The 56,338-nt window shown below is 65.9% G+C and carries 47 protein-coding genes (1 of these 47 only partly in view); 13 read left to right on the forward strand and 34 right to left on the reverse strand.

What is annotated here, in order from left to right; genetic code table 11:
- On the forward strand, nucleotides 1-1,011 hold the 3' portion of the coding sequence (locus GU927_RS12770) for a phospholipase D family protein (protein WP_161762833.1). The gene continues 537 nt to the left of window position 1, outside the view; the window shows 1,011 of its 1,548 coding nt (coding positions 538-1,548); its start codon lies beyond the left edge, outside the window; its stop codon occupies nucleotides 1,009-1,011.
- 151 nt (nucleotides 1,012-1,162) lie between these two features.
- Here GU927_RS12770 and GU927_RS12775 read toward each other — a convergent pair whose 3' ends face one another.
- The 4 genes from GU927_RS12775 to GU927_RS12790 form a co-directional block, all read right to left on the reverse strand.
- Nucleotides 1,163-2,089, reverse strand: coding sequence for a 5-oxoprolinase subunit C family protein (locus tag GU927_RS12775; RefSeq protein ID WP_161762834.1), 927 nt, complete (start codon nucleotides 2,087-2,089; stop codon nucleotides 1,163-1,165).
- Nucleotides 2,089-2,769 (reverse strand): 5-oxoprolinase subunit B family protein, encoded by a 681-nt coding sequence (locus GU927_RS12780; RefSeq protein ID WP_161762835.1) that lies wholly within the window; start codon nucleotides 2,767-2,769, stop codon nucleotides 2,089-2,091. Before GU927_RS12780 ends, GU927_RS12775 begins: the two co-directional genes overlap by 1 nt.
- Nucleotides 2,769-3,536 carry a LamB/YcsF family protein gene (locus GU927_RS12785; RefSeq protein WP_161762836.1) on the reverse strand — a complete coding sequence of 256 codons (768 nt, stop codon included), beginning with the start codon at nucleotides 3,534-3,536 and terminating at the stop codon, nucleotides 2,769-2,771. The genes GU927_RS12780 and GU927_RS12785 overlap by 1 nt, the downstream gene beginning before the upstream one ends.
- Before the next feature lie 100 nt (nucleotides 3,537-3,636).
- Nucleotides 3,637-4,347, reverse strand: a complete 711-nt coding sequence (locus GU927_RS12790) for a GntR family transcriptional regulator (RefSeq protein ID WP_161762837.1) — start codon at nucleotides 4,345-4,347, stop codon at nucleotides 3,637-3,639.
- 173 nt (nucleotides 4,348-4,520) lie between these two features.
- Here GU927_RS12790 and GU927_RS12795 point away from each other — a divergent pair, with 173 nt between their 5' ends.
- The 6 genes from GU927_RS12795 (at nucleotide 4,521) to GU927_RS12820 (ending at nucleotide 9,917) form a co-directional block, all read left to right on the forward strand.
- A complete protein-coding gene (locus GU927_RS12795; protein ID WP_161762838.1) occupies nucleotides 4,521-5,708 on the forward strand; it encodes an ABC transporter substrate-binding protein in 1,188 nt (395 codons plus the stop codon).
- Between the two features lie 77 nt (nucleotides 5,709-5,785).
- Complete coding sequence (locus tag GU927_RS12800; RefSeq protein WP_161762839.1) at nucleotides 5,786-6,655, forward strand: branched-chain amino acid ABC transporter permease; 870 nt, start codon at nucleotides 5,786-5,788, stop codon at nucleotides 6,653-6,655.
- A 4-nt stretch (nucleotides 6,656-6,659) separates the two neighbouring features.
- Nucleotides 6,660-7,703, forward strand: a complete 1,044-nt coding sequence (locus GU927_RS12805; protein WP_161762840.1) for a branched-chain amino acid ABC transporter permease — start codon at nucleotides 6,660-6,662, stop codon at nucleotides 7,701-7,703.
- Entirely contained in the window at nucleotides 7,700-8,482 is a 783-nt protein-coding gene (locus tag GU927_RS12810) for an ABC transporter ATP-binding protein (RefSeq protein WP_161762841.1), read from the forward strand. The genes GU927_RS12805 and GU927_RS12810 overlap by 4 nt, the downstream gene beginning before the upstream one ends.
- A gap of 3 nt (nucleotides 8,483-8,485) precedes the next feature.
- Nucleotides 8,486-9,208, forward strand: coding sequence for an ABC transporter ATP-binding protein (locus tag GU927_RS12815; protein WP_161762842.1), 723 nt, complete (start codon nucleotides 8,486-8,488; stop codon nucleotides 9,206-9,208).
- 1 nt (nucleotide 9,209) lies between these two features.
- On the forward strand, nucleotides 9,210-9,917 hold the full coding sequence (locus GU927_RS12820) for an aspartate/glutamate racemase family protein (protein ID WP_161762843.1): 708 nt from the start codon (nucleotides 9,210-9,212) through the stop codon (nucleotides 9,915-9,917).
- 80 nt (nucleotides 9,918-9,997) lie between these two features.
- On the opposite strand, the gene arsA is transcribed toward GU927_RS12820, so the two are convergent.
- The 10 genes from arsA to GU927_RS12870 all read right to left on the reverse strand — a co-directional run bounded on the left by arsA (nucleotide 9,998) and on the right by GU927_RS12870 (nucleotide 22,125).
- Entirely contained in the window at nucleotides 9,998-11,737 is a 1,740-nt protein-coding gene (arsA, locus tag GU927_RS12825; RefSeq protein ID WP_161762844.1) for an arsenical pump-driving ATPase, read from the reverse strand.
- Nucleotides 11,738-11,832: 95 nt separating this feature from the next.
- Nucleotides 11,833-12,471 carry a nucleoside/nucleotide kinase family protein gene (locus GU927_RS12830; protein ID WP_161762845.1) on the reverse strand — a complete coding sequence of 213 codons (639 nt, stop codon included), beginning with the start codon at nucleotides 12,469-12,471 and terminating at the stop codon, nucleotides 11,833-11,835.
- The gene (locus GU927_RS12835) at nucleotides 12,468-13,328 is read right to left on the reverse strand and encodes a sugar phosphate isomerase/epimerase family protein (protein WP_161762846.1); all 861 of its coding nucleotides are present in this window, start codon (nucleotides 13,326-13,328) and stop codon (nucleotides 12,468-12,470) included. The genes GU927_RS12830 and GU927_RS12835 overlap by 4 nt, the downstream gene beginning before the upstream one ends.
- A 116-nt stretch (nucleotides 13,329-13,444) precedes the next feature.
- Nucleotides 13,445-14,155 (reverse strand): phosphoglycolate phosphatase, encoded by a 711-nt coding sequence (gene gph, locus GU927_RS12840; protein ID WP_161762847.1) that lies wholly within the window; start codon nucleotides 14,153-14,155, stop codon nucleotides 13,445-13,447.
- Nucleotides 14,148-15,542 carry a dihydrolipoyl dehydrogenase gene (gene lpdA / locus GU927_RS12845; RefSeq protein ID WP_161762848.1) on the reverse strand — a complete coding sequence of 465 codons (1,395 nt, stop codon included), beginning with the start codon at nucleotides 15,540-15,542 and terminating at the stop codon, nucleotides 14,148-14,150. Before lpdA ends, gph begins: the two co-directional genes overlap by 8 nt.
- Nucleotides 15,532-17,526, reverse strand: coding sequence for a transketolase (gene tkt / locus GU927_RS12850; RefSeq protein ID WP_161762849.1), 1,995 nt, complete (start codon nucleotides 17,524-17,526; stop codon nucleotides 15,532-15,534). The genes lpdA and tkt overlap by 11 nt, the downstream gene beginning before the upstream one ends.
- 76 nt (nucleotides 17,527-17,602) lie before the next feature.
- Entirely contained in the window at nucleotides 17,603-18,901 is a 1,299-nt protein-coding gene (locus tag GU927_RS12855; RefSeq protein ID WP_161762850.1) for an alpha/beta fold hydrolase, read from the reverse strand.
- An 18-nt stretch (nucleotides 18,902-18,919) separates the two neighbouring features.
- Nucleotides 18,920-20,140 carry a transaldolase family protein gene (locus tag GU927_RS12860; protein WP_161762851.1) on the reverse strand — a complete coding sequence of 407 codons (1,221 nt, stop codon included), beginning with the start codon at nucleotides 20,138-20,140 and terminating at the stop codon, nucleotides 18,920-18,922.
- Nucleotides 20,141-20,149: 9 nt separating this feature from the next.
- Nucleotides 20,150-21,157: an alpha-ketoacid dehydrogenase subunit beta gene (locus GU927_RS12865; protein ID WP_161762852.1), complete on the reverse strand. Its 1,008-nt coding sequence runs from the start codon at nucleotides 21,155-21,157 to the stop codon at nucleotides 20,150-20,152.
- A gap of 26 nt (nucleotides 21,158-21,183) precedes the next feature.
- Nucleotides 21,184-22,125, reverse strand: coding sequence for a thiamine pyrophosphate-dependent dehydrogenase E1 component subunit alpha (locus GU927_RS12870; protein ID WP_217765625.1), 942 nt, complete (start codon nucleotides 22,123-22,125; stop codon nucleotides 21,184-21,186).
- Nucleotides 22,126-22,462: 337 nt separating this feature from the next.
- Between GU927_RS12870 and GU927_RS12875 the strand changes: the two genes are divergently transcribed.
- Nucleotides 22,463-23,365, forward strand: coding sequence for a MurR/RpiR family transcriptional regulator (locus GU927_RS12875; RefSeq protein WP_161762854.1), 903 nt, complete (start codon nucleotides 22,463-22,465; stop codon nucleotides 23,363-23,365).
- On the opposite strand, the gene GU927_RS12880 is transcribed toward GU927_RS12875, so the two are convergent.
- The 19 genes from GU927_RS12880 to GU927_RS12970 form a co-directional block, all read right to left on the reverse strand.
- A complete protein-coding gene (locus tag GU927_RS12880) occupies nucleotides 23,366-24,601 on the reverse strand; it encodes an LVIVD repeat-containing protein (protein ID WP_161762855.1) in 1,236 nt (411 codons plus the stop codon).
- A 74-nt stretch (nucleotides 24,602-24,675) separates the two neighbouring features.
- The gene (locus tag GU927_RS12885) at nucleotides 24,676-25,365 is read right to left on the reverse strand and encodes an MBL fold metallo-hydrolase (protein WP_161762856.1); all 690 of its coding nucleotides are present in this window, start codon (nucleotides 25,363-25,365) and stop codon (nucleotides 24,676-24,678) included.
- A 3-nt stretch (nucleotides 25,366-25,368) separates the two neighbouring features.
- On the reverse strand, nucleotides 25,369-25,653 hold the full coding sequence (locus GU927_RS12890; protein ID WP_161762857.1) for a putative quinol monooxygenase: 285 nt from the start codon (nucleotides 25,651-25,653) through the stop codon (nucleotides 25,369-25,371).
- Nucleotides 25,644-26,366 carry an HAD family hydrolase gene (locus GU927_RS12895; RefSeq protein ID WP_161762858.1) on the reverse strand — a complete coding sequence of 241 codons (723 nt, stop codon included), beginning with the start codon at nucleotides 26,364-26,366 and terminating at the stop codon, nucleotides 25,644-25,646. Before GU927_RS12895 ends, GU927_RS12890 begins: the two co-directional genes overlap by 10 nt.
- Nucleotides 26,356-27,234: a class II fructose-bisphosphate aldolase gene (locus GU927_RS12900; RefSeq protein ID WP_161762859.1), complete on the reverse strand. Its 879-nt coding sequence runs from the start codon at nucleotides 27,232-27,234 to the stop codon at nucleotides 26,356-26,358. Before GU927_RS12900 ends, GU927_RS12895 begins: the two co-directional genes overlap by 11 nt.
- Nucleotides 27,235-27,285: 51 nt before the next feature.
- A complete protein-coding gene (locus GU927_RS12905; protein ID WP_161762860.1) occupies nucleotides 27,286-27,840 on the reverse strand; it encodes a VOC family protein in 555 nt (184 codons plus the stop codon).
- A 14-nt stretch (nucleotides 27,841-27,854) separates the two neighbouring features.
- Nucleotides 27,855-29,417: an FGGY-family carbohydrate kinase gene (locus GU927_RS12910; RefSeq protein ID WP_161762861.1), complete on the reverse strand. Its 1,563-nt coding sequence runs from the start codon at nucleotides 29,415-29,417 to the stop codon at nucleotides 27,855-27,857.
- 29 nt (nucleotides 29,418-29,446) lie between these two features.
- Complete coding sequence (locus tag GU927_RS12915) at nucleotides 29,447-30,067, reverse strand: hypothetical protein (RefSeq protein WP_161762862.1); 621 nt, start codon at nucleotides 30,065-30,067, stop codon at nucleotides 29,447-29,449.
- On the reverse strand, nucleotides 30,054-31,148 hold the full coding sequence (locus tag GU927_RS12920; protein ID WP_161762863.1) for an ABC transporter ATP-binding protein: 1,095 nt from the start codon (nucleotides 31,146-31,148) through the stop codon (nucleotides 30,054-30,056). The genes GU927_RS12915 and GU927_RS12920 overlap by 14 nt, the downstream gene beginning before the upstream one ends.
- Nucleotides 31,149-31,208: 60 nt before the next feature.
- Nucleotides 31,209-32,087: a carbohydrate ABC transporter permease gene (locus GU927_RS12925; protein ID WP_161762864.1), complete on the reverse strand. Its 879-nt coding sequence runs from the start codon at nucleotides 32,085-32,087 to the stop codon at nucleotides 31,209-31,211.
- 3 nt (nucleotides 32,088-32,090) lie between these two features.
- A complete protein-coding gene (locus GU927_RS12930) occupies nucleotides 32,091-33,089 on the reverse strand; it encodes a carbohydrate ABC transporter permease (RefSeq protein WP_161762865.1) in 999 nt (332 codons plus the stop codon).
- A gap of 99 nt (nucleotides 33,090-33,188) precedes the next feature.
- Nucleotides 33,189-34,715 carry an extracellular solute-binding protein gene (locus GU927_RS12935; RefSeq protein ID WP_161762866.1) on the reverse strand — a complete coding sequence of 509 codons (1,527 nt, stop codon included), beginning with the start codon at nucleotides 34,713-34,715 and terminating at the stop codon, nucleotides 33,189-33,191.
- Nucleotides 34,716-35,218: 503 nt separating this feature from the next.
- Entirely contained in the window at nucleotides 35,219-35,620 is a 402-nt protein-coding gene (locus GU927_RS12940; protein ID WP_161762867.1) for a response regulator, read from the reverse strand.
- Nucleotides 35,621-35,659: 39 nt separating this feature from the next.
- Entirely contained in the window at nucleotides 35,660-36,298 is a 639-nt protein-coding gene (locus GU927_RS12945) for a LuxR C-terminal-related transcriptional regulator (RefSeq protein WP_161762868.1), read from the reverse strand.
- Nucleotides 36,299-36,587: 289 nt separating this feature from the next.
- Nucleotides 36,588-37,907, reverse strand: a complete 1,320-nt coding sequence (locus GU927_RS12950; RefSeq protein WP_161762869.1) for an HlyD family type I secretion periplasmic adaptor subunit — start codon at nucleotides 37,905-37,907, stop codon at nucleotides 36,588-36,590.
- A 27-nt stretch (nucleotides 37,908-37,934) separates the two neighbouring features.
- Nucleotides 37,935-39,029 (reverse strand): hypothetical protein, encoded by a 1,095-nt coding sequence (locus tag GU927_RS12955; protein ID WP_161762870.1) that lies wholly within the window; start codon nucleotides 39,027-39,029, stop codon nucleotides 37,935-37,937.
- Nucleotides 39,030-39,055: 26 nt separating this feature from the next.
- Nucleotides 39,056-40,828, reverse strand: a complete 1,773-nt coding sequence (locus GU927_RS12960; protein WP_217765626.1) for a type I secretion system permease/ATPase — start codon at nucleotides 40,826-40,828, stop codon at nucleotides 39,056-39,058.
- Between the two features lie 227 nt (nucleotides 40,829-41,055).
- Nucleotides 41,056-41,238, reverse strand: coding sequence for a hypothetical protein (locus GU927_RS12965; RefSeq protein ID WP_161762871.1), 183 nt, complete (start codon nucleotides 41,236-41,238; stop codon nucleotides 41,056-41,058).
- A 70-nt stretch (nucleotides 41,239-41,308) separates the two neighbouring features.
- The gene (locus GU927_RS12970) at nucleotides 41,309-47,875 is read right to left on the reverse strand and encodes a peroxidase family protein (RefSeq protein WP_161762872.1); all 6,567 of its coding nucleotides are present in this window, start codon (nucleotides 47,873-47,875) and stop codon (nucleotides 41,309-41,311) included.
- A gap of 958 nt (nucleotides 47,876-48,833) precedes the next feature.
- Here GU927_RS12970 and GU927_RS12975 point away from each other — a divergent pair.
- From GU927_RS12975 to GU927_RS12995, 5 genes are all read left to right on the forward strand, one after another.
- Nucleotides 48,834-51,167, forward strand: coding sequence for a multicopper oxidase family protein (locus tag GU927_RS12975; protein WP_161762873.1), 2,334 nt, complete (start codon nucleotides 48,834-48,836; stop codon nucleotides 51,165-51,167).
- 10 nt (nucleotides 51,168-51,177) lie between these two features.
- The gene (locus tag GU927_RS12980) at nucleotides 51,178-52,263 is read left to right on the forward strand and encodes an SCO family protein (protein WP_161762874.1); all 1,086 of its coding nucleotides are present in this window, start codon (nucleotides 51,178-51,180) and stop codon (nucleotides 52,261-52,263) included.
- A 298-nt stretch (nucleotides 52,264-52,561) separates the two neighbouring features.
- Nucleotides 52,562-53,209, forward strand: coding sequence for a response regulator transcription factor (locus tag GU927_RS12985; RefSeq protein WP_232489210.1), 648 nt, complete (start codon nucleotides 52,562-52,564; stop codon nucleotides 53,207-53,209).
- A gap of 491 nt (nucleotides 53,210-53,700) precedes the next feature.
- Nucleotides 53,701-55,041, forward strand: a complete 1,341-nt coding sequence (locus GU927_RS12990; RefSeq protein ID WP_161762875.1) for a PAS domain-containing protein — start codon at nucleotides 53,701-53,703, stop codon at nucleotides 55,039-55,041.
- The gene (locus GU927_RS12995; RefSeq protein ID WP_232489212.1) at nucleotides 54,957-55,385 is read left to right on the forward strand and encodes a hypothetical protein; all 429 of its coding nucleotides are present in this window, start codon (nucleotides 54,957-54,959) and stop codon (nucleotides 55,383-55,385) included. The genes GU927_RS12990 and GU927_RS12995 overlap by 85 nt, the downstream gene beginning before the upstream one ends.
- On the opposite strand, the gene GU927_RS13000 is transcribed toward GU927_RS12995, so the two are convergent.
- On the reverse strand, nucleotides 55,382-56,107 hold the full coding sequence (locus GU927_RS13000) for a type 1 glutamine amidotransferase (RefSeq protein WP_161762876.1): 726 nt from the start codon (nucleotides 56,105-56,107) through the stop codon (nucleotides 55,382-55,384). The two genes, GU927_RS12995 and GU927_RS13000, sit on opposite strands and share 4 nt — an antisense overlap.
- Between the last annotated feature and the right edge of the window lie 231 nt (nucleotides 56,108-56,338).

Consider the following 56,338-nt stretch of genomic DNA (forward strand, 5'->3'; position numbering starts at 1 on the left):
CGCCGGATGCACGGCAAGGTCTGGATCGCCGATGGCCGCCTTGCCATCCTTGGTGGGCGCAATGTGGGCGACACCTATTTCGCCGCCCCGGGCAGCGGGGCACGGCGCGCGCAGGATGCCGACATGGTGCTCGTCGGCGACCGCGTGGCGCAGGTCGAGTCGGTTTTCGACAGTTTCTGGAACCTCGGCCTCTCGCTGCCCATCCTCACCCTCTGGCCGCGCTTCCGTGTCAGCGAACGCCGCTTCCGCCGCCGCCTGATCCGGCACAGCACCGCGCCGCTCTCGGCCAATTGGCGGATGCAGGCCATCGCAGGACGCAGCGCGGCCGATCTTCTGATCACCCCCCTGCGCTGGACGACCGAGGTCACCGTCCTCTCCGACCCGCCGGACAAGGCACTGGGCCACCGCAGCGGGCCGTGGCTGCTTGACAGCATCGCAGACCTTCTGCGCAACGCCACGCAGGAAATCTGCCTCACCACCCCCTATTTCGTCCCCGGCGCGCCCGGTCTGGGCCTGCTGACCGACCTTGCCGGAAAAGGCATCCGCGTCAGGGTCCTGACCAATTCGCTCTCGGCCACCGACCTGTTCAGCGTCCATGCCGCCTATTCGCATTACCGCCGTCCGCTGCTTCTGTCGGGCGCGGAACTCCACGAATTCGCGCCGCCCCGACGCGCCCATCGCGGCCGCGACTTCCTGCATTCCAAGGTTTTCGTGATCGACCGCGACCGCGCCCTCGTCGGATCGCACAATTTCGACATGCGCTCGGCCTATATCAATATCGAACTCGGCCTGCTCTTCCGCGAGGCCACGCTGGTGGCGGAACTGGCCGATCTCTTCGACCGCCAGACCCGACCGGACAGCGCCTTTTCCGTGACGCTCGAAGACGGGCAGCTCCACTGGAACATCGCCGAGCACGGCCGCGCAGGCCGCGAACGATACGAGCCCGAGGCCTCCCCCGCCCGCCGCGCGGCCTCATGGATCATCGCGCGCCTGCCGCATGACTGGTTCTAGGCCGGCGGCAGGATCAGGATCGCGCGGAAATCGTCGACATGGGTCAGCGTGGTCCCCGTCGCCACCTCGGCCCCGCCGTCATCCCGTCGGACCGACTCCACCGCCGCGCGACAGTTCCGCCGCCCCCATCCGCCCCCGTGAATTACGTATTCTACGTCATCCGCATCCGCGCCAGCGCCGCCGCCCTGACCCGTGCCATGCCTGCCGCCCCTTCCGGCGTCACCGCGCGGAACTCCACCGTGTCATGCGGGCGCAACTGGACAAAGCCATCCAGCTCCGCCCCTGCCAGCGTTGCGATCTTGGGATAGCCCCCCGTCGTCTGGTGATCGGCCAGCAGCACCGTCGCCACCCCGTCCCCCGCCACCTGCACCGCCCCGCGCAGCACGGGTTCCGACGGGATGCCCAGCGCCCCCTCGGGCGCCAGCGACGGGCCGCGCAGCCGCACGCCCATCCGGTCATAGGCATCCGTCAGCCGGAACGCGTCGCCCAGCAGCCTGTCGATCTGACCCGACGCGAAGAACCGCTCCTGCGGGCCGATGACCACGGCCACCTCGTCGCGCGACCGCGCCCAGACCGGACAGGGCAGATCGCGCGCAGGCAGGACGCGCGCCTCCTCGACCACCAGCCGCCGACCCGCCGCCACCGCCCCGCCCCCCAGCCCCGACAGCGCATGGGTGGCCGCACTGCCCAGCCATTCCGGCACGACCAGCCGCCCCGCCGGGGCCAGCACGCACCACGCCCCCCATGGCCCGCGCCGGACCGACAGCCGCTCACCCTCGGTCAGGGTCACCACCGACCACGACCCGCAGCGCAGGGCCCCCGCCTGCACCACGAACCCGCCCCCGGCGATGGCCAGCGACAGCCGCCCCTCCTCGACCTCCAGCACCAGCCCGCCCAGCGACACCTCCACCGCCGCCGCGCCCGCGGGGTTTCCCGCCGCGCGATTGGCCAGCGCCAGCGCCACGCGGTCCATCGCGCCGCTCGCCGGTACGCCAAAGCGCATCAGCCCCGCGCGCCCGCCATCCTGCACCGAACAATGCGGCCCCGCCTCGACCACCCGCAGCACCGCCCGCGCCATCACGCCCGCTCCGCCCTGTGGAAGTCGTCCAGCCCGACGCGGCGGAACCGCACGCGGTCGCCCACGTCGAACAGGAAGGGCCGCGCCGCATCCCCCGTCAGCACCCGCGTGGGCGAACGGCCGACGATCCACCACCCCGTCGGCATGGTCAGCGTCGTCACCAGACATTGCCTGCCCGCGATGATGACCGACCCCGCCGCCACCCCCCGCACCGGCGCGGCCTTGCGCGGCAGGCGCAGGCTTTCGTCCAGACCCGACAGATAGGCATAGCCGGGCGAGAAGCCGTACATCGCCACGCGATATTCCCCCGCCAGATGCGCGGCAATCACCGCCTCTTCGTCCAGACCGGTCTGCGCCGCGACCGCCGCCAGATCGCGCCCGAATTCCCCGTCGTAACAGACCAGAACCTCGCGCTCCGCTCCGGACACCGCCGCCGCGCCCGCCACGGCCAGCCGGTCGCGCAGGTCCGCCCTGACCGCCGCATGGTCCGTCACCATCGGATCGAACACCACCAGCAGGTTCACCAGCGCGGGCACCACCTCCACCTGCCCCGCCACCGGATCCGTCGCCAGCGCATGGTCCAGCGCCCAGACCCGCGCCTGCACCTCGTCCCCCGCGCGCGCGCCCAGTTCCACCAGAACCGCACGGTCAGAAACGCAAACCAGCCGCGGAAAATCCATCAGCCGCCCGCAAAGGGGCGCAAGCTCACCCCCGCCCCCTCGAGCCGTGCCCGCAGCGTGCGCGCCATCTCCACCGCCGCCGGATTGTCGCCATGCACGCAGATCGACCCCGCCGCCAGCGCCACCTCGCCCCCGCCCAGCACGGGAATCCGCCCCGTCTCCAGAAACCGCAGCATCCGCTCTGCCGCCGCGTCGGGATCGTGCAGTACCGCCCCCGCCTGCGACCGCGGCACAAGCTGGCCATTGGCCTGATAGGCGCGGTCGGCAAAGACCTCGGACACCACATCCAGCCCCGCCTTGCGCCCCTGCACCTCCAGCTCGGTCCCCGATATCGCCAGAAGCATCAGCCGCCCGGGCAAAGCCGCCACGGCCCCCGCAACCGCCGCCGCCACCTCGGCCCGCTCGGCCGCCAGATTGGCCAGCGCCCCGTGCGCCTTGACATAGCGCACCGTTACACCGGCCAGCGCCGCCACGCCCTGAAGCGCGCCGACCTGCGCGGCCACCATGCGCCCGATCTCGGCGGGCGCCATCGGGATCACCCGCCGCCCGAACCCCTCGCGGTCGGCATAGCCCGGATGCGCCCCCACCACGACGCCCCGCTCGGCCGCCAGCCGCAGGGTGGCATACATCACCTCCGGATCGCCGGCATGGCCACCGCAGGCGACATTGGCGCTGCTGACGATATCCAGCATCGCCGCGTCATTTCCCATGACCCAAGGCCCGAAACTTTCGCCCAGATCGGAATTCAGATCGACCACCCGCGCCATCGCAGCCCCCTCCGACTCGGGCCGATCCTGCCTGCCCCCGCCCCGCGGCGAAAGCCCCGAAACGCCACGCGCCCGCCAAAACCCGCCAGCCCCCGCCGCGCTATTTGCGGAAGATCGACACCAGATCGGTCGGCGCCTCGGCCCGCCCGCCCAGATCCAGATGCTCCTGGATATGGCGCAGATGGTCGTCCATCAGCGCCGCCGCGCGGTCCCCGTCGCGGTCGCGGAACGATCCCAGAATGTCCCCGTGATCCTCGTCCCGGCAATTCGACACGCCCGGACTGCCGAAAATCCCGATGATCAGCGATGTGCGCGTCACCAGCTCCTTCACCATCCGCAGCGCGACCGCATTGCCCGCCACCTCGGCCAGCAGCACATGGAACTGTCCCGACAGCCGGATCGCATCGCGCCTGCGGTTTTCCGCATGGGCCTCGTTCTCCAGCCGCAGATGCTCCTCCAGCCGCGCCCAGTCGGCATCCGTCGCCCGCTCCACCGCCAGCCGCGCCACGTTCGGCTCGATCATCAGCCGCGCCTCGAACACCTCGCGCGCCTGCTCGGCCGTGGGCGAGGCGACGAAGGCCCCGCGATTGGGCAGCAATTCCACCACCTCGCGGCTGGCCAGAAGCAGAAGGCTCTGCCTGATCCGCATCCGCCCGACACCGAAGGCCTCGCACAGCGAGGCTTCCGACAGCTTCGTTCCGGGTGGCAGCCGCTGGTCGATCACCGCCTCGAAGATTCGGTCGACGATCTCGTCCTCGGCCAGCTCTTCCGTCCGGGGCTCCTCGAGCGCAGCCCCCGTGTCCATGCCCATGATCTGCCTGCCGCCATTTCCTTGTGCATCAACACTATAAACCTGCCGCCTCAACCATCAAGAAAAGAGTCGTCGGCAGTTTGCGAAGTTTTTGTTGACAATTTCGTCAACAAATCCGTCAATCATCCGACGGCGGCGAGAAATGACCGCGCAGTCCAACTGGGAGACAGCAAATGCAAAGACGCACTTTCATCGCGACGGCGGGCTTGTCGCTTGCCTTTTCGCTCACCGCATCCGTGGCCGCATGGGCCGAGAATGCCACGCTGAAGATCGGCTTCGTGGGCGTGACCTCGGGCCCGGCCGCCGCATGGGGCATTTCGAACCAGCGGTCGATGGAGACCCGCGCGGCCTGGCTGAACGAACTGGGTGGCGTGCAGATCGGTGACACCACCTACAACATCGAGATCGTCGCCTTCGACGACCAGAAAGACCCCAAGCGCGCCATCGCGGGCATGGAAAAGATGGCGCAGGACGGCATCCACTATGTCGTCGGCCCCAATGTCGATGATGGCGCCGCCGCCGTGCGCCCCGTGGCCGAACAGAACGGCATCATGTACTTCCCCTATGCCTTCCCGAAAGAGCTCTACACCGCGCCCGCATCCAACGCGATCCTCGGCATGGTGGCCAACTACCAGTCGGGCCCGGCCATCTACAAACACCTGATGGAAACCAAGGGCGTCAAGAAGGTGGCCTTCGTCGCCGCCAATGAATCCGACCCGCTCTCGCAGCGCGACTCGGGGGTCGAGGCCGCCAAGGCGCTGGGTCTTGAAGTCGTCTCGGACAGCGTGACCTATCAGGTCGACACCACCGACTTCACCCCCGTCCTGCTGCCGGTGATCCAGTCGGCCCCCGACCTGCTGGTCCTGTCGGGCGTGTCGCCCGCCAACGCCCCGCAGCTGATCCGTTCGGCACGCGAGCTGGGCTATACCGGCCTCATCTCGACCGAGACCGCGCAGGATGCGCAGGTCCTTCAGGAAGGTGCGGGCGAGCTTGCCAACGGCTTCATCTCGGTCGGAGGCGCCTCGACGCCGGAACTGGCCAGCGACGCGATGAAAGAATTCGTGGAACGCTACACGGCGATGTTCGGCGAATACAACGACGAGTCCAACACCAAGGTCTACGCGCTCGAATACATCATCGAAACGCTCAAGGCGAATCCCGCCGCGATCGACAATGTCGAGGAATTCAAGAAGACCATGGACACGTTCGAAGCCGCCAACCCCTTCATGGTGGGCGATGCGAAACTGACCTATGTCGGCACCTCCTCCTTCGGGCAGAAGCGTCAGGTCTCGGTCCCGCTGGTGGTGAACGAGTTCCAGAACGGCGCCTTCCAGACGCTCTTCGTCGCCAAGGTCGACTAAGACCTCCCCTTCCTCCATACGGCCCGGACCGGCGGATTTTCCGCCGGTCTCTCCCCGCTTGACCCCGGAGGTTCCCAATGGAACAGATTCTGGCCAACGGCCTCTACCTCGGCGCGCAATATGCGCTCATCGCCTTGGGGCTGACGCTCATCTTCTCGCTCATGAACGTGCTGAACTTCGCCCATGGGCAGATGTATGTGATGGGCGGCTTCGTGACCTATACCGTCGTGGCCCAGTTCGGCCTGCCCTTCATCGTGGGGCTGCTCGCCTCGGCGGTCGTGCTGGCCGTGATCGGGGCGGTCTGCGAGAGATTCCTGTTCCGAACCGTGATCAAGCGCTCCAAGCGCGAGGAGTCGACCATGCTCCTTGCGGCAGGGATCGCCTTCTTCCTCGACGCCGTGATCCTGCTGGTCTTCGGGGAAAAGCAGCGCGGCGTGCCCAAGATCGTGGATGGCGTGTTCAACTGGGACATGCGCCTGATCATGCCCTATGACCGCATCCTGATCGGCGCGCTGGCCATCGCCATGGTCGTGGGTTTCATCCTCTTCATGCAATATTCCCGCACCGGCCGCGCCATGCGGGCGCTGGCGCAAGATCGCATGGCCGCGCAACTGATGGGCGTCGATGTCGACCGCTACTCCATGATCGGCTTCGCGCTGGGTGCGATGCTGGCGGGGATCGTCGGCGGGCTTCTGGTCACCATCACCGGCATCAATCTGGGCATGGGCGGGCCGACCTCGGTCAAGGCGTTCCTCATGATCATGATCGGCGGCGCGGGCGTCATCTCGGGTGCCATCGCGGGGGGCTTCATCCTCGGCATGATGGAAAGCATCGGCCTGACCCTTCTCGCCGCCTATGGCGACGTCACCTATCTGGCGATCTTCGCCACCCTCCTCGTCTTCCTCGCCATCCGGCCGCAGGGCCTGATGGGCAAACCGTGGGGTTGAAACCATGACCACGCCCAAAATCCCCAACTCGGTCCCCACCAGCTTCGGCAACAGCGCGGCCAGCCGTCCCGGCAGCCTTGGCCCCGCCCGCCTCGCCGGTGTGGCAGCCTTCCTCGCCCTCGTCTTCGTCGCGGTGCCGCTGGGCATCGCCGCCTCGGGGCGCTGGGACTTCTACTACACGCTCACCTCGGTGGCGCTCCTGTCCATCGCCTCGGCGGGGGTGTGGCTCACCTTCTACATCGGGCGCATCAACATCGGTCAGGGCGCCTATGCGCTGGCGGGCGGCTATGTCTCGGCCGTCCTCATCACGCAGGTCGGGATGAGCTTCTGGCTCACCCTTCCGCTTGCGGGCCTTGCCTGCGCGGGCCTTGCCGTGCTGATCGGCCTGCCCATCCTGCGCCTGCGCGGCGTGTACTTCGCCATGGTCACGCTGGTCCTGACCGAAGTCGCCCGCCTCTCGGCCCTCGCGCTGCCCGTCACCAACGGCGCCAAGGGGATCACCTCGATCCCCCTGCCGGGCGAGCTGTCGGTCCTCGGCCTGACCATCATCCCCGACTTCGCCACGCTGGAAGACCCCAAACTCGCCTTCTACCTCGTCGCGGTGGCGCTGATGTGCCTGTCCTACCTTGCGCTCTGGCGGATCGTGAACTCGCGCCTCGGTCATCTCTGCCGCTCGCTGCAACAGAACGAGGAACTGGCCGCCTCCATCGGCGTCAACACCGCCCATCTGCGCGTGCTGGCCTATGCCATCTCCTCCTTCTTCGGGGGCGTCGCGGGGGCGATGTTCGTGTCGATCTCGCAATCCATCTACCCCTCCAGCTTCCAGGTAGCCGACAGCGTGAACTTCATGCTCAACTGCTTCCTCGGCGGGCTGGGCTATGTCTTCGGCCCGATGCTCGGCACGCTCCTGCTCTACTTCGGCTGGGATCTCCTCTTCACCACCGGCCAGTACCAGATGCTCATCTACTCCTCGGCCATGATCGTGCTGATGCTCGTCCTGCCCAACGGCCTGCTCAGCCTCTTCGACCGCAAGGGAGGCGGCAAATGACCCCCATCCTGCAAGTCAAAGGGATCACCAAACGTTACGGCGGCCTGACCGCGGTGAACGAGGTCAGCTTCGACGTGGCCGAGGGCGAGATCCTGTCCGTCATCGGCCCGAACGGCGCGGGGAAATCCACGCTCTTCAAGCTGATCTCCTCCTTCGTCACCCCCACCTCGGGCGAGGTGCTGTTCAAGGGCGACCGCATCTCGGGCCTCGCCCCGCATCAGGTGGCCCGCAAGGGCGTCGTACGCACCTTTCAGGAAACCACCATCTTCCGGTCCATGACCGTGCGCGAGAATGTCATCGTCGCCCATCACCTGCGCTCGCGCGCCTCGCTCCTGGGCTTCTTCCTCGGTACTTCGCTTGCGCGGCAGGACGAGGCGGAATTCGGCGCCTCGGCCGACGGGATCATCGACTTCCTCGGCATGGGCGCGATCCGCGACGAGCTGGCTTCCAACCTGCCGCAGGGACATCTGCGCGCGCTCGGCATGGCCATCGGCCTTGCCACCAACCCGCGCATCCTGCTTCTGGACGAACCCTTCGCCGGCATGAACCATGACGAGACGATGCGGATGGTCGGCCTCGTCCGCCGCCTGCGCGACGAACGGGGCGTGACGGTGCTTCTGGTGGAACATGACATGCCGGCGGTGATGAAGATCTCCGACCGCATCGTCGTGATCAACTTCGGCCAGAAGATCGCCGAAGGCACCCCCGCCGAGATCCAGTCCAACGAAAAGGTCATCGAAGCCTATCTGGGCAGCGAAGACGCCGCGATCGGGATGTAAGCCATGGGCCAGATGCTGAACTTCGACAATGTCGAACTGTTTTACGATCACGTCTACGCGCTCAAGGGCGTCTCCATCGACCTGAACGAGGGCGAGACGGTCGCGCTCATCGGCGCGAACGGGGCGGGCAAATCCTCGATCCTGCGCGCCATCACGGGCCTGCGGAAGATCAAGTCGGGCCGGATCGACTTCATGGGCGAACGGCTGGACGGCACCGCCCCCGCCGACATCGTCCGCAAGGGCATCGCCATGGTCCCCGAGGGGCGGCGCGTCTTTCCCTTCATGTCGGTCAAGGACAACCTGCTGATGGGCGCCTTCACCCGCAGCGACAAGGCCGACATCGCCCGCACGCTCGACAGCATCCTGACCCGCTTCCCGCGGCTCAAGGAACGCTACAACCAGCAGGCGGGCACCCTCTCGGGGGGCGAACAGCAGATGATGGTGATCGGGCGCGCCCTGATGGCCAAGCCGCGCCTGCTGCTTCTGGACGAACCCTCGCTGGGGATCGCGCCGAAACTGGTACAGGACATCGCCCGCGCCATCGTGGCGATCAGCCGCGATGAAAAGGTGTCGGTCCTGCTGGTGGAACAGAACTCGCGCATGGCGCTGTCGATCTCGAACCGCGCCTATGCGCTTTCCACCGGATCGGTCGTGCTGTCGGGCGAGTCCAAGGCGCTGATGAACGACGACCGCATCAAGGCCGCCTATCTCGGCGGCGAGGTCTGACATGCGCATCCTTCTGCTGAACCCCAACACCACCGCCTCGATGACCGAAAAGGCCGCCGCCGCCGCGCGCCGCGTCGCCTCGGCCGGGACCGAGATCGTGGCGCGCAACCCCGCCCGCGGCCCCGCCTCGATCGAAGGCTACTATGACGAGGCGATGAGCCTTGCCGGAATGCTCGACGTCATCCGCACCACGCCCGACGTGGACGCCGTCGTAATCGCCTGCTTCGACGACACCGGCCTCGACGCCGCGCGCTGCCTGACCGACAAGCCGGTGGTGGGGATCGGCGAGGCCGCCTATCACATGGCCTCGCTCATCTCCAACAAGTTCTCGGTCGTCACCACGCTTGCCCGTTCGGTGCCTGCGCTGGAACACAACCTGCACAAATACGGCCTGGCCTCGCGCTGTGCCCGCGTCCGGTCCTCCGAAGTCGCCGTGCTGGAGCTGGAGGAGCCGGGCAGCAACGCCTGCCAGCGCATCAGCGACGAGATCGGCCGCGCCGTGGCCGAGGACCGCGCCGAAGCCATCGTCCTTGGCTGCGCGGGCATGACCGACCTTGCCGACCAGCTTGCCGCCACGCACGGGCTGCCCGTGCTTGACGGCGTCTCCTGCGCGGTGACGATGTGCGAATCCATGGTCCGACTGCGGCTTCGCACCTCGCGTCTGGGGGGCTATGCCCCCGTTCCGGCGCACAAGCTGGCACCGGCCTGACCTCAGCACCGCAGACGGCCCGCCCTTCCGCGCGGGCCGTCCGCCCTGCCCCCGCCCTGCCCCCGTCCACGCCCTGCGGGTCAGCTCAGCGCAAGCAACCGCGCGATGCCCACCGGCGGCTCGGGGCAGAAGGGCAGCAGATACATCCGCCGTGCCAGCCCGTCCCTGATGCGCGCCACCTGCGCGGCCTCGCCCCTGATCCGCCGCAGCAGCAGCGGATCCGCCGTTCCCGTCCGCGCCAGCGACCGGTTCACCACCCAGGCCCAGGGTTCGATCTGCGCCCGCCGCAGATCGTCCTGCAATCCCGCCGCCTCTGAAACAGGCGTCGTCTCGGGCAGCGCGACAAGGATCACCTTCGTGTAATCGGGGTCCTGCAACCGCATAAGCGGCGTGACGATCCGCCCCTGCACCGGTCCCATGTCCTGCGTCATCTGGCGGTGATAGGCCCCCGTCGCATCCAGCAGCAGCAGCGTATGCCCCGTCGGCGCGGTGTCCATCACGACAAAGGCCCCCCGCGCCTCGGCCACGAGACGCGAAAAGGCATGGAACACCGCCACCTCCTCGGTGCAGGGCGAGGCAAGGTCCTCGCGCATCAGCGCACGGTCTGCCTCGTCCAGATCGCGCCCCTTGGTCGCCAGCACCTTCTCGACATAGCGCGCGGTCTCGGCCACGGGGTCGATCCGGTCGACCACCAGCCCCTCCAGACTGCCCTCCACCACCAGCGCCACATGCGCCGCCGGATCGGTCGTGGTCAGATGCACCTTGTGCCCGCGCTTGACCAGCCCCACGGCCACGGCGGCGGCAACGGTGGTCTTGCCCACACCGCCCTTTCCCATGACCATGACCAGCCCCCGCCCCGCACGGGCCAGCGCGTCCACCATCGCCTCCAGCCCCGCCGCGCTGATCCCCGCAGGCATCTCTGCCGCAGCCATCCGCGGCTCGTCCACGAACAGCGCCCGCAGCGCATCCAGCCCCACCATGTCGAAGGACCGAAGCGGCACCTCCTCGCGCGGCAGCGCGGCAAGGTTCGCGGGCAGTGTCGCAATCACCGCCGCATGGTCGCGCGCCAGCCCCTCGGCCACCGCATCGCCCTTGGCCGTCGCATGGAACACCCCGTTCACCACCAGCCGCTGGTTGCCCAGACCCAGCGCGCGCAACTCCTCCGACGTGCGCCCCGCCTCGCGCACCGCGCCGCGATCCGCCCGCGTCACCAGAACGATGGCCGTCCGCGCCGGATCGGACAGCGTCTCCAGCGCCGCCCTGAACCGCTCCTCCTGCATCTTCAGCCCCGAATGCGGCCCCAGACAGGACGCGCCGCGATCATTGCCGCGCAGAAAGCCCGTCCATGCCCGCGGCAGGCTCAGCAGCCGCAGCGTATGTCCCGTCGGCGCGGTATCGAAGACCACATGGTCGAACCCCTCCGCCTCGCCCGCCAGCAGGCCCACGAATTCGTCAAAGGCCGCGATCTCGATCGTGCAGGCACCCGAAAGCTGCTCGCGCACACCCGCGCGCTCCGCCTCGGTCGCGCTGGGATCCATCTGGTCCATCACGCGCGAGCGGTAGGCCTCGGCCGCGCGGTCGGGATCGATATTCATGGCGTAAAGCCCGGACGCGCCCGGCACCGCCTTCGGCCGGTCCGACAGCGCGACCTCCAGCATCTCGTCCAGATTCGACGCGGGGTCCGTGCTGACCAGCAGCACCCGCCGCCCCCGATCCGCCAGCGCCAGCGCCACCGCGCAACTCAGCGACGTCTTTCCCACCCCGCCCTTGCCCGTAAAGAACAAGAACCGCGCCGGATCGTCCAACAGTCCCGTGGCCATGAAATGCCTGCCCCCCGTTTTGCCGTCCCACCATCGCAGCACGGCGCGGGCGCGGCGATGACCTGCATCAACCCCGCCGCCGCCGCAGACCGCCCCTAGCCGTTGGGCAACCGGAAATCCTCGCCCCGGCTCCCGGCCATGACAAAGCGCCCGTTGGGCAGGTCATTGCCGTCCAGCTTCCACGCGATCTCCTCCGGCGTCAGGTTGTAATGCCGCCACCGCGCCTCGAGACGCGCGCGCAGCACCGCCTCGGGCACATCGACCAGAACCGCGACATCGAAAAGCGGTCGCAACCGCGCCCATGGCTCCTGCCCCAGAAGCAGGTAATTCCCCTCGACGATGATCACCGGCGTCGCGGCGGAAATCATCCGCGCGCCTGCGCGGGCGATCTCGATATCGCGGTCGAAGACGGGGACGGCGACGAAGGCCTCGTCCCTGTCCCTGATCCGGCGCAGCGTGTGGTAAAGCCCGCCCACATCGAATGTCTCGGGCGCCCCCTTGCGCGGGCGCAGACCGGCCGGCACCAGATGCAGGTCGTCATAGTGATAGCCATCCATCGGCAGGACCGCCGCCATCCCCGCCTGCCGCGCGTTCAGCCGCTCCGCCAACCCCTCGGCCACGGTCGATTTTCCCGATCCGGGCGCCCCGGCCAGCGCGGCGATCACCCGCCTGCCCCCCGCCGCCCGCTCTGCCAGCAGACCCGCCAGCGCGTCCAGATCGATCGTCCCGCTCATCGCGCCCCCCCGATCAGCCCGTATTGCCGCGCCTTGTTGCGAAGGAAGGGCAGGCCATTGTCCATCACCTCCTCGAAGTTCCGCGCCACGGGTCGCCACACGGCAAGGCCATAGGCCACCTCGGGCGGCATGTTGACGAAACTCTCCATCGCCAGCCCGCCCCGGAACCCGATGGCCGCCAGCGTCGCATAGACCTCGTCCCAGTCGCAGGTCCCCTCGCCGGGCGTGCCGCGGTCGCTCTCGGACAGGTGGATATAGCGCAGATGCTCGCGCGCATCGAGGATGCCGTTCCCCGCGCCCTTCTCCTCGATATTCATGTGATAGGTGTCCAGATGGATGAAGATATTGTCCGCCCCCACCTTCTCGATCAGCCATTTCGCCTGCCATCCGGTGTTCAGCAGATGGTTCTCGTAGCGGTTCACCGGCTCGATCCCGAAGGCGATTCCCAGCGCCTTGGCATGTTTCGCCGCCGCCTCCAGCGCGCGGGCGATGTTGTCATATTCCGCAGGGGTCGGCGGCAGGCCGGTGCGCTGGCCGATCCCGCCATAGGTCACGCCCGACAACGCCTCGCAACCCATCTCGGCCGTCTTGTCCATGGCAAGTTTCAGATGGTCGATCGCCGCGTCCGGATTGACCGAGGCCCAGGCCCGTTCGGGCAGGCCCAGCGAACAGACCCCGCGCAGCCCGTGCCGTTCCAGCAAGGCGCGCGTGTGTCGCGTGTCGACGCTCTCGGGCGACAACAGCGCGATCTCGATGAAATCCATCCCGTAACGGACCGCCCCGTCGATGGCCCGCTCGGCCCCCGCGCGGTCCCAGCTCATGGTCCACATGCTGGTGTGGACGCCGAACCCTTCCATCCCCCGATCCTCCCCTTCACCGTCGGCCTGCCGCGCGCACATCCGGCGGACGCCGCCTTGGCAAAAGGTGAAGCAGAGCCGCCACGAAGGCAACCACCGGCTTGGCCCGCGCGGGTTCAGACGTCCCCGGGGTCCTCGACACGGGGCCGCGCCGCCCCTGCGGCAAGCCGCGGGATCAGCGCCATCACCTCGTCGAAATCCTCGGCAAAGGCATCGGGCGCGCTCTCGCCCAGCGCCGCCCCGCCATAGCCCCAGCGCACCGCGATGACCGGCAGACCGGCCGCCTGCGCCGCCCGCACATCCACCACGCTGTCGCCCACCATGACCACGCCGCCCGCGGCATGGCCCGCAGGCAGGCAGCGCAGCAGATGGTCGGGATCGGGCTTCGCCACGCCAAAGGTATCCGGTCCCGCCACCAGCGCGAAACCCGACAGCAGGTCCAGATCGGCCAGCAGGCCCCGCGCGCTGGCCTCGAGCTTGTTGGTACAGACCACCAGCCGCCATCCGGCCTGCCGCAACTCGCGCAGACCCTTGACCACGCCGGAATAGGGGCGGCTCCGGCGCGACAGATGTTTGGTGTAATGCTGCAGGAAACGCTGCACCGCCTGCGACTGGTCCTCCTCGGCCAGCCGCACCCCGCGCACGGCCAGCCCCTTGCGCACCAGTTCCGCCACGCCATGCCCGATCAGCCCGCGCACATGGTCCAGCCCCAGAGGCTCCAGCCCGCGCTCGAAAAGCAGCGTATCCAGCGCATCGGCCAGATCGGGCGCGCTGTCCACCAGCGTCCCGTCCAGATCGAAGATCACCGTCCCGCGCTCCTCACGCATGGATCGCCCCCTCGCGCGCGGCGAGCACCGCCTCGTGCAGCGCCTCGGACAGGGTGGGATGCGGAAAGACCACATGCGCCAGTTGTTCGGACGTCGCCCCCAGCGACACCGCGATGGTCAGCCCGTGGATCAGCTCCGACGCCTCGGCCCCGATGACCTGCGCGCCCACGATCCGGTCGGTCGCCGCATCGAACAGGCATTTCACCAGCCCGTCAGGTTCCCCCACCACCAGCGCCTTGCCATTCCCGCGCAGGCTGAACCGTCCCACGCGCAGCGCCATCCCCCGCTCTGCCGCCGCGGCCTCGGTCAGACCCACGCTCGCCACCTGCGGGCTGGCATAGATGCAGGCAGGCACCGGCCCCTTGGCATGGACCGCGTGCCCCGCGATGCCCTCGACACAGGCGATCCCCTCATGCTCGGCCTTGTGGGCCAGCATGGGCGGACCCGCCACGTCACCGATGGCGTAAAGGCCGGGCACATTGGTGCGCCCCGCCCCGTCTGTCTGCACCGCGCCATGCGAGAGCACGACGCCGAGCGTCTCGAGCCCAAGGCCCGAGACATTCGGCACCACCCCCGCCGCGCTGAGGAGCCGGTCGGCCGCAAGGACCGTGCCGTCGGAGAGGTGGGCGGTGAGGCTGTCCGCCCCGCGGTCCAGCCGCGTGACGGAAACACCCGTATGGATGGCGATGCCCCGCTTCTGCAACGCCTTGGCCATCAGGCCGGAAATCTCGGCATCCTCGGCGGGCAGGATGCGGTCGGCCAATTCGACAAGCGTGACCTTCACGCCCATCGCGGCATAGATCGACGCGAACTCCACCCCGATCGCCCCCGACCCGACGACGACCAGCGACGACGGAACGCGATCCGGCCGCAGCGCCTGCATATAGGTCCAGACCAGCCGCCCGTCGGGTTCCAGCCCCGGCAGACTGCGCGGGCTTGCCCCTGTCGCAAGGATGATATGCGGCGCGGCATAGGCCCCCGCCCCCAGCGCGCCCCGCGGCGCGGGGACCGGCCCCTCGGCCACCTCGACCTGCCCCGGCGCGGTGATGCGCGCCGCGCCCCAGATCAGGTCCACCCCGTTCTTCTTCAACAGGAAGGCCACACCCGCCGACAACTGCCCGCTCACCTCGCCCGACCGCGCAACCAGCCGCGCAGGGTCGATGGCGGGCGACAGCGGCATCAGCCCGAACCGTTCCGCATGGGACGCCTGATGCAGCAGGTCCGTCCCCTTCAACATCGCCTTGGTCGGGATGCAGCCCCAGTTCAGGCAGATGCCCCCCAGATGCGCCCGCTCCACCAGCCCCACGCGCAGCCCCAACTGCCGCGCCCGGATCGCCGCGACATAGCCGCCCGGCCCCGCGCCGAGGATCAGCACATCATGCGTCATGGCCCAGCCTTTCCACGGCCAGCGCCACCACCGCCTCCGCCGTGATCCCGAAATGGCGATACAGCACCTCTGCCGGGGCCGAGGCACCGAAGCCCGTCATCCCGACGAAGCCGCCCTCTGCCCCGATCACCTCGTCCCAGCCAAAGCGCAGCGCGGCCTCGACCCCGATCCGCACCCCCTGCCCCAGCACGGCGGCGCGATAGGCCGCATCCTGCGCGCGGAACAGCTCGAAGGATGGCAGCGACACCACCGCCGCCCCGATCCCCCGCGCCTCCAGCGCCGCCCGCGCCTCGACCGCCAGCGACACCTCGGACCCCGTCGCGACGATCGTCACCTTGCGCGGCCCGCACTCCGCCTCGGCCAGCACATAGCCGCCGCGCGCGCTGGCATTGCCCACGCCGCCATCGGCCCGCAGCACCGGCAGGTCCTGCCGCGACAGGACAATGGCCGTCGGCCCCTTCGCCCGATCCAGCGCGATCTCCCATGCCTCCGCCGCCTCGACCGCATCGGCGGGGCGCAGCGTCACCAGCCCCGGCGTCGCGCGCAGCATGGCCAGCGTCTCCACCGGCTGGTGGGTCGGGCCATCCTCGCCCAGACCGATGCTGTCATGGGTCAGCACATAGGTAACCGGCAGCCCCATCAGACAGGACAGCCGCAGCGCGGGATGCAGGTAATCGGCAAAGACAAGGAACGTCCCCGCATAGGGCCGATAGCCCCCGTGCAGCGCCATCCCGTTCATCACCGCCGCCATGCCATGCTCGCGCACGCCGTAATGGATGTAGCGCCCCGCGAAATCCTGCGCCGTCAGCGGCGCCGTCGCCTTGGTCAGCGTGTTGACCGACCCCGTCAGGTCCGCCGACCCGCCGATCAGCGCAGGCACCCGCGCCGTCAGAACCTCCAGCGCCGCGCCGCTGGCCTTGCGCGTGGCCATGGCCTTGCCCGCCTCGGACAGCCCCGCCCGATGCGCCGCCAGCGCCTCGCGCCAGCCATCGGGCAGCCGCCCCTCGTGATGCGCCAGAAACGCCCCGCGCCGCGACGACGCCGCCAGCCGCGCTTCCCAGTCCAGCCGCAAGGCCACGCCGCGCGCGCCCGCCGCCGCCCATGCCGCGCGCACCTCCTCGGGCACCTCGAACGGACCATGCGCCCAGCCCAGCGCCGCCCGCGCCCCCGCGATCTCCTCCCCGCCAAGGGGCGAACCGTGGCACTTCGCCGTTCCCGCCTTGGCGGGCGCGCCCTTCCCGATCACCGTACGGCAGGCGATCATCACCGGCCGCGTTGCCCGCTTGGCCATCGCCATCGCCGCCGCGATGCTTTCGGGATCATGCCCGTCGCAGGCCAGCGTCTGCCAACCCGACGCCTCGAACCGCTTGCGCTGGTCCTCGGATGTCGCCGCTGCCGTTCCGCCGTCGATGGTGATGCCGTTGTCATCCCACAGCACGATCAGCCGCGACAGCCGCAGATGCCCCGCAAGCGAAATCGCCTCTTGCGAGACGCCCTCCATCAGACAGCCGTCCCCCGCGATGACCCATGTGTGGTGGTCCACCACATCCACCCCGAACCGCGCGCGGTCCATCTCCTCGGCCAGCGCCATGCCGACCGCCGTGGCGATACCCTGCCCCAGCGGGCCGGTCGTCGTCTCGATCCCCGCGCCGTGGCCGTATTCCGGATGCCCCGCGGCGGGCGATCCCAACTGGCGGAAATCCCGCAGCGTGCCGATATCCCAGCCGGGATAGCCCGCCAGATGCAGCACCGAATACAAAAGCATCGACCCGTGGCCCGCCGACAGCACGAACCGGTCGCGATCCGGCCAGTCCGGTCGCGCCGCATCAAATTTCAGGAACCGCGAAAACAGCACGGTCGCCACATCCGCCATGCCCATCGGCATCCCCGGATGCCCCGATGCCGCCTTCTCCACCGCGTCGGCGGCCATAAAACGGATTGCATTGGCCATGTCGGCATGGCTCGCCTGCGGCAGGTCGCGCATTCGTCGGTCCTTCCCTCGAAGATCGGATCAAGGGCGCGCGCCACGCGGGAGCGGCGCGGCGCGCGCCATGCACGCCTCAGCCCGCCGAGCGGACAGTGCGCGCAATCACGGTCTGCACCAGATCGGCAGCCTCGACCTGCGGCAGGTGGCCGACACGGTCCAGACGGTGCAGGGCGACATGGGCCGGAACCGCCGCCTCGATCTCGCGCAGCGGGACGATGGCATCGTCACGCCCCGCGATCACCGAACAGGGGCCGCGATAGGCCCGCAGCGCCGCCGCCACGTTGAACAGTTGCGTCGATCCCTCGAACACGCCGCGCGCCACGCGGGTCTGCGCAGGCACCAGCCCCGCCTCGTCCCGCGCCGCCAGCGTCGCCCGCACCAGAACCGGCGCAAGGCTTGCAGGGTCCGACACCAGCCGCCGCATCCAAGCGGCCAGCGCGCCCTCGGACCTTGCCGATAGGAAGCCGTCCACGAAATCGCCATCGACCGAAGCGCCCAGCCCCGCCGGCGCGATCAGCGTCAGCGACCGCACATCCAGATCGCCCCGCTCGGTCAGCGCCGCGGCAACCGCGGCCCCCAGCGAATGGCCCACCAGATGCACCCCGCCATGCAACGACCGCAGCGTCGCGCCCACCGCATCGACCAATGCCGCGAAATCCGCCGCGCCGTGGCCCTGCGATCCGCCATGCCCCGGCAGGTCCAGCGCCATCATGGGCGATCCCAGACCGATCCGCGCCACCAGCGGCCGCCACGAGGACAGGTCCGCCCCGAAGCCATGGATGAAGACGACCGGCGTCCCCTGCCCCGATTGTAGCGTCCGCAACTCCAGCGCGCCGCCTGCGGGGGCCGCGGCCACCGCCGCCGCCACATCGCGCAGCACCACCGCGCCGCGCGGTCCGGTTCCGGCGATCCGTCCGATGGACAGACCATGATCCGCCGCCATCCGCCGTGCCACCGGCGAGGCACGATCGCCCCCCGACACCGCCGCCTCGACAGGCGCAGGGGCCGGCGCCGGCGTCGGCACGGGCGCGGGTGTTGCGGAAACGGGCACGGTGGCGGGCGTATGTACAGTTTGCGGCACAGCCGTCTGCACAGGGTCCGGTACGGCCGTTTTGGCCGCTGCCACCACCTCGCCCTCGGCGCCGACATGCATCAGCGGCTCCAGCACGGTGGCGACGTCACCCACCTTCCAGGGCAGCGAGATCACCACCCCTTCGGAAAAGGCCTCGACCTCGAAACTGGCCTTCTCGCTCTCCACCACGGCGACCAGATCGCCCTTCTTCACCTTGTCGCCCAGCTTTACATGCAGCTCGACGACCTTCGCCTCGGTCAGGTCCTGCCCGACCTGCGGCACCAGAATTGCCTCGGCCATTTGCCTTGTTTCCTTCCCTCAGGCTGCCTGCGACCGGGCGCTTTCCAGCGCGCGGGCGACGAAATCCACCGTCCGCCGCGTCGCCGCGGCAAACTCGTTCGCGGTGGCGGCAAAGGCCGCAAAGCGGCTGAATTCGGCGGGCAACATCCCATCGAAATCATAGGCTTGCCGGAAATAGGGCAGCTGGCGCAGCTTTTCGATCACCTCGGCGGGCGCGTCCTCGTCGATGGCGGAGGCCTCGAATTCGGGCAGACGGTCCTCGGCCTGCATCAGTTGCGCGATATATCCCGGCGGGCAGGTATAGACGAAATCCCCCCCCGCAATCTTCGAGATATGCCAGCTCGACGCGTTGCCACCCTCGCCCTCGTCCGTCACGCGCATCGAACATTGCAGCATCTTGGACGGATGCCCCGTCGCCTTGCCATGCCAGTAGGCGCGTTTCAGCACCGCCATCTCGCCGTGCAGAATCTCTTCCGGAGTCAAGGAGATGCCGCGCAGATCGGCCTGCACCTTCAGGTCGCCCACATTGCCCAGACGGGCCGACATATGGGTGATGACCGACCGCCAGCGCGACAGGTCCACCCCCGCCGCCCGGGCCCGTTCCAGACCGCGGCTGACCGCGTTCATGCATTCCACATATTGCGGCACGGTGAACGAGGTGGTGTTGTTCGTGGAAATCCCGCGCGCGGTCAGTTCCTCGATCACCCTGTAACCCTCGGCGCTGCCGGGGATTTTCACCATGACATTGCGCCCCAGCGCCGCCAGTTGCAGCCCCTGCGCCAGCATCAGGTCAAAATCCGTGACAAAGCGCGGATCGACCTGACCGGACAGATAGCCATAGCGGCCGTTGCTGGCATCATAGACCGGCAGGATCATCAGCGCGCTCTGGCGCACGACTTCCAGATAGGTCTTCCAATAGATGCCCTCGACATCGTCCTGCGGGTTCTCTGCCGCGATCCGGCGGATTTCCTGCATCCAGAAGTCGGGATCGTTCTGGATCGCCTGCAAGGACAGCGGCGGGTTGGTCGTCACCCCGCCAAAGCCCATGCGGCCTTCGGCATCGATCGTGGCCGGATCGAAGAGCCGCGTCAGCTGCGCCTCCCAATCGGCCTTCTTGGCGGCGGGTGCCGAAGCCAGCACCCCCTTCTTCCAGCTTTCATAGACCAGCGGCGAGCTATCCCACCAGATTTCGCAATCGGGGTTCGTCGCGGCCAATTTTTCCAGTACGTGCAAGGTCATGGCCGCCCCTCACTCTGCCGCTGCGGCCAGCGACTGGACGTGCAGCACGCGCTTGACGGCGGCGACGACGTCCTCTTTCTGCGGGACCGACGCCTTTTCCAGCGTCAGGTTGAAGGGCACCGGAATGTCCATGCCCGCCACGATCTCGACCGGCGCGTCCATCTCGTAGAAGCATTCCTCCTGCACGATCGACGCGATGTCCGACGCCACGCCGCCACGGCGGTTGGCCTCCTGCACGATCACGCAGCGGCGGGTCTTCAGCACCGACTTGATGATCATGTCGCGATCCAGCGGTACCAGCGTGCGCGGGTCGATCACCTCGACGCTGATGCCTTCGGCGGCCAGCGCCTCGGCGGCTTCCAGCGTGCGGGGGATCATGTTCGACCAGGCGATCACGGTCACGTCAGACCCTTCACGCTTGATGTCGCCCACGCCGAAGGGCACCACATGTTCGCCATCGGGCACCGGACCCTTGGTCATGTAAAGGTGCTTGTGTTCAAGGAACATCACCGGATCTTCCTGACGCAGCGCGTATTTCAGCAGCCCCTTCGCATCCGACGGTGTCGAGGGCATCACAACCCGCAGACCGGGGATGTGGTAGAACAGCGCCTCGAGCGACTGGGAATGCTGCGCGGCCACACCGCCGCCCGTGCCGCCCTGCGTCCGCATGATGAACGGCACCCGGCCATCGCCGCCTGTCATCAGACGGAACTTGGCGGCCTGGTTCACGATCATGTCCATGCCCAGCATGGCAAAGTCCACATAGAGGATTTCCACGATGGGCCGCGCGCCGGCGATTGCCGCGCCCACGCCCACACCGATCATCCCCGCCTCGGCGATGGGCGTGTCGCGCACGCGCTTCGGCCCGTATTTCGCCAGCAGCCCCTCGGTCACCTTGTAGGACCCGCCGCGCTCGGCGATGCCTTCCCCGATGATGAACACCGTCGGGTTGGCGGCCATTTCCTCGTCGATCGCTTCGCGCAGAGCTTCGCGGTACATCAATTCGCGTGTTGCCATGATACGTCCTCCCTCTCCCCTGCGCCTCAGTAGCCGACCGCGAATTCGCGGAAGGACTCGGGCGTGACCTCGGGGCTGTTCTTCGAGAATTCGACCGCATCGGCGAATTCGGCGGCGATTTCGGCTTCGATGGCGGCGATCTCATCGTCGCTCACCCCTGCCATTTCCTTGAGCGCGTTGCGCGCACGGTCGACCGGATCGCGGGCCTTGTAATAGGCCAGCTCGTCCTCGGGCATGTATTTGCCGGGGTCGTTCACATGATGGCCCATATGGCGATAGGTCTTTGCCTCGATCAGCACCGGACCCTTGCCCGCACGGCAGGTGGCCACGGCCTGTTCCATCACCGCATGCACGGCCAGCGGATCGTTCCCGTCCACCTGATGGCTTTCCACGCCGATCGCCAGACCGCGCTTGTAAAGATCGGTGTCGCGGGTGGATTCCTCGATGCGGGTCGAAACGGCATACTGGTTGTTCTCGACCACCAGAATGTAGTTGAGGTTCCAGATCGCGGCGAGGTTCAGGCTTTCAAGGAACGTCCCGTTGTTCGACGCCCCGTCGGTCGAGAAGGTGACGGTCACCGCATCCGACCCCTTGACCTGATTGGCCAGCGCAGCCCCCACGCCCAGCGGCGTGCCCGCCCCCACGATCCCGTTGGCACCAAGATTGCCCTTCGAGATGTCGGCGATGTGCATCGACCCGCCATAGCCGCGGCAGTAGCCGGTTTCCTTCTGCAAAAGCTCGGCCACCATCTTCCTCACATCCGCGCCCCAGGCGATGCAGTGCCCGTGGCCGCGATGGGTAGAGGCGATGTAATCACCCTCGCTCAGCGCCGCGCAGACGCCGGTGGCGATGCCTTCCTGCCCCAGATAGGGGTGGAAATAGCCGCGGATCAGCCCTTGCCGGTACAGCTTGATCCCCTCGCTTTCGAAGACGCGGATCTTGAAAGCCGTGCGGAAAAGTTTTTCCAAAAATTCGCGCGAAGGCGCGTTCTGCAACGAGGCAGCGGTTCCCATCTCTCCTCCCAGTCGCCGCTAGATTCGGCGTAGACGGTTTATTGACAAGGAATTTTCTAGGGGTCAGCGCGCCCGTTGTCGAGAAAATTTTTTGCAAAACTGGCCGCTCAATGGGCCATTTCTTGAAACCTTCTTTCACAAATCGAGGCGATGCGCCGCATTTTGCATCTGAAACAAATGCTTACATGAATTTCATCAAAGCACCCCGGCAAATGCCGTCGGGAAAAAACGTGAAAACTTCTTCCCGAAACGAAACGCAGTGCCTATCTTTTCCGGAACAGAGGAGAAGCACATGCCCGACACGATCCCTCCGCAGGCCAGCGGCGACCTCGTCCAGCGGATACAGGAACGCTACACCTCGCTGCGGAAATCCGAACGGATCGTGGCGGACTACCTGCGCGAACATGCCGGAACGCGGCTCAGCCTGTCGATTACGGAACTGGCCCAGACGCTGGGCCTGTCCGAGGCCACGATCAGCCGCGTCAGCCGCGCACTCGGCTATTCCGGTTTTCCCGACCTGAAACTGTCTTTGGCCGAAGGGGCTGTCACCCGCTCCTCCTTCTCCAACATCCCGGCCGAGATCGACCAGACCGACACGCTCATCGCGACCTCGGCCAAGCTGGCGAACCTTCTGTCCACCGCGCTGCAGGGCACGCAGCGGATGCTGGATTCCGAACGCATCGACGCCTGCATCCGTGCCATCCGCGGCGCGCGCAAGGTGGTGCTCGTAGGCGTGGGCGGGGCGGCCGCGATCTGTGACGAGGCTGCCCACCTGTTCATGAAGGCGGGGCTGGATGCCACGGCCTGCGCCGACCACTACACACAGGTGGTTCTGGCGGCCAATCTCGGCCCCGATTGCGTCATGATCGGCATTTCCCACACCGGCACGACGCAAGGCATCGCCAGCGCCCTGCGTCTGGCCCGTGAAAAGGGCGCAACGACTATCGCCATGACCAGCGATCCCGTCTCGCCTGTCGCCCGCGCGGCCGAGATGACGCTGGTAACGTGGAGTTCGGCCACCCCCTCCGTGCCGCTCTACGGTGACTTCCTCGAAGGGCGGGTCAGCCAGATCTTCCTTGTCGACCTGCTCTATATCGGACTTCTGTTCGAGGAAGAGGGCGGCCGTTCGGACAGCCTGAAGAACACCGCCTCGGCCCTGGAACGCTTTTACCAGCGCATGGGCGGTGAACCCTGATCAGCCCAGATATTCCATGACCGACAGGCCCGCATTGAAGTCGGTCGCATAGACCAGCCCGTTGCGGTCCACATGCACATCCGCCGAATGCAGGACCGGCGCGCGGTTCGGGCGCGGGTCGACCATGCGCGCGGGCGGCGGCGGGACGCAGGCGCCGACCTCGACGGGGCGGAAGGGGTCTGTGATGTCATGCACGCGGACACCGGCATTCTGCCATGTCGAGAAGATCAGCGTTTCCGACTGGAAGGTGCCGGGGCGGTTCTCGTGGATGTTGTGCGGCCCGAAATGCCCGCCCACCGCGTGATAGTCGCGGTCCGATGGCGGCGGGAAGGTGGAAATGCTGACCGGCTTTCCCTTGACCTGGTTGTCGAAGACCCAGATCGGCTTGATCCCGTCCTCGCCATGGTCCAGCACGGTTTCATCCACCACCACCAGCAGATCCCGCCCCGGCAGCGGCAGGGCATTGTGCGTCCCCCCGCCAAAGGGCGGCGACCAGACGATATGGTTCAGCAGCTTCGGCGCGTGCCGGTCCGATACATCGACGATCGCAAGGCAGGCATCGCGCCAGCTGCAATAGGCGATGTCGCCCTGCACGATGGGATGATGCAGCCCGAACCGCCCCGCAGGCAGCGGCCAGTCCGGCACCTCGCCCGCCGCCGCGTTCATGCCGGGCAGCCAGAAGCGCGAGGCGAGGATGGGTTTTTCCGGCATGGCCATGTCGATGACGATCAGGATGTAATCCGTGAACCCGTCCAGCAGGGCCGAGGCATAGGCCCAGCGCCCGCCCGTATACCAGATGCGGTGCAGGCCCATGCCTTCCACCTTCATGAAGCCGATCTGGCGGGGGCTTTCGGGGCGCGAGATGTCATAGACCGCCATCCCCGCCGACCAGTCGCGCGCGCCGCCCGCATGGTGGCTGACCCCGCCTTTGTAATAGGCCTTTTCGTCGGCCATGTCGGACTGGGCGAACATGTCCTTGTTGTGGATCACCAGCAGCAGGTCGTCATGGGTCTGCAGATGCAGACTCCATGTGTTCGGTGGCGCGGGGATATGGGCCACGGGACGCGGGTTCACCGGATCGCGCAGGTCGATGACGCTGAAGCCTTTGGAAAAGATGTGGCCCACATAGCCGAAACCGCGATGCACCATCAGCTGCACGCCATCCGGCCTGCCGCCCTGATCGCAGACCGACAGCAGGCGCATATTGCGGGCGTGGGTGGCGGCGCAGTCGGGCATCGTAGCACTCCTTGTCAAAAAAACCCCCGCCCAAGGAGAGGCGGGGGCAGGCTGCTTGACCCTCAGGGGAAGGTTCAGCGTGACTGTTCAAAGACGAAGACGCGCGGCGCGCCGGTGGCGGGCAGCATGTCGGGCGTCAGTTCCATCTCGGACCCGCCGACCATCGTGATGCTGTCGGCCGGAACGCGGGCAAGGAAGCTTTCGACCGGTTCGATCTTCAGCACGCCCTTGGGGCTGTAATAATGCATCGGGATCACGGCCTTGGGCCCGATGACGCGGATCGCCTCGTCCAGATCGGGCAGCGGGATCGTCGCGTGATCGCCGGTCAGCGCCAGCAGCACATCCACCTTGCCCTTCAACGCCTGCAGATGCCCGTCGGGCACCGCCGTGCCGATATCGCCCATATGCAGGAAACGCAGCCCGCCAAGAGTGAAGTGATAAAGCGCATTGGCATCCGGATCGCGGCCATATTCGGTCTGGTAGTCGAAGGTCAGGCTTTCGGTCGCAGGATAGGACGTCACCTCGATCCCCTTGACCACGCGCCCGCCCGCCGGAATGGCCAGCGTGTTGACCACCTCGGGGCTGCCCGTGATGTGGCTGGGATCGGAATGGAAATCGTCGGTGTCCGAGGACATCAGCACGATGTCGGCGGGTTCGTTGATCGGGTCGAAATGCGACTTCTCGCAGTTGAAGGGGTCGGTGATGACGGTCAGCCCGTCCCCTTCCAGCCGGAAACTCGCATGGGCATAGAACTTGATCTTCATGGCCTAGACCCTTTGTCCGGTGAACAGCGTCCAGTTGGCGACAAGCTCGTCCTGCCGGGCCGAAAACGCCTTGAGATGCGGCGAATTCATGTGGTCGTCCCACAGCGGGCGGGTTTCCCATTCCTCGGTGAACATGAAAAGGCCTGGCTCGTCATCGGATTTGTGCATGTCGTAGAAGATGCAGCCCTTTTCGGCGCGCGTCGGCGCGATCAGCGCCTTGAGCACGGCAAACAGCGCCTCTTCCTTGCCATCCTTCGCCTTCAGCGTCGCATTCACGGTCAGCGGCATTCGGTATCCTCCTCCACAGTCAGGGCGCGGCACAGGTCAAGGTCGATGCCCTGATCCAGATGGTCCACGATCCGGTCCGCCCCGGTGAAATCCTCGTCGTGGGTATAGGTGGAGCGGGTGACGACGCAGCGCATCCCCGCCCCTTTCGCGGCACGCAGGCCGATATGGCTGTCCTCCACCACAACGCAGGCGGCGGGGGTCAGGCAGAGCGTCTTGGCCGCCAGCAGATAGATTGCAGGGTCAGGTTTCTTCTTCGGCACCACATCGCCCGCAAAAACCGTGATGCGCGCCGCGCGGTCCGGTCCCAGCAACACGCGCACCACAGTTTCCACCGCCCGCTCGTTCGACGTGGAACAGACCGCCACCCGCATTCCCGCGCCCAGTGCCGCATCCACCATCCGCGCCACGCCGGGGCGCAGGGGCAGCGCGCCGCCTTCGATCAGCTCCATGAACAGGTCGGTCTTGCGTCGGTGCAGCCGCGCGATCAGCGCGTCACGGTCCCCCTCGGGCCAGCCGGTTTCGTCGAAATGCCGCCGCATCCGTTCCTTGCCGCCGCCGGTGGTCAGCAATTCGCCGTAACGCTCCACCGACCATTCCACCGACAATCCCTCGGCCGCGAAGGCCGCGTTGAAGGCGGCGCGGTGGCCGTCCCTTTCGGTATCGACCAGCACCCCGTCGCAGTCGAAGATCAGCGCTTCCATCTCAGGCCGCATGGGACGCCTCCGCCGCGCGACCGGCCGATCCGAAGGTGCGGATGCAGGCCATCACATCGGCCTTCATCGCGTCGTGCTGGGCGGTGATGAAGGGCAGTGGTTCCTCGAGCTTGGGCTTTTCCGCCTTCAGCCCGACGAAGCCGTCGATGAACAGACGCTTGTGCATGGTCGAGATGTTGACCTTGCCGCAGCCCAGCGAAATGCAGCGCTTGAACTGCTCATCCGTCAGCCCCGTTCCGCCATGCAGCGCGATGGGTGTGTCGATGGCCTTTGTGATCCGCTCCAGCAGGTCATAGGCGATCTTGGCCTCGCCCTTGTAGAAGCCGTGCGCCGTGCCGATGGCGGGGGCAAAGACCGCAAGGTTGGGCATGGCCGCGACAAAGCGCAGGCATTCGTCGTAATCGGCAAGGCGCGACTGGTCGTCATTGACGACCTTGTCATCCTCCACCCCGCCGATGGCGCCGATCTCGGCCTCCAGCCCCACGCCCGCAGCCTCGGTCAGGGCATAGACGAGCGAGGATTTTTCCAGATTTTCCGCGAAAGGCAGGGCAGAGCCGTCGAACATCACGCTGGTCCAGCCCGCATCGATACAACGCTTGATGACGTCGATATCGGTGCAATGGTCCAGATGCAGCGCCACGGGAACCGGCGCATCCCCCGCCAGCATCCGCACCCATGTCGCCACATGGGCATAGCCCCAGTGCTTCACCGTCTTGACCGAGACCTGCACGATCACCGGCGCGGACAGCTCCGCCGCACCCGAGATGATGGACTTCGCCGAGTTGAAGTCGATCATGTTGTAGGCGGCGATGCCATAACCGTCCGCCCGCGCCCGACGCAACATCGGGCCCATTGAAACGAGGGGCATGAGTTTTCCTTTCAGGTGGTGTCGGGGGGCGCAGCCCCCCCTTTGGTCGCGTCAGATCAGCGTTTCGGCCGCGCGCGACGGGTCGAACAGGCGGCGACGGCCGGCCTTCTTGGCCTCGTTGTCAAAGACGGTGCCGTTGGGCGACGAGACGATCTCCAGTTGCAGCCCCCAGGGTGCCATGAAGTAGCACCAGGTCAGGCCAAGGTTCGGCCCGTCGGTATAGGAGGTTGGCTCGCCCAGAACCTTGACCCCGTTGTCCTTGAGGAACTTGATCGCCGCATCCATGTCATCGACATAGAAGGCCATGTGATGCCCGCCGATATCGGAATTCTTCAGCGGCCCTTCGGTCTTCTGGTCCGGCGCGGAATACTGGAACACCTCAAGATTGGTGCCGTTGCCAAGGCGCACATAGCGGAATTCCTTGATCTCGGAACGCGGATGCACGTTCAGATGTTCCGCCATCCAGTCGCCTTCGCCACGAAAGTCGGTCGCGGCGGTGAACAGCACTTCGGCGCCAAGGATGCGCGTGAAGAAATCGCAGGCCTCGTTGATGTCCGGCACGGTGATGCCGACGTGTTCCATGCCGCGAATACCGGGAATACCCATCTTGTCCTCCTGTCTCATTGATACTTTTGCGAGAAATCGCTGAGCGCGGCGTATTGCCCGCTTTTCGCGATCGCCTCGTAGATGCCGCGATAGATGGCGTGCTGTTCGCTGTAGAGTTCGCCCAGCTTTGCATTCGGTTCGAAGGTGCTTTCGACCTGCACCATCGCGCCCACCGCTTCGTCGATGGACGAGAAGGCCCCCGACCCGAAGGCCCCAAGGATCGCCGCGCCAAGGGCGGTGCATTCGCGTTCCTTCGTCACGGTCGACGGCACGCCGATCACATCGGTCATGATCTGCACGAAGCCGTCGGATTTCGTGCCGCCCCCCGTCAGGCGGAAATCGGTGATCCCGCCCTCGATGTCGGACTGGAAGCTGTCGAAGACCATCTTCATCTCGTGCGAGCAGCCTTCCAGAAGCGCGCGGATCAGGTCGTGGCGTTCGTGGTAAAGGCCAAGGCCCAGGAAGCCACCCCGCGCGACGGCGTCGTAATAGGGGGTGACCTGTGACGCCATGAAGCTGTGGAACATCGCGCCATTGGCGCCGGGCTTGGAGTTGTGCGCCTGCTCCACCATCACCGAATAGACGCTGGTCTTGCGCCGCGCGGCATCGTCCAGCTCGTTGCGGCCCAGATGGTCGCGCCACCAGCGCAGGGACGCGCCAAGGCTGAAGGCGCCGCCTTCGATATCCCACGCGCCGGGCACGCCATGCCCGCCCCACCACAGCTTGTTGCCCTTGATGCGGTCCACGCTGTCCAGATGCGCGACCATCACGCCCGAGGTGCCGACGGTGAATTCCGCCATCCCCTGCTTGATGACCCCCGCGCCGATCGCCGCGCATTGCTGGTCGCCCGCGCCACGGCACAGGATCACCCCTTCGGGCAGCCCCGTCTCGTGCGCCGCCGCCTTGGACAGACGCCCCGCCATCGTCGCGGGCGTGCCCACCGGCGGCAGACGGTCGCGCCCGATGCCACAGGCGGACAGGATGCGGTCCGACCAGTCCAGCTTGGCGATATCCATCATCCCGTTCAGCGTGAGGGATGCCGGATCGGTCGCCCAGTCATCGGCCCCCATGCGCCACAGGAAATATTCCTGACCGTTCACGAACCAGCGCGTGGCGTCGAACAGGTCGGGCCGGTTCTCGCGCAGCCAGACGATCTTTGCCGCCGACCAGAGCGGACTGATCGTCATGCCGGTATGGGTCTGATGCTCTGCCGCGCCGAATTCGGCCGAGATCGCCTCGACACTCTTCAACGCGCGGCCGCAGTTCCAGACCAGCGAGTTCATCAGCGGGCGGCGGTTCTCGTCCAGCAGGCCGAAGGTGCCGCGCTGGCTGGACAGGCCCACAGAATGATAGGCCTCGGCCGGCAGATCCGCCCTGGCCACCGCCTGTTTCGTGGCCGAGCAGATGCCCGCCCAGACCTCGTCCAGCGACTGTTCGATCCAGCCCGGCTGGGGCGAGGAACAGTTGTATTCCTGATATCCGTGGCCGACCGCGTTACCCTTCTCGTCGAAGATCATCACGGTGCAGCCCGTCGTGCCGGCGTCTATGCCGACAAAAACCTTCCCTGTGCGCGACAAGATTTCCTCCCCCCTGTCGTCATTGTCCCTCAATCGGCCTGCGGCAGTCCCGCCAGCCATCCCGACAAAAGGGCAAGGAACCGCAACCGGCGCGCGCTGTCCGCCTCGGACAGTCCCGCCAGCAGCCTTGCCTTCGTGCCAAGCACATCCTCGTCCGTCGATCGTACGGTCACCTGCGCGATGGCCTGCCCGCTGTCACCCGCGCCATGCCATTCGCGCACATCAAAGCCCCAGCGGCGCAAGGCCAGCGGCCATGTCGCATCCAGCACGGGCCCGCCCTCCAGCCGGACGCGGCAATGGAAATCCACCACCCCGCCCGCGCGGACCATCTCCTGCAATTCGGCGGGCATCGACGGGTGCAGCGGGATGCCGCTGGCGAAATCGCCCTCGACAATCTCGACCACCGCCGCCTGCCCCATCCGGCGCAACGCGTCGCGCAGCACCAGATGCTTGGCCGTGCAGGCCCCCCGCCCTGTCCGCAGCGCCGCAAGCGGCGTCCGGTCGGGGCCGGAGAAATAGGGCATCGCCTGAACCGCGCGATAGGCGGCAACGACACCCCCTGATGCCACATGCGCCGCAAGGAAGGCATCCAGCGCCTCTGCGTAGGGGTCGCCCCCCTTCCCTGCGGCTGTGACCTCAGAAGTAGGCATGCCCGTCACCCGCGTCGAAGACATGCCACTTGTCGCGGTTCACGGTCAGATAGCAGGCCTCGCCCGGCTTGCCCGCGAATTCCGGCGTCGTCTTCACACGGATGCGGCAATCGTCGAGTTCCACTTCCACCAGCATGTCGCCGCCCAGAAGCTCGTTCACGAAGATCTCGCCGCGGATCGCGGCCTCGGACGGTTTGGTCATGCTGATCGACAGCGCATCGGGGCGCACGCCCATCCGCGCCACGCCGGTCTGCGCCGCGCCGTTCAGCTGGCGCACCTGACCGGGCAGCAGCGGGATTTCAAAGTTCTTGTGCATGAGAGAGACGGCATCCCCCTCGCCCTTGATCCCGCAGGTCAGGAAGTTCATCGCGGGTTCCCCCACGAAGCCCGCGACCCAGGCGTTGACGGGGTTGTTGAAGATTTCCGACGGCGTGCCCCACTGCTGCAACTCTCCATCATGCATGACCGCAATGTAATCGGCCATCGACAGCGCCTCGAGCTGGTCATGCGTCACGTAGATCATCGTCGTGCCCAGCGTGCGCTGGAGGTGCTTGATCTCGCCCCGCATATGCGCGCGCAGTTTCGCGTCGAGGTGGGCGATGGGTTCGTCGAACAGGAACAGCTTGGGTTCCCGCACGATGGCCCGCCCGATCGCGACGCGCTGCTTCTGCCCGCCCGACAGCTCGTGCGGACGGCGGCCCAGAAGGTGGCTGATCTCGAGCAGCTTCGCGGCACCTTCCACCCGTTCCTTCACGGTCGACTCGCTGGCCCCGCGCAGACGCAGCGGGTTCGCGATGTTTTCATAGACCGACTTGTGCGGATAGAGGGCGTAGTTCTCGAACACCATCGCCACGTCGCGGTCCTTGGGGGCAAGGTCGTTCACCCGCACATCGTCGAACATGATGTCGCCGCTGCTGATATGTTCCAGACCCGCGATCATCCGCATGGTCGAGGATTTGCCGCAGCCCGAGGGGCCAAGGATCGACACGAAGCTGCCATCCGGGCAGGTGATGTTCAGATCCTTCACCGCGGGCGTCTCGCCGTAGTATTTCCACACGTTCCTGATGCTAACGGTCGCCATGGTCTTCTCCTCCCAGTTCTTTGGTATGGGCGCGCGGTCGCCTGGACCGCGCGGCCCGCATCATTCCTTGACCGCGCCCATCGTCAGGCCAGCCACGAGGTATTTCCGGATCACAAGGCCCAGCAGCATCATCGGAGCGGTCGTCACGACACCCGCCGCCATGATCGAACCCCACTGGATGTTCTGCGGCTGCACCAGCTCGCGCGTTGCCACCGGCAGCGTCTTGGCCCCGCCCGACCCGATGATCGCCGCGAACAGGAAGTCGTTCCAGGCGAACAGCACGCAGAGCACGACGAAGGCACCGATCCCGGGGGCCACCAGCGGCAGGATGGACCGGAAGGCCTCGAACCGCGTGGCACCGTCCACCATCTGCGCCTCTTCGATCGCATAGGGGACGTTGTCGAAGAACCCCTTCAGCATCCAGATCGCGAAAGGCAGGTTGAAGGTGGTATAGGCCAGGATCAGGCCGGGCAGCGTGCCGACAAGGTCAAGGCTGCGGAAGATCGCATAGAGCGGCACCATCACCGCCACCACAGGCGCCATCCGGGTCGAGATGATCCAGAAGAACAGGTCCTGCTTGCCGCGGAAATCCACCCGGCTCAGCGAATAGGCCGCCAGCGAGCCGAAGACCACCGAGATCACCGCCGACCCGCCGGCTGCGATCAGGCTGTTCATGATATAGGTGCCGAAGCTGTTTTCGGTAAACAGCGTGGTGTAATGCTTCAGCGTCGGGGAGAAGTCGAAGAAGACGGTCATCCCCGCCCAGTCGCCCACGACAGGAAGCTTGAAGGCTTCCAGCATGTCCTTGAAGGACGACACGAACATCACCACGAAGGGCAACAGCGTCCAGACAAGGTAGAAGGCGACGAAGACGGTGCCGAAGATGCTCAGCGCGCGCGATAGCGGGGTATCGTAGGATACGACGTCACGGGAAGCCATGGTTCAGCCCTTTCCGCCCTGGGGTTTTTCAAAGACGCGGACAAGGAGCTTGCCCAGAAGGATGGTCACGATCAGCAGGGTCAGCGCGATGGCCGCACCACGGCCCAGCTTGAAGAACTTGAAGGCGACCTCGAACAGGTAGACCGGCAGGATCTTCGTGGCACTTCCCGGCCCGCCGCCCGTGAGGACGAGGATCGAGTCGATGAAGCGGAAGTTGTCCATGAAGCGCAGCAGCACCGCGATCAGCAGGACCGGATAGAGGTTCGGCAGGATGATCGCGAAGAAGTTCCGCATCGGCGACGCGCCATCGACCATATTGGCTTCCAACTGGTCGCGCGGCACCCGCTTCAGACCGGCCAGCGCGATGATGGTGATCAGCGGCGTCCACTGCCACACATCCACCAGCACGATCGCATACATCGCCGTATCCGCACTGGCGAGGATCGAGGCACTGTCGAGGATGCCCGCGCTCTGCAGCACCCAGTGGTACCAGCCGAAGGTCCCGTTATAGAGGAAGAGCCACAGCAGACCCGCCACCGCAGGTGCCATCATCATCGGCATCAACAGCGCCGTGACGAGGTATTTCTCGTATTTCGAGCTGTTGACGACCACCGCCAGCGTCACGCCCAGCCCGACCTGCAGGCCAAGACACATGATCGAATACTGCGCCAGCAGGATCCAGCCGTCGATGAAGCGGGCATCGGTGAACAGCTTGGTATAGTTCTTCAGACCGATCCACTCGCCCCCGCCGATATCGACGTCCTGCAGCGACATGATGATCAGCCAGAAGAACGGATAGAGCGAGATGAAGGCAAGGATCGCGATCGCCGGCGCCATCAGGTAATAGTAGTAATACTTGGGCATCGGCGGGTTGAACTTGCGCGGCTTGTGCGTGATTTCGGCGCGCGGACGCGCCTCCACCTCGACGGAATGGGCGCGCGCGCGGAAAAGCTGCGACGCCACATCGCGCGAGCTTCCGGAAAGGGATGAGACATCTGTCATGTCGGTCGTCGCTCCTGCCTTGGGCCGGTGGCCGGGGGGCGGCAATTCGGGATGGATGGGGAACCGGCGGCCCGCGGGGGGGCCGCCGGACGTTTCGGATCAGACGCCGTTCAGGCCGTCGATCTGGTCCTTCAGCGAGGCGGCGGTGTCGGCCGGGCTCATTTCGCCCGACAGCATCCGCTGCGTTTCCGACGCGATGAGCGAGTGGTACTCGTTCGCCTCGGTGATCTTCGGGCCCAGAACGAAGTTCGGGTCCTTGATGCCGAAGTTGTAGACCGCGTCGAAGGTCAGGGCGTTGGGCATCGCGCTCGGCCGGCTCTTGGCGGCCTGCACTTCCGGAATGTCCAGCACCGACTTGCGGGTGGGCGTGCCGCCCAGACCCTTGAGAACGTCATACTGGATGTTCTTCGAGGTCGACCAGATCGCAAACAGATAGGCCGCGCGCTGCACGTCTTCCGGCGCATTGGCGTTGATGCCGATGCCGCCGATGCCGCAGTTGGTGCCGTTCACCGCCGGACCGCCGTTCAGGATCCAGCTCGCCTCGCCTTTCGGGCAGGGCGCATAGGCCGTCTTGCCACCCGCCGCGACCGAGGTCTTCTCGTCTTCGACCGAGGCCGCGAATTCGTGGTACTGGACCTGCATCGCGATGTTGCCCGACTGGTAGACGGTGTTCAGCTCCAGCGTGCCGTTGGCCAGGTTGTCGGGGTGCGACACGTCGGCCAGCGCCTTGAACTTCTCCAGCATCAGGACGGACTGTTCGTCGCCCCAGTTGGTCGGACCCGGTTCTTTCGACCCGATCTTGTCGTCCATGTTGAAGTCGGTCCAGCGGCCATGCGCGAACATCATGCGCTGGATGTCCAGCTGCGTCGTCCAGGCAAAGCTGCCCTGGTGCTGGGCATAGCCATAGGGCACGTCCGCCCCGCCCTCTTTCAGCTTCTTGAAGAAGGTGGCAAAGTCCAGAACGTTCTTCCAGGTTGAATTCTCGTTATACTCCAGCCGGTAGCCGTATTCGGCCTCGAAGTCCTTGGAATACTTCTCGAACAGGTCCTGACGGTAGAAGGTCACCGCGATCGCCGCGTCATAGGGCAGCGCGATGATCTTGTCCTCGGAATAGAAGCGTCCGCAGGCCGACAGGAAGTTGTCGAACCACGCGTCGTCGCCATAGCCGTCCACGTCCTGCGGCAGCGTCTCGTCGCCGAACATCTTGGACAGGTCGACGTAGAAATCCGCGAAGGGCGCGCCGATCGGCTTGTCCTGGATGTAGTTCAACACATAGTCCGACTTGCCCGAACGCAGGTCGATCCCCGCCTTCTGCTGCACGACCGGAAGGTCGTCGGTCAGGATCTCGACCTCGATGCCGGTCAGGTCATAGAAGGCCTTGATATTGTCGCGGATCGCGAAGGACGGCGGGGTGTTTTCCGACAGGAACGTCAGCTTCGACCCGGCATACTGCTTCCATTTTGCCTCGTCGGACGAGGCGGCCTGAACGCGGCTCGACATGATGGTGGAGTTCAGGCCGACAGCCAGCGAGCCGGTGCCCAGCATGGTGGCCCCGTATCCCCCGAGTTCGAGGAACCGGCGGCGGCTGACGCGCGATACCTGCGCGTTCCTTGGCTTGTGAAACATTTTTCTCTCTCCCTGTTTATGCGGCGGCGTCCTTGCCGTCCGTGTGCCCGTCCTTCCACCCCGCCGGCTCCTCTTCCGACATCCGGGGCAGGCGAATCCTGCACAGGGAAAGTGTTACCCACATCGCCGCTTTATGTAAAATATTTTCTTCACGACCAGAAACCAGCCTGCATCACCCCCTCAGCACACTCCAGGCAAGCCTTGCCGGACGGTGATTTTCACAGATTTATTGGATATTTGGTTATATAACCTTACCAATTTGTGGGTATCGGTCGCGCTTCTGAAAATAGTTTTCCCACCCTGCGGGGAATGTTCACCCGGTTTCAAAAAACACTTTCACGGCCACGACGGCCAGCGAAGGCCGCCCGGCAGCCCCCGTGCCATGTCCTGAAGTCCGGATGATTCCGGCGTGCAAAGGCCCCCGATCCGCTCGGGTCAGCCCCTTCCACGCCCTGCGTAACGTCCTGCAGACAGGCAGTGAAAGACAGCCCGCCGCGCAGGCCCTAGCCCAGCAGCCAGCCCGCCGCCCCCGCGCCCCGCGCCGCGCCCTGATCAAGGATCGACCGGATCACCTCGGCGGTGCCGGCCTCGAAGGGTTTGCGGATAAAGCCGTTCATGCCGCATTCCATGCAGCGTTGCCGCGCCTCGTCCGTCGTGCGCGCGGTCAGCGCAAAGACCGGCACCCCCGCACCAAGCCCGTTGCGCCGCAACAGGCGCGTCGCCTCGTAGCCGTCGACCTCGGGCATCTGCAGATCCATCAGCACCGCATCGACCTGTTCCTGCGCCAACTGCCGCATGGCATCGGCGCCGCTTTCCGCCTCGATCACGCCAAAGCCCTTCAGTTCCATCAGGAACCGCACGACAAGCCGGTTCGTGGCATCGTCATCGACAACGATAATTCTCAATCCCCGCTCCCGTGCAGAAAGTGGTCCTTCGCCCTACGGTCAGGCAAAGGAATAGCGTTGCGCGGTCAGGACGATCTCCAGCCGGTTCGCCGCATTGAACTTGTCCTTCAGACAGCCGACGTAATACTTCACCGTCTTTTCGCTGATCTCCAGATGCTCGGCGATCTGCATGTTGGTGCTGCCCTTCAGCAGGCATTTCAGCACCTGCTCCTCGCGGAAAGTCAGTTTCAGCGAGGTCAGCTCGCGCCGCCGCACCTCGGCATTCTTCAGCGCCTCGATCACCTGCATGGCCACCTCGGGTTCCAGATAGTTGTCCCCCCGCACCAGCCGGTAGATGGCATGGCGCAGGTGCTCGGGATCGCCCCATTTGGTGATAAGCCCCGATGCCCCTGCCTCCAGAGCATGCACCGTATCCTCAAGCTGCGTGTCGCCCGTGAAGATGAGAAGCTTGGCCTTGGGACAGGCGCTGCTCAGATGGCGCAGGCGGGCCTTGCCCTCCTTGGCCTGGTGCAGATCGAAGATCAGCACATCGGGATCGGAATTCGCCGCCGCCTGCAGGGTCGCATCGCACCATGCCCCCGACCCGACCACGCGGATGGCCTCGTCCTGCTTGAGACAGGCCCGCACGCCGACATGGATGATGGGATGGTCGTCACAAACAAAGACGGTTGTCTGCAACCCTGCCTCCTTGCGTGCACAGCCCACAGAAGTGGCTTGCACAGCTTGCTGCCCGATGCCCTTGCGGCTTGTGCCAAGGCTAGTGGGGCGGCAGCCGCCCTCTCAACATGAATCTTGTGCGGAAGTTATGACCCCTTGGGCGCCAAGACCGGCCTGCTGGCCACCTGCACGATCCCGCCGCGCCGCGTGCCCGTCTTTCGTGCCATTGGCAGACCCGTAGTATGGACGATCCGGCCCGAAGCATGAAAAGACCCCGCCCTTCCGACCTGACGGAAAGGCGGGGTCCGGCTCATTCCTCGCGCATCGCGCGGTTCATCTGGTCGACCACCGGCTGCACCAGATAGGAGATGACCACCCGCTCGGCCGTGGGGACATAGACCTCCACCGGCATCCCGTGCACCAGACCGCGATCCCCCAGCAGCCCCAGATCGTCCGTCGCCTTGGCCCGCGCCGCGTAATAGGACATCCCCGTCTGCGGGTCGGTCACAGCCGCCGCGCCGATGCTTTCCACCACGCCCTCGATCTCGGGCGTCAGCCGCTGGTTGAAGGCGGGAAAGCGCAGACGTGCCTTCTGTCCGGGCCGGATCGCATCGATATCCGTCGTGGCAATCCGGAATTCGATGACAAGGTCCGATGCCACGGGAACGATGGAGACCAGCGTCTTTCCGGGCGGGACCACCTCGCCGATGGTTGCCACATTCACCTCGTTCACGATCCCTGCCGAGGGTGCGCGCAGGATGGCCCGCTCCTTCTTCTGCCGTGCGGCGGCCAGCTGCTGGCGCAGTTCGGTGATCTGCGGCTCCAGCGCGCGCAGGTCGCGGTGGGCATCGGCCCGCGCCGCCGACAGCAGCCGGTCCATCTGCAATGCGAGCTCCGTCTGCCGCGCCTCGGTCCGCGCAAGACCGGCACGGATCGACCCGATCTCGCCCTGCAACCGCGTCACCTCGCGCTGCACCTCGTCGACGCGGCTCTTCTCGATCGCGCCATTTTCCAGCAGGCTCGTGAACCGTTCATGGCTCGCCGCGACCAGCGCCAGCTCGCCCTCCAGCGCGGCAAGCTGCGCCAGCATCCCCTCGCGCTCGAAGCGCAGCTGGTCGGCCTGCAGGCCCAGCGCCATCCGCTCCGCCTCTTGCGTGATGCGGTTCTCCTCCATAAGACGCCGCTCGCCCTCGTAGACATGCAGCGCAACCGGATCATCCTGTATCCCTGCGGACGGCGAGGCCATCACACCGCCATCCCGCTCTGCCGACAGCCGCGCCGCGCGGGCCTCGGCCTCGGCCAGTTGCGAGGCGATCATGGCAATCTGGGTATCCAGATCAAAGGTCTCCAGCATCAGCACGGGCTGGCCCGCCACGACCTGCTCGCCCTCCTGCACGAGGATCGACCGGAGCGTCCCCCCCTCGACATGTTGAACGTTCTGAAGGTCACTCTTCACCAGAACCGACCCCGCGCCGATGATGGCCGCGTCGATGCGCGCCGTCGCGGACCACAGGCCGATCCCCCCCACCAGAAAGGCGGCAAGGGCGCCGGCGGCAACAAGGCGCGGTTTCAGGGCGAAGCCGGAGGACAGGTCCGTCGTGACCTGCGGAAATGTGGCGGTCGGTGTCATGGTCGTCTCCAGATTTGCGGCCAGCGGTCAAAGCAGGGCCGAATGGGTTTCGGTGTCGATCGCAGGCTCTGCCGCGGGATCGAAGTAATGGTCGCCACAGACCCGCCCGGGCAGGTCTGCGAAATCGGCCGTCGGAAAGTGCTGCTTCACGAAAGCCTCGCGCGAGAGCGGGTCGGACAGCAGCTGGAAGGTCCGGTCCTGCTGTCCGGCAAAGACCGGATCCAGCGCCGCCTGCACCTCGCCGCCGCGCAGACGGTAAAGCTCCTGCTGGCTGACCCAGTCGCCGATGGCGGCCGATGTGATGTCGCGGATCGTGTCGGGACAGAAAGGTGCCGCCACTTCGGCAAGACGGGCGAAAAGCTCCTCGAAGGACACAAGGTCCCCCATGCCCGCATGCTCCGAAGGGGCATTGCCCGCGCCCGTGCCATCCCCCGTCCCCGCACCGCCGGAGCCACCGCCTGAGCCCGCGCCCCCCGATCCGGTGCCACCCGTACCCGCGCCACCAGCGCCCGAGCCACCCGTACCTGAGCCACCCGCACCCGCGCCTGCGCCCGCGCCGCCACCTGCGGACGAACCGTCGCCACCTGCCGCGCCGCCACCGGCCGAACCGCCCGCGCCGCCTCCGGCTGCAATCCCGCCCGTCCCGCTGGACGACAGGCCAAGCGGCACGGAACTGGCGGTACGGATATCCGGCAAGGCCGACAGATAGCGGTCCGGCAGGTCGATCGCGGGGTCTGCCACGTCAAAGAAGCGCGAGATGTCCAGAATGCCCGGACCACCGCTGATCGACCCCGCCACCCCGCCCCGCGGGATGGAACCGGTGATCAGGGGATCGTCGGGATCAAGATAGGCAAGGTCGAACGGCGAAATCGGCTCGGCGTCCGCGATCAGGCACATGGGATAGTCCTGCTTCCCGCCATCCGGCGCCGCCCCCTCTTCCACCGCACCGGCCGACGGCTTCTCTCCGGCAAAGGCCGACCGGGCCAGAGCGGCCACGGCAAGGGCCATCAGCGTGGCGATTGCCGCCAGCGGCGTCTCCTTGCGCTCGGCCAGTGCCAGCAGGGCGCGGCCCGCGGGGCGTTTGGCAACGGCGGCCTTGCGATGCTTGGTCTGGATGTCCATGGCTCTCTCCTGCGCCCTGCCCTGCCTCAGTCCTTGCTTGCGGCAAGCGACAGGTTGATCTGGTCATTTCCCGCGACGGTTGTTGGCGCGACGACCTTGCCGTCACGGTTGCCCAGCACGTCTTCCTTCGTGCCGAAGGCGGCGAGGCGGCCTGCGTGGACGGCGGCGACCATGTCGACGGCGGCCAGCACGCTGGGGCGGTGGGCGACGATCACCGCGATGCCGCCGCGGGCGCGGATGGCGCGGATCGTGTCGTTCAGCGCCCGCTCCCCCACCGCGTCGAGCGAGGCGTTGGGTTCGTCCAGCAGCACCACGAAGGGGTCCTGATAGAGCGCGCGCGCAAGCCCGATGCGCTGGCGCTGGCCCGCCGACAGCGCGGTGCCAAGCGCGCCCACCTCGGTGTCGTAGCCTTCGGGCATCTGGGCGATCATCTTGTGCACATTCGCCGCCAGCGCCGCCTTGTAGACCGCATCCGTGTCGCGATTGCTGTCAAAGCGGCTGATGTTGTCGCGCACCGTGCCGTTGAAAAGCCCCACTTCCTGCGGCAGGAAGCCGATGATCTCGCCCATCCGCGACGGGTCCCACTGGCCCAGATCGACATCGTCATAGCGGATCGACCCGCGCAGCACCGGCCAGACACCCGCCAGCGCGCGCATCAGCGTCGACTTGCCGCCACCCGAGGGGCCGACGATGGCCAGCGCCTGACCCGCCTCCAGCTCGAAGCTGACATCCGACAGGAGCACGCGGCCATTGGCGGGCGAGGCGACGGTCAGGTTCTCCACCCGCAGCGACTGGCGCGGGGTGGGCAGCAGCACCGGCGTCTTTTCCGCCGACAGCGCGACCAGCGTGTCGCGCAGCTGGCCCCAGGCGTGGCGGGCGGCGACGATGCCTTTCCAGTTGGCGATGACCTGGTCGATCGGCGCCAGCGCCCGGCCCGAGGCGACCGAGACCGCGATGATCGCGCCCGCCGAGAGCTCGCCCTGGATCGTCAGGAAGGCGCCAAGGCCCAGAAGCCCCGATTGCAGCAGCATCCGCAGCACGCGCGAGATCGACCCCATGGTGCCGGTGATGTCCGAGGCGCGGGTCTGCAGGTCCAGATGCTGGCGGTTGGCGGCGGCAAAGCGTTCCACCGCGCGGCCCGTGGCGCCCATGGCGATCAGGCTTTCCGAGTTGCGGGTGTTGGATTCCGAGATGGTGTTGCGCACCACCAGCGCCTTCTGCGCCGATTTGGCCAGATCGCGCGACTTGAACTCGGCCAGCATGGTCAGAAGCGCCAGCACCACCGCGCCCCCCAGCGTCACCGCGCCCAGAACGGGGTGCAGGAGATAGACGAAGATCAGGAAGACCGGCACGAAGGGCAGGTCGAAGATCGCCGCCGGTGCCGAGGAGCCGAGGAAGTTGCGCAGCGTGTCCACCGTGCGGCCCCGCTCCATCGCTTCGGTGGTGGAGAAGCCGTAGCGCGGCATGTCGATGGCGACCTTGTGCGACAGCGGCGCCAGCCGCTGGTCCAGCCGCGCGCCGATGCGCACCAGAAGCTGGCTGCGGATCGTGTCGAACCCGCCCTGCACCAGATAGAGCGCCAGAGCCAGCACCGACAGGAAGGCCAGCGTCTGCACCGACCCCGAGGCCAGCGCGCGGTCATAGACCTGCAGCATGTAGAAGGACCCGGTCAGCGCCAGCACACTGATCAGACCGGAAATCCCGAACAGCGCCCAGCCATAGCGCGCAAGATCCGCGTTCAAGAGCTGCCGCGCTTTCCGCATCGCAAGCGGATCGGGGGAGGACATCGGATGCGCCATGGTCGCCTCTTTTCATTCTGGCCCGCCACTGCGGGACTTTTGTTGTGCCTCCCCTCGGGGAGACGATTCTGTGTCGACATCCGTGATGCCAGCCTGGCGCCCGGCCCGTTTGGATTTGGGTCTGACCCGTTTCGGGACCTTGGTCCCAGAGGCCGGCGGTCTGGACGTCCGGCAGGGCCTCAAGGATCGGGACCGGCGGCCGATGAGGTCGGCGGCCGGTCCCCGTGTTATTGCAGCGGTTCACCCAACCGGATCTGCAGCAGGGCCACGAACTTGTCCCTGTAGTCCGGATGACTGGCCAGAACGGACATCACATGCTCGCCGTCCCATTCGGCCAGATCGACCTGCCCGTGCTCGGCCCATTCGCCGATCAGCTCCTGCAGATGCCCGATATCTTCCGTCTTCTGCATCCTGCGCCTTCCTTCCCCTCGCTGTTGCGGTATCGGCCCCCGCCCGTCACCGGACGGGGGCCTATCCTTATCAGAAGTTGAAGGACGACCCGTCGAGGTTATGGGCGCCGCGCAGCGTGATCGTGAAGTCGGCCTCAGCATCATCGTCGGTGAAGCCCTGGATCAGGGTGTCGACACTGTCCTCCGACACGAGTTCGCTGATCACGAGGCTGCCCGCCGCCGTGGTGCCCTGACCGGCCAGCGTGAAGGACTGGTTGCCGTTCAGGCCCGCCACCGCATCGATCCCCGACAGGTCGATCCGGTCGCCCGGACGGAAATCGGTGATGATGTCGCCATCCGCCACCGCGGCCGAGACAAAGACGAAGATGTCGTCGCCGTCCTCGCCTGTCATGACGTTGACGCCAAGGCCCGCCTTGATCACATCCGCGCCGGTGCTGCCGATCACGTTCTCGACCCCGATCAGGTGGTCGGTGACGCCGCCGGTGCGGACCGTGCCGATGGCCGTGTAGGCCCCCAGATCGATGGTCGCGCCCTCGGACATCGACGACAGGTCCAGCGTGTCGGACCCCGCGCCGCCGAAGATCATGTCGGCCCCGTCACCGCTGCGGGCGATGATCAGGTCGTCGCCATCGCCGCCCATCACCACATCGCGACCCGCGCCGCCGTCGATCGTATCGGACCCCGCGCCGCCCATCAGGACGTCGTTGCCCTCCTCGCCCAGCAGCAGGTCGTTGCCTGCATCGCCCATCAGGGCATCCCCGCCCGCCGTGCCGATCAGGACATCGTCCCCGGCATTGCCTTCGGTTTCGCAGACCGTGCCATCGGCCATGGCCACCACGCCGCGGACAGGGGCCGGAGCGGGCGTCGTGCCGCCCGTCTGGCTGTCGTCATCCGCGCCATCGTCACTGCAGGTCTCGGAGGAGGAGCCGTTACCGTCGCCCGCCTCTGCGGAGCCGTCACCGGCGCCTTCCTCCTCGCTGCCTTCCGCCTCCGTCTCGGGCGTTTCGCCGTCGTCGTCCTGCGGTGCATGCTCCGCTCCGCCATCGCCATGCTGGTAGGAGCCTTCGGGGGCCAGCGTCGGCAGGGCATCGATTGCCCCTGTGAAGGTCACCGAATGGGTGTCGGTGGCCATGGTTACCGTGCCGTCGCCATTGTCGGTCGCGACATAGGCCGCCGGATCGGCCCCCTGGGGAACCTCGATCACGTCCTGCGGGCGCAGCGTGCCGACCACCACGTCATTGCCACCCGCCGTGCGGAACACGATGCGGTGGGCCGAGTCGAGCGCGGTGATATCCACCAGATCGTCCTGATCCGAACCGTTGATCGTGATCGTGTTCAGCGCAAGGCTGGTGGTCGAGAAGTCACCGATCACGATGACCGTATCGCCATTCGCCGTGCCGCCCGTCGGCGCGCCGTTGGTGGGCGCCGTCACCCCCACCGTCCCGCCCAGCGGTCCGGTGATCACGATCTCCTCGATATTGTCCAGATGCAGGATCGACGAAGCCGTGGTCGTGCCGTCACGGGTGATGATGATCTCGGTATTCGCATTGGCGGGGGTGATCCCTGCCGCAATCGCCGCCTCGCGGGTGTAGATGCGGTAGGTTTCGCCTGCCAGTGCACGGGTCACGATCTGGATCGTATCGATCCCCGCACCACCATCCACCACGTCGCGACCGTCCGTTGCGGTAAAGACAAGGTTCGCATTCCAGTTGATCGTGTCATCCCCTGCACCGGCATTGATGGTGTCATTGCCGCGCAGGCCGCTGATCACGTCATCCCCGGCGGTCCCCGTCAGGGTTTCCGCCGATGCCGTACCGTTGATCGTGTTGCCCACCGCACGGGTCGCCGCGGAAGTAACCGATTCCACCGTGCCCTCGCCGTCAGTGAAGGTGACCGTGGCCCGCAGTTGCAGACCGAGCTGGCCCGCCCCCGGCTGGAAGCTGACACCGGTCGCCCCGGCGATATCCGTCCACGTCACGCCATCCGCCGAGGACTGCCACTGGAACGACTGCTGCGTGGTCACCGGGTTGAAGCCGTTGGCATCGCGGATGTTCAGCGAGCTTGCGAACAGCGTCTGCCCCGACTGCGGGGTGGTGTCGCTGATCGTGAGCGCGCCGGTCGGTGCGACGTTGGAGTCGACGACTGCCGCCGTGGCATCCGAGACAAGCGTCTCGGTATAGCCCATCCCGTCGACGAAGCTCACCTCGACCCGGAGCAACTGGCCCACCTGTGCCTGCCCGGGACGGTAGGTCGCGTCGGTCGCTCCGGCGATATCGGTCCATGTGGTGCCGCCATCGGTCGAGGACTGCCACTGGAACTGCATCGGATCGGGACCAAAGCCGTTCAGGTCCACGATGTTGTCGGGGTCGGCCGTCAGCGTCTGGTTTTCGGTCGGCGTCGTGTCGCTGATGACCGGCGCGCCTGTCGCAGCGACATTCTTGATGAAGATTTCCCCATCCGCGAATTCCAGACGTTCGATATTGGTCAGACGGTCCGTGCCTTCGTTGCCCAGGGTGCGACCCGTCGTCGGGTCGATGGGGCCCGGCGCGTTGTTGTCATGCGTGATGCTGAAGCTGCCATCGGCATTGCGGACCAGCGTATAGTTGGCACGGATGTCCCAATAGACAGCCGTGTCGATATCCGTATCGTTCAGGTCGCCGTCGAGGATCTCGCGCACCACATTCAGGTCGGCCGCCTTCACCTGACGGGCGAAGAGAGCGCCTTCCAGCGTCTTGCCGCCGAACAGCACCTCTCCGGCCACGGCCTCGATCTGCTGGCCGAGATAAGTGACCGTGCCGGTCACCAGCGACACGATCTGCTTGGTCAGGCCATCGCTGGTGGCAAAGGCCGACTTCGCATCGTCCAGAAGCTCGATGCGGATGTTCAGCCACTTGTCACCGTCGATGATGTCGTCGCCACCCATCCCCTTGATGATATCGGCGCCACCGCCGCCCAGCAGGATGTCCTGGTTCGAGTCGGTCGCCATGCGGGCCAGCTTGGTTTCGCCGGTATTGGCCTGCGTGATGGTGAAGGTTTGCAGATGGCTGACCAGTTCGCGCAGACCATCGACCATGTCGACATTCTGCTCCAGCAGCGCGTTGGAGAAGGACTCGATCGGCGAGGTGGGCGAAACGATCGCGGCACCGCCGCCAACCTGCTCGCGCCCCGTCAGCTTGTCATCGCCGGTCCAGCCCGACAGACCCTCGACCATGTCGAAGCGGTCGCGCAGGATCAGGTTCTGCTGGTTGGCGAAGATGCCGATGTTCATGTCCGCATCGACCGGATTGACCGACCCCTTGTGCGTGACCCAGTCGAACCCCGCCATTCCGTTGAACCGGTTGACGCCGGTGCCCGCCGTCATGATGTCGTCGCCCGATTCCGCGTCGAAATCGGTGTCGTTCTCGCCCGCCAGCATCACGTCATGGCCGATGACGCGGCTGTTGAAGAACAGCTCCGAGTTGTCGCCGGTCAGGGTGTTCATGTTCCCCTGACCTTCCAGCCAGTCATTGCCTTCGTTGCCGTAATAGATGCCGCCGCCGCCCGAGGCCGCGCGGACGAAGTCGTCATCCTGTCCGGCAAAGACGTCCTTGGCCTCGTCGCCACCGGCCAGCACGTCGCGCCCAGACCCGCCGAAGATCAGGTCAAGACCCATGCCCCCGTTGATCAGGTCGTCGCCGCCCTCGCCTTTCAGCACATCGGCCGCGCCGACATCGGTACCCATATCGGTGATCAGGTCCGACCCTTCGCCGCCATGGATATGATCCACGCCGAAGCCGCCCTCGATGTCGTCGTCGCCCGCATAGCCCCACAGGCCGTCATCGCCCGCGCCGCTCACGATGATGTCCCGCTCGGCCGTGCCGCCGATCACGACATGCTCGCCGCCCAGATACTTGATGTAATCGGTGTCGCCGTCACCGTCGAGATCGCGGCGCTCGACCAGTTTGTCATGGCCCAGCATCGAGGCAAGGACATCCACATCACGCGTCGGATCGGCGCTGCCGATGCCGGCGTTCCACTGCTTGCTCTGGTCCATCTCGATCACCCAGGCCGCCGTCTGGAAGGCCGCGCCGTTGATCGACAGACCCAGATGTTCGCCATCGGTGTTGCGCTGGATCAGGTCGGCAAAGCTGTCGCTTTCGAGTTGTGTCAGCAGGTTCATCCCCTGCGACCGCGACAGATAGTAGAAGCGGTCGTTGTTCTGCAGCATCTCCATCTGCGCTTCGAAGACGAAGGTGAATGTCGACCCCAGCATCCCGCCAAAGGCCATCTTCGCCTCGGCCAGACCGCCGATCCAGAAATCCACTTCGTTCAGACCGGTCTCGACACCGGCCCAGGTGCCCGTGCCGTTCAGATAGTCCAGACGGTCGGACGGTGCCGACGGATCGGCAAAGATCAGGGCGCAGGCTGCCGCGCGCTTTTCCTCCATCGTGGTGGCGGCAAGGATGGTGGGATGCGTGCCATAGGCCGCGATGAAGTTGATGACCGAAACGGGATTCTTGATGTTGGCCGCGAAATCCGTCCAGCTTTCATAGGGCTTCACATAGGTGTTGCCGGTCTGGGCAAAGAACTGCGCCCGCGCCTCGTTCAGAGACGGGATCCCGGTATCCCGCGCCCGCGCCATGTTCAGCGCGCCAAGGTCCAGCGGCAGGCCGACAAGGTTGTTCCGCAGCGCGTCGGTCAGGAATTCATCGATCTCGTTGCCATGCTGGCGCGTCATGCCGCGCAGGATCGCACCAGCCGCCGCATGGGCATCCACACCCTGCGCCTCGAAGGCCACGGGGTTCAGGAAGACGTCGAACAGCGTCTCCTTGGTCAGCCCCAGCTCGTTGTTCTGGTAGCCGAACATGTCGACCGTCTCGTTCAGCATCGAATGGCCGAAGCGGTAGACGACCTGCGCGAATTCCTGGCTGATGCCGACCGGAATCTCGGCCGTGTTGGAAAAGACGAAGGGGTCGATCTGCGGCGCGATGGAGCGGACGAACTCTTCGAACACAAGGTGCTGGTAGACCTGTTCGGTGGTGAAGCGCGACGCCTGGAACAGCCGCGCGCCATCCCACACCAGCGCATCCTTCTGCTCGGTCGTCAGGCTTGCCAGATCGGTGTTCACCGGCAGGTCCCTCAGCAGGTATTCGTTCAGCAGCGCCACATCGCTGCCAGCCAGCAGGGTGGTCTTGATCGCATCGACCTGATTGTTGTGCTCGCTGTGGAAGATGGTGTGGATCGCCGTCAGCGCGATGTTCTCGTTGCCGCGCCCGTCACCCACGATGAAGTGGCGGTCCAGCAGTTCGTTGTCATAGGTCTCGTTCTGGCCAAAGGCATTGGGCCGGATCGCATTGCCAGTGATCGCATCGGCATCGGCGGTCTTCAGGGCGGTCTCCCCCGTCAGACGGTTGACCACATAGGTGCCGGGCACTGCCGTATGGGCAATGTCGTCAAGGAAGGCATGACCGGTCGACGCCGCCATCGCCCCGTCCACACGGGCGTTCACATTGCCCGTCTGGATCGATCCATCCGCCATCACGAATTGCGGCATCCCGTTCGCGGCCGGCACGAAGTTGCCGTAAAGGTCGGTCAGAACGGCGGGCACACCATGCACGTTCAGGTCCGACAGCTCGATCCCCAGCATCTCGCGCGCCTGCGCCTTGACGTCGGCCCAGGTGGGCGGACCGCCCGCCGCGCCTTCCAGCATCTTGCCGGTCGCCATCGGCTTGCCGTCGATCATCACATATTCGCGCAGGAAGACCTGATGCGACGGGCCCGAGGTGTAAAGCTGGTTCAGGTCGATCCACGGCGTGGTCTTGTTGGCGTTCTCGCGGATGTCGTCCGCCGTGCCAAGGATGCCGTCTGGGCCGGGCTGGTTGGTGGCACGGGTCAGCACCATGAAATTGGTCGGGCTGGTCGGGTCATAAAGCGGATCGTCGGGTTGCAGCGGGATGTAGACCGACCCGTTGCCGCCCTTGTTGGTCAGGTCCAGCCCGTGGTCGAAGAACTGGCCGAAGATGGTGAAGAAGCTGTTATAGGGCGCGGTATCGCCAAGGTCGGCCGCAACGTTGCCAAGGGCCACGTTGATCCCGTCCAGCTGGATGCCATGGGTCGCAAGCACCTCGACCACCGCCGGATCGGCGATCGCGCGCAGATGGTCGGCCTCGGTCGGCGAGGCGGCCGCCGTCCCCAGTGCCGTCTTGTAGACATCCCAGATCGCCACGGTCTGGTTCAGGTTCTCGGCCCCCGTGACACCGTTGATGGTCAGCGCCGCCGAAATCGCCGCGAAATTGCCCAGCGTCTGGTCCGACACGAGGTTCGAGATCGTGCGCGGCTGGCTGTCATAGACGGACCCGGTGGTCTGGGCATAGCTGGTGGACGCTCCCGTGCGGGCATTCGCCTCGGCCTGCTGCCAGACCGGCGTCAGAAGGCGCTGCATCAGCTGGTCAGCCGACCCGCTGGTCACCATCCCGATCTGGAAATTGTTCAGTTCCCCCGTCACCGTCCGCAACCCATAGGGCACCAGCGGGTTCGTGACGAGTTCCGCCAGCGCGGTGCGCGGGTCCTGCCCGTCTGCGATCGCGGCCGTATGCGCCTCGGCGATACGGATCTGCTCGAGGATATGAGCGAGGTCGTTGAGGTTGAGCGTTACCATGGTCCTGATCCTGTCCTGAATAGCGGGCAAAGCAGGCAGTGCTTCACCGGATGGGGCCATTTGGCACGGTGCGACAGGTGCGACTAACTCCGATGGTCCTACGATGTTTTTGTAAAAAGTCCCGATCAGGATTGGACCTTGGTCTGATGCCAGAATTGGCGATCCTTAAAATATCCGCCGCAATCCGATCAGGCGCGCAGGCGGAATTTCCTTTGGAAACAGGGCCGGAACCGCCACCGCTCCGGTCGCATCGCAGCCATCACGACCGGCGCGATAAACCCGCCTGCGCCTGCCCGTGCGGTCGGAAGAAAAAATCTCCCGCCCGACTGGCCGCCCGACATGCGCCCTCGACCCCATGGCAGCCGCGCCACGCCGAAACATAAACACAAATTACTGAAATTATTATATTTTTCAGAAAATCGCCGCGCCGCGCCCGTAGCCAACCGCGAAACCCCTGCGCGGCGGCGAAGGAATCAGTACATCCCTGCTACATTCTTTTTTGCCACCACTCCCGTCGCGCCCCACCGATTCCGCGGGACAGCGCCGATCCGGAAATCGCCATCGGGCGCAATCATCGGCCAAGTGGTCTTTTAATTTCTCACAGTATGTCCGTTTCGATTAAAGGTATGTAGAAATATTTTAAGTGACCATACGGAATTCGATACTAAAATCTGCGCTCCTGAAGTTTTCAGACCTTGGTCCAATGCGGTCATTGGACCTCGGCCTGATCAATCCTGCAAGGCGCACTGTTATCCAATCGGACAAGAACTGGCAGGCCAACCGCCGCCATTCTGCCACGCTCCGGCCATCGACGGCGCCAGCCTCTGCCTGACCGGTCCCCCCGCGGACCGCATCCGGCACGGAACGGGCGCCCTGTGGCGTCGGGCATGGCACGGACGGAATGGAAAATTCCCGCAGGGCAGCAAGGCCCCTCGGGTGTGAACAAGACAGGTGGACAATGTATCTGGGAAAGACCGCATCGAAGGCACGCCAGCGCGAGGCACAGAATGCCCGCAACAACCGCGCCGAAATCGTCAAGGCGCTCTCGACCGGTCAAGTGACCCGGCGCGAGCTGATGAAATGGGGGATCTTCACCTCGGCGGGCACATTGGCGATGGTCAATGGCCTGAGCCCCTATGCCCATAGCCAGATCCTGCCTTCGGTCCCCACCGGCACACCGCCCAGCCCGCTCTTCGGGGCCCTGCCCTTCACCCAGCCGCTGCCCCGACTTTCGGAACAGAAACCCCATGACCTGTTGCCCGTCCAGCAGGGCAACGAGACGGTTCTGGAATGGAAAGGCCTGCCCACAGAACCCTATTCCAAGCGGACCTCATGGCACACGGAATATTCGGCCTCGAGCGGCAACCCGGTCTATGCGAACCCGCTGACAGGACGCGGCCCGATGGAAGGCCGCCCGCCAGGGGAATATTTCGCCCACCAGCGCTGGCTCGAATACCTGCCGCGCAAGGGCTATCTCATGACGCTGGGCTGTCCGGAAACCCACGTCTCCTTTCACCCCAACATGGCCCCGCAGGCCGACAACAAGATCTGGTCCTTCGGCCCCGGCCGTCTGGCAGCAGGGCAATTGCCCCCGCCGCTGCTCAAGGTGCGCTATGGCGAACCGGTGATCTTCCGGCACTACAACAACCTGCCCCTGCGCTATGAGGACAACGGCGGCTTCGGCTCGATCAGCCAGACCACCCACAACCACAACGGCCACAACGCCTCAACCTCGGACGGCGCTTCGAACGCCCATTTCTTCCCCGGCCAGTTCTACGACTACCACTGGGGTACCACACTGGCCCGCGCCGACCTGATCAACACCGGAGCCACCAACAAGATGGCCTCGGGTCCGGACGGCAACGGCAAGCTGGTGAACGTGCCCGGCGATTACCGCGAATTGCAGTCCTCGCTGTGGTTCCATGACCACCGCTTCTTCTACACCGCCGAAAACGCCTACAAAGGCCATATCGGCGGCCTGAACTACTACAGCGGCAAGGATCGCGGCAGCGAGACGCTGAACGACGGGGTCAACCTGCGCCTGCCCTCGGGACGCTTCCTCGACTGGGGCAATACCGATTTCGACGTGAACCTGATGTTCTCGGACGCGGCCACCGATCAGGACGGCCAGCTTTTCTTCGACATCTTCGACACCGAAGGCTTCCTTGGCGACATGCTGATGGTGAACCTCGCCTACAAACCCTTCATGGAGGTGCTGCCGCGCAAATACCGGTTCCGCATGCTCTGTGCGTCCATGTCGCGCTGGTACAAGCTTGCACTGGTCAATCAGGCCGGCAAGGTGGTTCCGATCCGCGTCATCGCGACCGACGGCAACCTTCTGCCCGCCCCAGTCACCGTGAACCAGATCGACACGATGTCCTCGGGCGAACGCTTCGACGTCATCATCGATTTCAGCCTGTTCAAGGTGGGCGACCGGCTGCGACTGGTCAATCTGATGGAATTCACCAACGGGCGCGGCCCCGACAAGATCCTCACGCTCGCCGACGCGATCAACCAGAAATCGCTGGATCCGGGCGTGGGTTCGGTGCTGGAATTCCGCCTCGTGCGCAACGTCCCCAGCGTCGACATGCCGGGCTATATCTATGACGCCTTTCGCTATGCCGACCGCGACCAGAGCGTCGTCCCCGCCAAGCTGACCGATCAGATCCCGATCGTTGCGCCCGTCCGCGAAAGGATCATCGAATTCAAGCGCGGGGCAAGTGATCCGACCGACAACGAATTCGGCGCCTGTTTCCCAAGCTGTCCCGAGGGACGTGAAAACCCCTGGGGCATCCGCATCAACGGCGAGGATACCCATTCCCTCAACGCCAACCGCATCTCGATGCTTATCCCCCGCCCCGGAGAGGTCGAACACTGGACCCTCGTCAATGGCGGCGGCGGCTGGGACCATCCCGCCCACCTGCATTTCGAAGAGGGCGTGACCATCTCGCGCACCAAATTCGCGATGGGCGCGACCGAAAAGGGCGCGCGCAAGGATGTCTGGTGGCTGGGCGAAGGCGGCTCGGTCAAGATACAGGTGCGCTTCGGCGAATATGGCGGGGCCTATGTCACCCATTGCCACAACACCGTGCATGAAGATGCCGCGATGCTGATGCGCTATGACGTGCTGACCGACCCGAACAACAGGAAAACGTCCCAGACCCACGTCCAGATCATCCCGACGCCCAATCCCACACCGGACGGCGTCACCTATGTGATGCCGGAAATCCTGCCCGAGGGGAATCCCTTCCACAGCGGCTTCAACCCCCGCCCCGTGATGACGACCGGTTGAGGGGCGCACCATGACCTTGCACGACAGACTGGGCCGCGCCGCGCGCGCGGCCCGCAGGACGCTGCTCGCCTGTGGCCTTCTGGCAGGGACGCTGTCCCTGCCCGCAGCCGCCGCCCCGCGCGATGCCGAATTCTTCACCAACCTGCCGCTCGTCACCGCGGACGGCACGGAAGTCGCTTTCTTCGACGACCTGCTGAAAGACCGCATCGTCGTGGTCAATTTCTTCTACACCTCCTGCACCGACATGTGCTCTCTCACCACCGCCCGCATGGCACAGGTCTACGACTGGCTGGGCGAGCGGATGGGGCGCGACGTCTTCTTCCTGTCCATCACCCTCGACCCCGAGAATGACACGCCCGAAAAGCTCGCAACTTTTGCCGAAGGCTTCGGCGCGGGCAAAGGCTGGACCTTCCTCACCGGCACGCAGGAAAACATCGACGCCATCCGCTTCATCCTTGGCGAAAAGGCCGACGCCCTCGCGCTGCACCGCACCGACATGGTGATCGGCAACGCCAAGACCGGCGTCTGGCGGCGATCGTCGGTCATGGGCAGCCTGACCATCGCGCTGCAATCCATCCTCGAACTCGACCCCGCCTATCGCGACAGCCTCCAGACCAATGCCGAGGCCCTGCAAAACGCGCTCGAGATCAACACCGTCTACGACCTTTCCGCCCATCCGGGCGAGGCGATCTTCCTCTCGGCCTGCGCCTCCTGCCACACCATCGGGCTGGGCCGGAAATACGCCCCCGATCTTGCCGCCGTGACCTACCGCCGCGATGCGGACTGGTTGCGCTCCTACATCATGGACCCTGACCTGGTGCTCGCCTCGGGCGACGAGACGGCGGTCGGTCTGGATCAGGACTATCCCGGCGTCGTCATGCCCAATCTCGGCCTGAACCCCGCAGATGTCGGTGACCTTATGGCCTATCTCGCCGCCGCCGACGCGCGGCTCGCAGCGACCGAGGCCGAGGCCGCCGCCTCCTATGCCGCCTACGAGGCAGCCGTCGCACAGATGACCGAACCGCCCCCTCCCGCTGCAGGGGACGGATGGTTCGCCACCGTGACGCGGCTCTTCACCCCGGCGGGTGGGAACTGACGGGCGGGGCGGGCCTGATCCTCCTGCCCGACCATCGGGCGGGTGCCCTGCCGGCACCGGTCGACGGCGCAAAAGCCAACGCTCCCCCCGCGCCTGTGCCTAGGACAATTCAAATTCAACAACCGTATAACAAAGCTTCATACCAAAGTCACACATCTGCTCCCTTCGTCATCCCCTTACTCCAAAGAGCGCAAACCGGTGTAGCATTTGTGTTGCCGTTCGCACTTTAACACTTATGACCATGCCATGGGGACAAAGGCCGCGACATTGCATCGCAATCGGCCAACTGGAAGATCGCATGGATATGATGGACAGGGGCCAAGCGCCCGCGAAGGCACGGCTGTTGCTTGCCGATGACCACGAAATGCTGCTGGAGATGTTCGCACTCTATCTCCGCAAGAACCACGCCTTCACCGTCGAAACGGCCCGCACCTTCGACGAGGCGGCGCAAAAGCTTCAGACCGAAGACCCTTTCGACGTGACCCTGCTCGACTGGAACATGCCGGGCATGCATGGCGTCACCGGATTGAAACGCGCCCTCCAGCTCACCGGTGGTCGCCCCGTAGGCATCATCACGGGCGAGGCTCTGCCCAAGGTCATCGACGAAACCGTGGCCGCCGGCGCTGCGGGGATCGTGCTGAAATCCTCCGGTGTCAGGTCGCTCGTCAACGCGCTGAACCTGATCCTGTCGGGCGAACGTTATCTGCCCTTCGATCTGGTCATGCGCCGCGCCGATCCGAACGAAGAGTCGAACGATACCCTCACCAAGCGTGAAATGCTGATCCTGACCGAAATCGCCAAGGGCAAGCGCAACAAGGAAATCTGCTCCGACCTGCAGTTGGCCCTGCCGACGGTCAAGATGTATGTCTCCTCGCTCTGCCGCAAACTCGGTGCCAAGAACCGGCTCCACGCCACCGTCATCGCCCGCGATCTCGGCCTGATGTAAGCCAGCAAAGACCGGACCACCCGCAGGCTCTGCCCCGCCGTCCCGCGCACCGCGCCGGCGGGGCAACAAACGGCGCGGCGCCCGTCTTGCCCCCGTCCGGACCCTGCCGGCATCGCCCGCCCCATCCCGATGGACAAGACGCCCTCCTTTCGGAACGGATGACCGGAACGATGTCCCGATAAAATCCAAAGACAAATCCGCCCACACCAAATAAATCCCATCCAGAATGCAGGAAAAACCGGCCCCGCCATAGGCTCCGCCTGCAGGAACCGCCGCAGCAGGAAAAGCCAAATCTGATATTTTTCAAATACTTGCATTATTTTCCTCACAGTTCGCAGTTTCATCCGAAATCACAACGTATAACCCGTAAATATCCAAAGTTTCACAACCGATACCTTTTTATGGAATTGTAGCGACCACCTCGGTTTATATGTTCGGTGCCTGATCGACTGGAGGGCAACTCCGCAGTAACGCAGGCCAGAAACACCCTCATGCCGCAGGTCACCCGCCGCCATAAGTCGGACAGCGTCTCCGTCTTGCGCTCGAAACCGGCGGTCGCGCTTGTGGCGCTGGTCTGGCTTGTCTGCCTTGGCGCGGCGGCGTCTCTGACCAATGACATCTACCGCAGCATCGCAAGTGCGGCGATCTCGCGGTCGGACTCGGTGGAATACACCCTTGCCCAGACCGAGGTGGAACTGCTCCGCTTCCTCTCTGCGGCCAATCAGGCCCGGCAGGGCCCGCCTGATGCGCTCGCGAACCTGCGGCTGGCCTTCGATGTGCTCTATAGCCGCCTCGGCGTGCTCCAGACCGGTTCTGCCTACCGCTCGGCACAGGACCACGAGGTGTTCAGGACCTCTCTCGCGACGGCACGGGACTTCATGGAAAGCACCGTGCCGCAGATCGACAGCCCCGACCCTGTCCTGCGCGCGGCTCTGCCCGAAATCATCCAGCGCGCAAGCAGCCTGCAACCGGTCATACGGGCCATGGTGCTGGACGGGTTGCACCATTTCACCGCCGAAAACGACTTCGCGCGCAACCGGACCGTAGACACGCTGCTGCGTCTGTCCCTGCTCGTCCTTGCCCTGATCCTGACCGCCGCCGCCTTCCTTGTTGTTCTACTCCGTTCACTGGGCGCCGAGCGCCGCACAGCCTCGGCCGCGACAAGCGCGGCATCGCGGCTGGACAAGATCCTGTCCACCTCGCTGGGCGCCATCATCGTGACCGACCGGACCGGCCATGTCCGGCAGATGAACCGCGCGGCCGAAACCACCTTCGGCTATACCGAGGCCGAAGCCCTGGGTCAGCCCGTCGGTGCCCTTGTCGTGCCGCAATCGCTGCGCGCCGCGCATGAACACGGGATGCTGCGCGTGTTGCAGACGGGCGAGTATCACATGGTCGGCCGTGGCCGGGTGGAAACCGTCGCCCGCAGCAAGGACAGGGGCGAATTTCCGGTCGAAATGTCCATCGACATGTCCAGCGACGATCAGGGCGAATTCTACGTCGCCTATGTGCAGGACATCTCGGACCGCCGCGCCAAGGAACGCGAGATCGCCGAGCAGAACGAGGCCCTGCAGAAAGAGGCCTACTGGGACCGCCTGACCGGCGCCATGCGGCGCACGCGCCTGCAGGAACTCTACTCCGATGGCATCCGCATCAGGGATTATGTGCTGGGCGCGTTCGACATCGACGATTTCAAGGCACCTTCTCCAAGGTGCTGTTTCCGGGGCTGCGCCTCGGCTATGCCGTCATCCCGGATCCACTGCTCGAAACCATCATGGCGTTGCGCAGCCGCACGGACCGCAGCCCGCCGACGCTTGCCGAAGCGGCGCTAACCGATCTCCTGCGCGAAGGCCATTTCGCCGCCCATCTGCGCCGCGCCCGAAGGCATGCGCAGGCGGCGCGCGATGCGCTGGTCGCGGGGCTCTCGGCGGCAAAAAACCTCTCTGTCGCCGTGCCCGACCAGGGCCTGCACCTGGTCGCCGGCCTGCCTGATTCGCTTGCCGATACGGCGGCGGCGGAGATTGCGCGGGGGGCTGGGCTCGGTGTGAGGGCACTGTCGTCCATGGCCGTCACCAACGCGCCACGGCAGGGTCTGGTCATCGGCTTTTCCGGCTTTGCGCCGGAGGTGCTGCAGGCCGCGGCGACACGCTTCGCCGCGGCAATCTCAAACAACTAGGCGACGCGGCGGGACTCGGCGGCGGCAATGGTGGCGACCCAGGCGCGGGCGATGGCAAGGCCGGTGGCGTCGGCGCTGGGGCCGTTTTCGGCGGCGAGCGTCTCGCGCTGTTCGAGCCAGCCCGGCGCAAGCGTCGGAATGAGCGCGCCGAACGTGCTCACCCATTCATCGACGACCGTGCGGCTCGCTTCGAAATGAAACTGCGTGCCGTAGACGGCGCGGCCGATGCGAAAGGCCTGGTTTTCGGCTGCACCGTTGGTGGCGAGCCGCACGGCGCCTTCCGGCAGCGCAAAGGTGTCGCTGTGCCACTGGAAGATCGGGAAGGCAGCGCTGGCGGCCGAAAGAACCGGATCGCCGGCACCGTCCTTCGTCAGCGCGACCGTGCACCAGCCGAATTCCGGCGCCGTGCCGATCAGGTTTTCCGCGCCATAGGCGCGCGCCAGGAGCTGGCTGCCGAGACAGACGCCGAGCACGGATTTCTCCGCATCGCCGAAGCGGCGCATGAGGCTCGCCAGCGCCGGCAGATAGGCGTGGCGTTCGTCGTCGCGGGCGTTCTGCGGGCCGCCCATCACGACGATGGCGTCATGGTTCGTCTCGTCGGCGGGGATGGCGTCGCCGGCATGCGGCCGGCAGATCTCGATCTCGGCGCCCGCCTCTTCCAGCGCGACACCGATCTGACCGAGAAGGGTCACCTTGTCGTTTTCCACCACCAGCACCCGCATGTGAAACTCCTGCTTTTCGATAGGACGCGACACAATCATGCCGCTTCGCTTCGTTCAAGGGTTTAGCCGACATTCCCCAAGTGGCCTGCCGCTTGACTTCAAGCTCGCCTGATTTTGCTCGCTGGGCAAGCGTTTTTCGCCCCGAGCGGTGTCTGTCGTCGCGCAAACGGCCGAAGTCGGGTGGATCAAGCCTCGAACCCGCAGCATTCTGGCCCGGCAGAGCCGCTTTTC

This window comes from Paragemmobacter amnigenus (genome assembly GCF_009908265.2).
Lineage (GTDB): Bacteria > Pseudomonadota > Alphaproteobacteria > Rhodobacterales > Rhodobacteraceae > Paragemmobacter > Paragemmobacter amnigenus.

Bases quoted from the DNA above. Each gene is read 5' to 3' on its own strand.
- GU927_RS12775 (WP_161762834.1), bottom strand. From the start codon at position 2,089: ATGGCGCGGGCGGTGCTGCGGGTGGTCGAGGCGGGGCCGCATTGTTCG.
- GU927_RS12780 (WP_161762835.1), bottom strand. From the start codon at position 2,769: ATGGATTTTCCGCGGCTGGTTTGCGTTTCTGACCGTGCGGTTCTGGTG.
- GU927_RS12785 (WP_161762836.1), bottom strand. From the start codon at position 3,536: ATGGCGCGGGTGGTCGATCTGAATTCCGATCTGGGCGAAAGTTTCGGG.
- GU927_RS12790 (WP_161762837.1), bottom strand. From the start codon at position 4,347: ATGGGCATGGACACGGGGGCTGCGCTCGAGGAGCCCCGGACGGAAGAG.
- GU927_RS12795 (WP_161762838.1), top strand. From the start codon at position 4,521: ATGCAAAGACGCACTTTCATCGCGACGGCGGGCTTGTCGCTTGCCTTT.
- GU927_RS12800 (WP_161762839.1), top strand. From the start codon at position 5,786: ATGGAACAGATTCTGGCCAACGGCCTCTACCTCGGCGCGCAATATGCG.
- GU927_RS12805 (WP_161762840.1), top strand. From the start codon at position 6,660: ATGACCACGCCCAAAATCCCCAACTCGGTCCCCACCAGCTTCGGCAAC.
- GU927_RS12810 (WP_161762841.1), top strand. From the start codon at position 7,700: ATGACCCCCATCCTGCAAGTCAAAGGGATCACCAAACGTTACGGCGGC.
- GU927_RS12815 (WP_161762842.1), top strand. From the start codon at position 8,486: ATGGGCCAGATGCTGAACTTCGACAATGTCGAACTGTTTTACGATCAC.
- GU927_RS12820 (WP_161762843.1), top strand. From the start codon at position 9,210: ATGCGCATCCTTCTGCTGAACCCCAACACCACCGCCTCGATGACCGAA.
- arsA (WP_161762844.1), bottom strand. From the start codon at position 11,737: ATGGCCACGGGACTGTTGGACGATCCGGCGCGGTTCTTGTTCTTTACG.
- GU927_RS12830 (WP_161762845.1), bottom strand. From the start codon at position 12,471: ATGAGCGGGACGATCGATCTGGACGCGCTGGCGGGTCTGCTGGCAGAG.
- GU927_RS12835 (WP_161762846.1), bottom strand. From the start codon at position 13,328: ATGGAAGGGTTCGGCGTCCACACCAGCATGTGGACCATGAGCTGGGAC.
- gph (WP_161762847.1), bottom strand. From the start codon at position 14,155: ATGCGTGAGGAGCGCGGGACGGTGATCTTCGATCTGGACGGGACGCTG.
- lpdA (WP_161762848.1), bottom strand. From the start codon at position 15,542: ATGACGCATGATGTGCTGATCCTCGGCGCGGGGCCGGGCGGCTATGTC.
- tkt (WP_161762849.1), bottom strand. From the start codon at position 17,526: ATGCGCGACCTGCCGCAGGCGAGCCATGCCGACATGGCCAATGCAATC.
- GU927_RS12855 (WP_161762850.1), bottom strand. From the start codon at position 18,901: ATGGCCGAGGCAATTCTGGTGCCGCAGGTCGGGCAGGACCTGACCGAG.
- GU927_RS12860 (WP_161762851.1), bottom strand. From the start codon at position 20,140: ATGACCTTGCACGTACTGGAAAAATTGGCCGCGACGAACCCCGATTGC.
- GU927_RS12865 (WP_161762852.1), bottom strand. From the start codon at position 21,157: ATGGCAACACGCGAATTGATGTACCGCGAAGCTCTGCGCGAAGCGATC.
- GU927_RS12875 (WP_161762854.1), top strand. From the start codon at position 22,463: ATGCCCGACACGATCCCTCCGCAGGCCAGCGGCGACCTCGTCCAGCGG.
- GU927_RS12880 (WP_161762855.1), bottom strand. From the start codon at position 24,601: ATGCCCGACTGCGCCGCCACCCACGCCCGCAATATGCGCCTGCTGTCG.
- GU927_RS12885 (WP_161762856.1), bottom strand. From the start codon at position 25,365: ATGAAGATCAAGTTCTATGCCCATGCGAGTTTCCGGCTGGAAGGGGAC.
- GU927_RS12890 (WP_161762857.1), bottom strand. From the start codon at position 25,653: ATGCCGCTGACCGTGAATGCGACGCTGAAGGCGAAGGATGGCAAGGAA.
- GU927_RS12895 (WP_161762858.1), bottom strand. From the start codon at position 26,366: ATGCGGCCTGAGATGGAAGCGCTGATCTTCGACTGCGACGGGGTGCTG.
- GU927_RS12900 (WP_161762859.1), bottom strand. From the start codon at position 27,234: ATGCCCCTCGTTTCAATGGGCCCGATGTTGCGTCGGGCGCGGGCGGAC.
- GU927_RS12905 (WP_161762860.1), bottom strand. From the start codon at position 27,840: ATGGGTATTCCCGGTATTCGCGGCATGGAACACGTCGGCATCACCGTG.
- GU927_RS12915 (WP_161762862.1), bottom strand. From the start codon at position 30,067: ATGCCTACTTCTGAGGTCACAGCCGCAGGGAAGGGGGGCGACCCCTAC.
- GU927_RS12920 (WP_161762863.1), bottom strand. From the start codon at position 31,148: ATGGCGACCGTTAGCATCAGGAACGTGTGGAAATACTACGGCGAGACG.
- GU927_RS12925 (WP_161762864.1), bottom strand. From the start codon at position 32,087: ATGGCTTCCCGTGACGTCGTATCCTACGATACCCCGCTATCGCGCGCG.
- GU927_RS12930 (WP_161762865.1), bottom strand. From the start codon at position 33,089: ATGACAGATGTCTCATCCCTTTCCGGAAGCTCGCGCGATGTGGCGTCG.
- GU927_RS12935 (WP_161762866.1), bottom strand. From the start codon at position 34,715: ATGTTTCACAAGCCAAGGAACGCGCAGGTATCGCGCGTCAGCCGCCGC.
- GU927_RS12950 (WP_161762869.1), bottom strand. From the start codon at position 37,907: ATGACACCGACCGCCACATTTCCGCAGGTCACGACGGACCTGTCCTCC.
- GU927_RS12955 (WP_161762870.1), bottom strand. From the start codon at position 39,029: ATGGACATCCAGACCAAGCATCGCAAGGCCGCCGTTGCCAAACGCCCC.
- GU927_RS12960 (WP_217765626.1), bottom strand. From the start codon at position 40,828: ATGGCGCATCCGATGTCCTCCCCCGATCCGCTTGCGATGCGGAAAGCG.
- GU927_RS12965 (WP_161762871.1), bottom strand. From the start codon at position 41,238: ATGCAGAAGACGGAAGATATCGGGCATCTGCAGGAGCTGATCGGCGAA.
- GU927_RS12970 (WP_161762872.1), bottom strand. From the start codon at position 47,875: ATGGTAACGCTCAACCTCAACGACCTCGCTCATATCCTCGAGCAGATC.
- GU927_RS12975 (WP_161762873.1), top strand. From the start codon at position 48,834: ATGTATCTGGGAAAGACCGCATCGAAGGCACGCCAGCGCGAGGCACAG.
- GU927_RS12980 (WP_161762874.1), top strand. From the start codon at position 51,178: ATGACCTTGCACGACAGACTGGGCCGCGCCGCGCGCGCGGCCCGCAGG.
- GU927_RS12985 (WP_232489210.1), top strand. From the start codon at position 52,562: ATGGATATGATGGACAGGGGCCAAGCGCCCGCGAAGGCACGGCTGTTG.
- GU927_RS12990 (WP_161762875.1), top strand. From the start codon at position 53,701: ATGCCGCAGGTCACCCGCCGCCATAAGTCGGACAGCGTCTCCGTCTTG.
- GU927_RS13000 (WP_161762876.1), bottom strand. From the start codon at position 56,107: ATGCGGGTGCTGGTGGTGGAAAACGACAAGGTGACCCTTCTCGGTCAG.